Source organism: Blastococcus sp. KM273128, assembly GCF_021698975.1.
Lineage (GTDB): Bacteria > Actinomycetota > Actinomycetes > Mycobacteriales > Geodermatophilaceae > Blastococcus.
This window is the reverse complement of the sequence record NZ_SSXA01000012.1, coordinates 1-56816: the sequence shown is the minus strand read 5'-3', so window position 1 is coordinate 56816 and position 56816 is coordinate 1. Positions and strand designations below refer to the sequence as shown.

The following is a 56816-nucleotide window of genomic DNA, read 5'->3' as shown; positions in this document are numbered from 1 at the left end:
CGAGATGACGAACGCCGCCACGATCACCGGCAGGCCGATGTCGCCCAGGACGTCGGCGAGCGCCGCGCCGATGCCGCTGGCGCGCAGCACCCCGCCGAACATGCCGCCGGCGCCGGTGATGAGGATGATCGCGCAGACCGGGCCGAGGGCGCTGTTGACGATCGACTCGACCTCCGCGCCGCTGTCCCCGCGGCGCCGGCCCAGCACCCACATCGCGACCAGCACGGTGATGAGCAGGGCGATCGGCGTCGCGCCGAGGAGCTGCCCCCACTCGACGACCAGCGACTCCTCGTCGAGCACCCCCTCGGTGGCCAGGGTGGAGAGCCCGGTGTTGAGGAAGATCAGCACCAGCGGGAGCAGCAGGATGCCGATCACCGTGCCGAACCGGGGCGGCGCCGGCCGGGTCGCGGTGCCCGCCCGGGCGCCGGCGGCGGTGGCGACCCCCGGCGAGGTGCCCTCGACCGAGGGGTCCGGGGCGTCGTCGGCGGTCCGCTCCCCGGACAGGATGTCCGGCACCGCGATGTCGAACCGGCGGCCGGCCCACAGGCCGAACAGGTAGCTCCCGAGGAACCAGGTCGGGATGCCGATGACCAGGCCGAACACCAGGGTCAGCCCGATGTCGGCGCCGACCAGCTCGGCGGCGGCGACCGGCCCGGGGTGCGGCGGCACGAACGCGTGCATGACGGCGAACGCGCCCGCCACCGGCAGGCCGTAGGTCAGCAGCGACCCGCCCAGCCGGCGGGCGACGGTGAACACGATCGGCAGGAAGACGACCAGGCCGGCGTCGAAGAAGATCGGGAACCCGAACAGCAGCGCGGCGACACCGAGCGCCAGCGGCGCACGCTGCTCGCCGAACCGCCCGATCAGGCTGTCGGCCAGCACCTGCGCCCCGCCGCTGTGCTCGAACAGCCGCCCGAGCATGGCGCCCAGGCCGACCAGCAGCGCGACGGCGGCGAGCGTGGACCCGAAGCCGGAGGTCATGGTGTCCACGACGTCGCCGATCGGCACCTGCGCGGCCAGCGCCACCAGCAGGCTGACCAGGATCAGCGCCACGAAGGCGTGCAGCTTGAGCTTCATGATGAGGAAGAGCAGGACCCCCACCGCGACCGCGGCGATCAGCAGCAGCGGGCCGGCGCTCAGCGCCGGTTCGACCTCGGGCATGTCCCCTCCACGGGCTCAGGTGGATCGGATCGGTGCGTCGTCCAGGGCGTCGAGCGTGGTCAGGACGTCGACCAGGGCCGTGGTGGACCGGTCGACGAGCGGGCGCAGCTGCCGGTACACCTCGACCGCGCCCGGGTCGGGCAGCACCGGCTCGTGGACGTCGACCAGCGAGGTGGCGGCGGTGAGGTCGGGGAGCGCGCCGAAGGCGTGCCAGCCCAGCAGGCAGGCACCCAGGCCGGTGCCCTCCAGCGAGTCGGCGACCCGCACCGGCAGGTCCAGGGCCGCGGCCAGCGTCTCGATCCACAGCGGGGAGGCGACCGCACCGCCGGTGGCCCGCACCTCGCGCACCGGCACGTCGGTGGCGGCGAAGGCGTCGCGCACCAGCGCCAGCTGCTGGCAGACGCCCTCGACGGCGGCGCGCACCAGGTGCGGGCGGCGGTGCTCGCGGCGCAGCCCGAGGTAGGCCCCGCGCATGCCCGAGCGCCACCACGGTGCCCGCTCGCCGAGCAGGTAGGGCAGGCACAGCAGGCCGGAGCTGCCGGCCGGCACCGCCGCCGCCTCCTCCAGCAGCCGCGCGTCGAGGTCGTCCGCCTCCTCCCCCACCGGCCCCTCGGCGCCGTCGGGCCCGGCGGCGAACGCCTCCGCGGCCCAGCGCACCACCGAGCCGCCGTTGTTAATGGCGCCGCCCACCACCCAGGCGTCGTCGGTGAGCGCGTAGCAGAACAGGCGCCGCCCCGGGTCCACGGTCGGCCGGGGGACGACGACGCGCATCGCCCCGCTGGTGCCCAGGGACACGGCGGCCACGTCGGAGCGCACCGCGCCGACCCCGAGGTTGGCCAGCACCCCGTCGGAGGCGCCGACGACCACGGGCGTCCCGGCCGGCAGGCCGGTGGCGGCGGCCACCTCGGGGCGCAGCCCGGGCAGCACCGCCGTCGTCGGCAGCACCTCGCCCAGCTGGCGGGGGCGCACGCCGGCGATGCTCATCGCCTCCTCGTCCCAGCGCCCGCCGCGGATGTCGTACAGGCCCGTGGCCGACGCGCAGGACCGGTCGAGCACGTGCCGGCCGCCGCAGAGGGCGGCCACCACCAGCTCCTTGACGCCGCCCCAGCGGGGCACGCCGGCCACCCGCGCGGCGTCCTCCGCCCGCTCCCAGGAGAGCTTCACCAGCGGCGACATCGCGTGCACCGGGGTGCCGGTGCGGGCGTGCAGGTCGGCGGCGCGGCCGTCGGCCACCAGCGCCTGGGCCCACTGCGCGGCGCGGTCGTCCGCCCAGGTCACCACCGGGCCCAGCGGGGCACCCTCGTCGTCCATGGGCACCAGGCCGTGCATCGCCGCGCTCAGCGAGACGGCGACGACGGTGTCCCCGCGCTCGCGGGCCAGGGCGGCCACCTCGCCCAGCGCCTCGACGGCGGCCGCGGCCAGCCGCCCGGCGTCGAGCTCGGCGCGGCCGGGGGCGGGCACCAGCAGCGGGTAGGCGACACTGGCGAGGTCGCGGACCCGGCCGTCGGTGCCCGCGGTGACCGCCTTCGTCGCCGTGGTGCCCGAGTCCAGCCCGACCACGACGTCCACGGGCACCCCCCTGACCGGCTCCTCCGCTGGTCAGCATCGTGCCCGCACCCCCAGGGGGTGGCAACCGCGCGGCGCCCGCGCGGTCTCAGCCGGCGGCGGGCCGGCGGATCACGTAGCGCCGCGCCCGCCAGTGGGTGGCCGGCTCGTCGACGGCGGCGGCGTCCAGCACCTCCGCGCCGTGCGCCGCGACGACCTCGGCGACCCGCCGCTCCGGCACCCCGGTCATCCGCATCGGCGCCGGGTACCCGAGCAGCCGGCGCTGGGCCCAGCGGACGAGCGGCGCCGGCGCCACGCGCCACACGACCCCGCGCGGGGTCCACATCGGCCGGGTGGTGCAGTGCACCACCGCCACGCCCCCGGGGCGCAGCACGCGGGCGAACTCCGCCAGGTAGGTCTCGAGGACCGGGCACGGGAGGTGCTGGAGGACCCGCTCGGTGTACACGAGGTCGAAGGAGGCGTCCGGGAAGGCCCGCAGGTCGGGGTCCTCACCCAGCACGAACCGGACCCGGCCACCGCTGCGGTCCAGGGCGCGGGCGGTCTCCAGCATCGGGGCGGAGACGTCGAGACCGACCACCTCGCGGGCGTGCTCGGCGAGCGCCTGGCTCAGCCGGCCGGCCCCGCACCCGAAGTCCAGGACGCGGTCCCACGTCGTCGGCAGACCCAGCGACGCGAGCTGCTCCCGCGCGACGGCGACGTCTCGGCGGCCGAGCTCGAGGAAGGCGTCGGCGTCCCAGCGCCCGCCGCGCTTGTCCGCGGCGACGTGGACGGCCCAGAGCGGGTCCTCCGCCCCCAGGGTGGTCCAGTCCCTGCGCACCTGGTCGAAGCCCACCGCACCCACCGTCCTCGAGAACCGCCCGGACGGCGGAGGCTACCGGCCGCCCGGGCCCCGGCTGCCGCCCCGGCCGGGCCGCACCCGCTCGGCGGAGCGCCCGGCCGCCCGCAGCCGGCCGCGGACGGCGGCGTGCAGCGGCACCAGGACGACCCCGTCGCGGGCCAGCCGCGAGCGCAGCTCCCGGCGGTGCCGGACCACCCCGGCCAGGCCGATCGCCCAGAACACGTACTGGACGGCGAACGCCGCGCGGAAGGCGTCCAGGTCGTAGTCGGTGGACGCGCCGGGGGTCAGCAGGTCCAGCACCGCCCCGACGGCCAGGATGGTCAGGAGGGAGGCGACGAACCCGCCCACGTTCACCACGCCGCTCGCGCTGCCCTGCCGCTCGACGGGGTTCTCCGTGCGGGCGTAGTCGAAGCCGATCATCGAGCCGGGGCCGTTGGTGCCGAGCACCGCGGCGAGGACGACCAGCAGCCACAGCGGCGCGCGCCCGGGCCACAGCAGGACGACGGTCCAGACGGTGGCGGTCGCGGTGAGGATGCCGAAGACGAGCACCGACCGGCGCAGCGGCCAGCGGGCGCACAGCTTGCCCAGCACCGGCCCGACCCCCATGCCGACCAGCACCAGCAGGGTGAGCAGGCCGGCTGCCGTCCCGGGCGCCAGCCCCTGGCCGACCACGAGGAACGGGTAGCCCCACAGCAGCGCGAAGACCGTGCCGGAGAACTGGGTGACCAGGTGCGTGTAGAGGCCGATCCGGGTGCCGGGCTCGCGCCAGGTCGCCACCAGGCCCCGGCGCAGCTCCGCCACCGGTGGCGCGGCGGGCGGCGGGGTGCCGGGCGGGGCGTCCCGGAGCGCGGCCACCACGAGCACCGCGACGAGCACGCCGGTCGCCGCGGCGCCGAGGAACGTCGCCGTCCACGAGGTGGCGTGCAGCAGGGCGACCAGCGGGTAGGCGGCGACGATCGAGCCGACCTGGCCGAGGATGCCGGTGAGCTGGGTGACCAGCGGCGCCGCGGTGCCGGGGAACCAGAGGGCGACGATGCGCAGCACGCTGATGAAGGTCATGGCGTCGCCGGCCCCGACCAGCACCCGCGCGGCGACGGCGGTGGGCACGTCGGCGGCGAGCGCGAGCAGGAGCTGCCCGGCGGCCATCGTCACCGCGCCGGCCAGGATCATCCGGCGCGACCCGAACCGGTCCAGCGCCACGCCCACCGGGACCTGCAGCGCCGCGTAGACGGCGAGCTGCAGCACGAGGAACAGCGACACCGCCGACGCCCCGGCCGAGAAGCGCTCCTGCGCCTCGACGGCGGCCACCCCGAGCGAGGAGCGGTGGAAGACCGCGACCGCGTACGCGAGCAGCCCGACGAGCCACATCGCGTAGGCGCGGGCCGACGGGCGGGCGGCCGGGGCGGAGGTCACCTGGGCACGACACCGCAGCGCGGCCCGGCATTCCACGCCGGGCCGGTGAAATGCCTCACCGCGCCCTCCCGGGCCACTAACCTCCGGGGGCGATGGACCCCCTGGTCGACCCCACCGACGATCCCTCCGTGGACGACGGGCACCGCCGCGGACGGATCCTCTGGGCGCTGGCCACCTGCATGGCCGAGAAGGGCTACCAGGCCACCACGATCTCCGACATCGCCCGCGCCGGCCGGGTGTCCAAGACGATCGTCTACGCCCACTTCCGCGACAAGGAGGAGTGCCTCCTCGAGCTGTACACCCGGGCCAACGACAAGGTGCTCGGCACCGTGCGGCGGGCGCAGGAGCAGGCGCACGCCTCCAGGCTGCCCTGGCGGGCGCGGCTGCGCGCGGGCATCGGCGCCTACCTGGAGACGCTCGCCGCGGGGCCGGCGGTCGCCTGGGCGGCGCTGGTCGAGGTCCAGGCGGCGGGGCCGCGGGCCCGGGCGCTGCGCCGGCAGGTGATCGACCGGTACGTCGACCTCATCTGCGAGGTGGCGGGCGGGCTCGCGCAGGAGCTCCCGGACGAGGTGCGGCCGGTCGAGCGGGAACTGGTGCTCGCCGCGGTGGGCGGCATCAACGAGCTGATGCTGGCGCGGGTGGAGCGGGGCGAGGCCGCGCTGCTGCCCGAGGACGTCGACGCCGCGACGGCCACCGTCGTCGGCCTGCTCGAACGCCGTCCCTAATGGGCCGGCGGGTGGTACCAACGGGTACTACCGCTCGGTAGCCCCGCTGTCTACGCTGCCCCGGAAGCCGGGTCGGAGTGGACGGAGCCCCATGAGCGCACCCCCGCGCGTCGACGTCGACGCGCCCGCGGAGGCTCCCCCGCGCCCGGGGACCACCGTGGTGCAGCTGCGCATCGACCGCGCGGTCGTCGTCCCGGCGGTGGCGGCCGTGCTCATCGCGGGCCACCTGCTCCTCCGGGGCTGGGCCGCGGCGAGCGGCTGGCTCACCGGGCCGGACTTCCTCGCGGCCGCGGTGGCCGCGGGCCTGCCGGTCGAGATCCCCGGCCCGCCCGGCGCGGTGGGCCTGGCGCGGGGCGTCGCGGCGATCGCGCCGCTGTCGTGGCCGGCCCTCGTGGGGCTGGAGCTGCTCGGGCAGCTGCTCGTCGACCTCCTCCTGTATCGGCTGCTGGTCGAGCTCTTCGGCCGCCGGCCGGCCGTGCTGCTGCCGCTGACGCTCTACCTGGCCAGCTCCCTCACCCTCCCCGGCGGGCTGTGGTGGAGCGCGGCCCTGGTGCAGCTGCCGCTGCAGCTCGCGCTGCTGGTCGCCGTCCGCGGGCACGTGCAGGCGCTGCGGACGGGTGCGCGCGCACCCCTCGTGACCAGCGCGCTGGCCATCGCCGCCGGTGTGCTCTTCGCCGTCGAGGCGGCGCTGGTGCCGCTGCTGCTCCTGGCCGGCACGGCGCTGTGGGCGACCGGGGGCCCGCCGGCGGCCCGGCTGCGCGCGCTGGCCCGGCTGCGCCTGGTCTGGGCGGCGCACCTGGTCGCCGTCGCCGTGGGCCTCGGCGTGCGCCTGCTCGCCTCCGGGGCGCCGCTCGTCGACGGCGCCGCCCTCGCCGGGGGGCTGCGCGCGCTGCCCGACGTCCTCACCCGCACCGTGCTCCCCGGCCTGGTCGGAGGCCCCTGGCGCTGGGAGGCCGCGCTGGCCCCGCTCGCGACGCCCGACCCACCGATCGGCCTGGTGCGCGGCGCGCCCGTGGCGCTGGCCCTCGTCGTCCTCGCCTCCGTGCTGGTCCACCGGGGCGCGCTGCGCGCCTGGCTGCTCGCCGCGGTGGTCGTCGTCACCGCCGTGCTCGGTGCCTCCGCCGCCGGCGCGACGGCCGGCGCGGTGCCGGCGGGCCTCGTCCCGCCCGCCACGGTCGCGCTCGTGGTGGCGCTGGCGGCCGGGCTCGCGTTCCTCCCCGTCCGGGAGGCGCCACGGGTCCTGGCCCGGCGCGGGTGGACCACCCGCGGGGCGGCGGTGCGGGCGACCGACCGCGTCGCGCGCACCGGGGTCGGGCTCGCGGTGGCCGCCGCCCTCGTCGCCGGCGCCGTCCTCTCGACCGCCGGCTTCACCCGCCACTGGTCGGCCAACGCCGGCAGCGACTTCGTCGACAACGCGAAGGCCGACCTCACCGGCCGGGCCGAGCTGGTCCTCGCCGACGGCCCGGTGCCGTCGCACGTCGTGCCCGAGGAGCTGGCGCCGGCCAACCGCGCGTCGGTCGTCCTGGCCGGGTTGCCGCGGCTGCCGGCCTTCCTGGCCGAGGGCCAGGTCGTCGACGAGATCGTGACCCTGGACGACCAGGGCCACGGGCAGCTGGCCGTCGTCGACCCGGTGTCCACCTCGGGTCCCGGCCTGGCACCGGACTGCGGCTGGCCTGCCGGCGACGACCCGGCCGAGGTGGAGCTGCCGCGGGCGACGCCGGACGGCCGCTGGCTGGTGCAGATCTCCTACTTCGCGGGGATGGGCAACCTGGTGACCGTGCGGGCCGGGGACACCGCCGGCGCGGGGGTCGCGGAGGCCGGGGTGCACAACCTGTTCGTGCAGGTGACCGGGTCGGTCGACCGCGTCGTCCTCGAGGTGGCCGACCGCGAGGCCCCGCTGTGCGTGACCTCCGTGGCCGTCGGGCAGCCCCTCGCCCTCGTCCCCGGCGCCGGCTGACCGCCGTGCGCTACCCGGGCCTCAACGGTCTGCGGGCCCTCGCGGCGACCGCCGTCGTCACCACCCACGCGGCCTTCTGGACCGGCGCGTACACCGCCGACACGGTGGGCTACGCGCTGGCCCGGCTGGACGTCGGCGTCGCCGTCTTCTTCGCGCTCTCGGGCTTCCTGCTCTCCCAGCCGCTCCTGCGCGCCGCGGCCGAGGGGCGCCCGGCCCCGCGCACCGCTGCCTTCCTCTGGCGCCGCGCGCTGCGCATCCTGCCGGCGTACTGGGTGTGCGTGGTGGTCGCCGGGCTGTTCCTGCCCGGCAACCGGGAGATGGACGGCGGCGACTGGCTGCGCTTCCTCACCCTCACCCAGATCTACTCCCGCGACTGGCACGCCGACGGCCTGGACCACGCCTGGAGCCTGTGCACCGAGGTCTCCTTCTACGTCCTGCTCCCCGCGATCGTCGCCGGCCTGCTCCGGCTGTGCGGGGGGCGGTGGCGTCCCGGGCTCCTGCTCGTCGCGCTGGGAGCGGCCTCCCTCCTGGGCTTCGCCTGGTTCGCGTGGGCGGCCTCGGACCCCTACCTGCTCGGCTCGCTGACGCTGTGGCTGCCGGCCTACGCGTCGTGGTTCGGGGCCGGCATGGCGATCGCCGTGCTCTCCGTCGCCTCCCCCGACTGGGCGCCGGTGCGCCGGGCGCACGAGCTGGGTGGCAGCCCGTGGACGTGCTGGGGCGCGGCCGCGGCGCTGTTCTGGGTCGCCGCGGGGCCCTTCACCGGCCCCGTCGACCTCTCCTCGGCCCTGACCGCCGGGCAGGGGATCACCAAGCACGTGCTCTACACGGGGGTGGCCGCGCTGGCCCTCTGGCCCCTGGTGTTCGGCGACCAGGCGGCGGGCCGGGGGCGCCGCCTCCTCGCCAGCCGGCCGATGGACTGGCTCGGGGAGCGCTCCTACGGGCTGTTCCTCTTCCACATGCCGCTGCTGTTCGTGCTGTGGGACGTCTTCAGCCACCCCCTGGCGCTGGTGCTGCCCGTGACGTGGCTGGTCGCCGTCGCCGTCGCCGCGCTGGTCTACCGGGTGATCGAGCGACCGCTCGTGCAGCGCTTCCGGGACCTGGTGCCCGACCGCCCCGGCTCCCGGGACGGCAGCGCCGGCACCGGCGCGGGCGGCCACGCGGCCGGCGTCCCCGCGGGACCGGCCGCGCGCGGCTGACCCCGGCTCACGCCCTCCGGCGGCCCGCGAGCCGGGCCGGGAGCTCCCGCGGCGGACCGGGCAGCACCCCGGCGACGACGGCGGCGAGGGCGACCAGCGCGCACACCTGGCGCGCCGTCGAGGTGCCGTCCGGGGCCAGCAGCAGGAGCGCGCCCGAGGCACCCAGGGCACCGGCGGCCGCCGCGCCGAGGACCAGGTGGCGACGCCGGCCGGCCCACCGGCCGGCGAGGTAGGCGGCCGCGAGCACCCCGAGCCCGACCAGGCCGCCGGCCAGCGCGGTCCCCGCGACCGCCGCGAGCACCACCGCGGCCCCCGCCGCCCGGCTCCGCCCGGTCCCGGGTCGCGGCGTGCCAGCGCGCGTCGGCACGGCGGCGAGCGCGACGAGCAGCAGCGCCGCGCCCGCCCCGGCCGCGAGCGCCGTCCGGTAGGCGGTGCCCGGGCCGAAGTCGAGGGCGACCGTGCCGCCCGGACCTGCGGGCAGCACGTAGCCCTGCTGCCACCCGTCGACCGCGACCGCCTCCAGGGGCCGGCCGTCGAGCGTCGCGGTCCAGCCCGCGTTGGTGTTCTCGGGGACCACGAACAGCGTGCTCTCCGCGCGGGCGCCGACCTCGACCCGGCGGTGCTCGGCGTCCCAGCGCACCACGTCCGCGGCCCGGCGGTCGACCCCCTCGCCGCCCGCGCCGGGCCTGGTCAGCGTGGCCGCGTCCACGCTGAGGACGTCGGTGCTCGGTGCGACCAGCCGGTGCTCGCCCGCAGCGAGGTCGACGGGGCCCGCCTCGCCGCAGACGGCGAGCTGCAGCGGTTGCAACGAGGTGAGCGCACCGACCGTGGTGCGGGCGGTCGTCCGGAACGACGTCCCGCCCACGGTGACCTCGGGGCCCTCCCCGCACGGGATCTCGAGCGGCGTCCCGGCGTCGGGCGCGGGGTTCGGCGCCCCCACCTGCAGCTCGCTGACCCCCACGCCGAGCGGGTCGGTCGTGCGGCTGTAGGGATCGAACGACTCGAGCCCCAGCGGCTGCCGGAGGCCCACCCGCAGCCGGTCGGTGGTGACCGGGGCGAACCGGGCGGTGCCGTCGTCGTCGAGGGCGAGGAGCGCGGGCAGGCCGGCACCGGCCTCGACCGTCACCGCCGTCGGCACCGCGGCCGCCAGGCCCTCCCGGGTGACCACCCGCAGCGAGTCGACGGTGCGGGGCTCGCTCCACCGCAGCTCGAGCCAGGGCGCCCCGTCGGCCGGATCGGCGAGCCAGGCGGTGCGCGGGTCGCCGTCCAGGGCGGCCGCCGCGCTGCCGCGGGGGTCCTCGACGGCGCTGCTGCTCGCCGTCACCGCGACCCCGCCGCCCCGGGCCCCGGCGAGGAGCGCGTCGAGCGCCGGCCCGGGCCGCGGCACCGCCGTCACGGACAGCTCGTAGCGACCCGGCCGGGGCACGGTGAAGGCCCGGTCGAGCCCCTGCGGCTCCTCCGCCCCCGTGGGCAGCGCGGCACCGCAGCGGGGGCCGTCCGCGGCCTCCAGGCAGCCGGCGCGCCCGGGCCCGGAGGTGTCGAACGCGAAGGCGTCGACCGGCCCGTCCGCCTCCGGCGTGACGACGGTGCGGGTCACCGCGACGCCGGGCAGCTCCACCTCGGCCAGCGCCACGGCCCCGTCCGTGCCCGTGGACGGCGCGATGATGAGGGTGGAGGTGCGGCCCGGCGGCAGCGGTAGCTGCTGCGGCTGGTCGGTGCCGCGCACCGCCACGTCGAAGGCGCCGGCGTCGGTGGTGAGGCGGACCCGGGCCGGGAGCTCCGCCGCCGACGGGTCCAGGGTCACCGTGACCGTGCCGGCGAGGAACGGCTCGTCGGTCTCCAGCCGCCACCACAGCGACGCCGGCGCCGCCGCGTGCTCTGCGGGGCGCCACGCCGTCCGCGGGTCGCCGTCCACCGCCGCCCACGGCGAGGCGTCGGTTCGGGCGCCGCCGGCGGCACCCGGGTCGGAGGCGGAGCTCCCCGCGCTGGGCGTGCCACCGCCGTACCGGACGGTGCTGCGGGCCGGCCCCGCCACCGGGTAGTCGACTGCCGCACCGGCCAGCCGGAGCGGGTCCTCCGGCGCGAGCCCCGCGGACTCCGCGCCGGTCAGCCGGCCGAAGGTGCGCTCCCGCCGGACCAGGGCGTCGCTGACCAGGGTCGCGCCGGTCTCCCCCGCCGCCGGGCCGGCGCCCGCGAGCAGCGCCGGCCGGCCGTCGAGCAGCCCCTGCTCCTCCAGCGCCACCACCGCGTCCGGGCCGCCGTGCACCGTGACGGCGTCGGACAGCGGCGCGGTCCAGGCCGGCGGCGCCGGATCGGTCACGGTGAAGACCTGCACCGCCGGGGCGGGCTCCTGGAGCCCGGCGTCGAAACGCATGCCGGCGGACGGCGTCTCGGCGGGGTGGTCGGGGCCGAAGCCGGCCTCCAGCTCGATGCCCGGTGAGCCGAGCAGCGCCTGGCGCAGCAGCGCCGGGCGGGTCGCCCCGGCGGGCCCGGCGTCGAGGTCGTTGCGCAGCACCACGTGCGAGATCCCGGCCCGGGCGAGGGCCCGGGCCAGCCCGGCCGATCCGGCGCCGCGGGCCAGCCGCTCCTCCACCGCGTCGAGGAGCCGGATGTGCCCGGGTGGGGTCAGCGGGATCGCGCTGCGCACCTCCCACGGGGACCGCGCCAGCGCCTGCAGGGGCTCGTCGCCGGTGGACCCCCACGCGTACGTGGCGAACGACGACCCCGGGACCAGCAGCGCCCGTCCGCTCGGTTGGGCGGCGGCGAGGTGGTCCGCCGTCTCCTGCCAGTACGAGGGGATCGCCGCGAACGTGCCCTGCGGCGCCATGCGGCCGGCCAGCGCCGGCGACGTCGTCGCCAGCAGCGCCAGGGCGAGCAGCGCGAGGACGGCGCGCGCCCCCTCCCGGCCGGGCCGTCCGGGCCACAACGGGTGCCCGGGAGCGGTGGCCGGGTGCTCGCGCGCCCGGCGGAGCAGCACGGCGAGGAGGTGGGCCAGCCCGAGGGCCAGCGGCAACCGGAGGACCGGCTCGAACTTGTGCACGTTCCGGAGCGGGGCGAGCACGCCGTCCAGGGCCTCGTGCAGCCGGCCGGCGAGCAGCCCGTCGACGGCGGCGACGTGGCCGAGGGAGACGAGCACGACGCCGGCGAGCAGCCCGAGCACCAGCCAGGTGCGCTCCGGCAGCCCCCGGCGGGTGAGCGCGACCAGCCCTGCGGCGGCGAGGACGACCGTGGCGGCGACGGGGAGCGCGTCCCGCGCCAGCGCCCACCCCGCCGGCCAGTAGGGGCCGGTGGGCGTCGCCAGGTAGGGGACCCAGTGGGTGGCCCCGCGCAGGACCGTCGTCAGGTCGGTCGGTGCCGTGGTCGTGGCGGCGGTCTCGATGAAGTCGAGGAACGGCGGGCTGTACCGCCCCAGGATCAGCAGGGGCACGGCCCACCAGCTGGTCGCCAGCGCGACCGCGCCCAGCCACCAGGCCACCAGCCGCCGGCGGAAGGGCCCCGGCGGCCGGGTGAGGAGGTACAGCACCGGCAGCGGCAGGACGGCGGCGGTGGCGACCGCGTTCACCCCGCCGACGCACAGCACGGCGAGGCCGGAGAAGGCCGCCGCGCGGCGCGCCGAGCCGTGCCGCCCGGCCCCGACGAGAGGGAGCAGCACCCACGGCGCGAGCGCCATCGGGAGCACCTCGATGCTGACCGCGCCCAGCAGCGAGACCATCCGGGGCGCGAGGGCGTAGGCCAGGCCGGCCAGCAGCGCGGTGCCGGGCGTGCCGATGCCCAGCCGCCGGGCCAGGAGGACCACACCCAGGAACGCGGTGCACAGCAGCAGCGCCCACCAGAGCCGCTGCACCAGCCACGGCGGGATGCCCGCGCCCTGGCCGAGGGCGAAGAACGGCCCCATGGGGAACAGGTAGCCGTAGGCCTGGTTCTGCACCTGGCCCGCGAACCCCTCGGGCTCCCACAGCTGCAGCGCCCGGGACAGGAAGCCGACCGGGTCCGTGTAGAGGTCGAGCTTGGTGTCGGCCACCAGTCGGCCGGGCGACTGGGCGAGCGCGAGCGCGGTCAGCGCCGCGCACACCGCGGCCAGGCGGACCCGCCAGACAAGCCGGCTGCCGCCGCCGCGTGCGGCACCCGGCGCAGGTGCCGGGTCCGGGGAGCGCGCGGAGCCCGCCGGGGAGGACCCGGCGGGCTCGCGCGCGAGGGTGGTGGCCATGGGTGCACCGGCGGGGAGGGCCGCCCCTCCCCGGCCGGTCAGCGGCCGGTGGCCGCCCGGGAGCCGCCGGCGTGCGCGGCCCGGTCCCCGCGCCGGTCGCGGGCCACCAGCACGACGCCGCCCACGACCAGCAGCAGCCCGATCCCGCCGACGGCCAGGGGCACGGTCTGCTGGATGAGGGTGATCCGGTCGCGGTTCTCCTCGGCGCGCTGCACGCCCGCGGCGACGGTCTCCTCGGTGCCGCTGAAGGTGCCGGCCAGCATCGTGACGCCGGTCGTGCCGTCGGGCCCGCGGAGCACGGTGTTCGGCGACTCCGACGCGGTGACGACGACGCCGCTGGTCGGCTCCACCCACACGGTGCGCTCGTTGCTGTAGACCACCTCGGCCGGGACGGTGCCGGCCTCGGGGTCGCCCACCAGCGCGCCGGGGACGTCGGTCTCGCGGATGACCGTCTCGGGGACGGTCGTGACGAACTTGTAGACCTCGAGCCCCTCCATCTCCTCGACGCCCTGGAAGCGGGCGGGGAACGACATGCCCGTGGTCGGGTTGAACAGCTCGTAGTCGCGCTGCTCGGTGCCGAAGGGGAAGGTGAGGGTGAGCCCCTCGACGTCCTTGCTGCGGTCGTCGTCGACGTGGTCGGAGCCGCACTCGACGGCGACGGCCTCGGTGCGGTCCAGGCACACCCGGTAGGTGGAGGCGTTCAGCAGCGTCCCGTCGGCGTCGTTCACCGTCGAGCCGAAGCTCCAGACGGCGACGTCGTCGCCGGCGTCCTCGGACCCCGGGTCGCCCTGCACGCGCTGCTGCACCTCGGCCTCCAGGCCGCGCAGCTGGCGCATCTCCCCGAGGTCGAAGAAGCTCACGCCGGTGCCCGAGGCGGTGGGCGCCGCCGTCTGGTCCAGCGGCAGCTTGACCATCGTGGGCGCCAGGATCAGCCGGACGGAGAGCGCCGCGGCGATGAGGAACGCCCCCGCACCCAGCAACACCAGCCCGAGAACGCGTCCTCGCATGCGGTTGGCTCCTCTGCATCGGCGCGACGGCTCCACCGGCGTCGCGGCGCGGCAACACTACTGACCAGTAGCCGAAAGGTGAACACCGGCTGGTACGAAGGGGTACCACTCCTCCGCGATGCGGGATACCGGGCGGTACCGGCGCGCTCCCCCGCTCACCCGTCCGGGCGACGCCGCGGCCCGGTAACCAGCCGTACCAGGAGCGGCGGGCCGCCCGGCCAGGCCGCCGGTAACCGCCGTTACCGGCGACTGGTGGACCGCGCCGGGGCGCGACCCGGAGCTAGCGGCGGCGCATCACGACGACCAGGTTCCAGCAGACGACCTCCCGCAGCAGCGGCACGGCCACGACCCAGCGCGCCCACCACGGGTGGTAGCGCGGGTAGGCCGCGACGACGTCGACGTCCGGGCAGCGCCGGGCCCACCGCAGCGCGGCCCCGACGGACACCGGGAAGAGCGACTCGCCGAAGCGGTTCTTGGGCTCCCGGCCCTCGCGGCGCCGGTACCGGCGCCGCGCCCGGTGCCCGCCGAGGTAGTGCCAGGGGCCGGTCTCGTGCCCGCCGTGCGGGGACCACCACGGGGTGAAGGACAGGTAGACGGTCCCTCCCGGCCTGGTCACGCGCACCATCTCGGCCGCCATCGCCCACGGGTGCGCGACGTGCTCGAGCACGTTCGACGAGTAGCAGACGTCGACGCTCGCGCTGCGGACCGGCAGCGCCTCCCCGCTCCCCCGGACCGTCCCGGGCTCGGGCTCCCCCCGGGCGACGAGCTCACCGGCGTCGGGCTCCAGCCCCACGTAGCGGGCCCCGGCCGCGCGGAACGCCGCGGCGAAGTAGCCCGGCCCGCCGCCGACGTCGAGCAGCAGCGCACCGTCCAGCGGGACGTGCTCGGCGAGCTGGCGCGCCGAGTCGGCCGCGAGCACGCCGTAGAACAGATCCGGCTCGCTCTGCTCCCGGAGAAAGGCGCGGAACAGCGAGATCGACCGCGACATCGTCGCCGAACGTGCCATTGTCGGAAAACCGTCCTAAGCGGTGAACGGGCTGGTGGAGTTCTTGTTACCCGGCGGTAGTGTCGCCTGATGCTCTCGCGTCCGGCGCAGATCGACGTCTTGTTCGTCAACTGGAGGGACGCCAGCCACCCCGAGGGCGGGGGGTCCGAACGCTACGTGCACCGGATCGCCGAACGGCTGGCGGCCGCCGGCCTGCGGGTGCGGCTCTTCTGCGCCGCGCACGACCTCGCGCCGGCCGCCGAGACGGTGCGCGGGGTGGAGGTCGTCCGCCGCGGCGGGCGCTTCACGGTCTACCCGCAGGCGCTGCGGCACGTCCGGCGCACCCGGCCGGCCCTCGTCGTGGACGTCCAGAACGGGCTGCCGTTCGCCAGCCCGCTCGTCCGGCGCGGTCCGGTCGTCAACCTGGTCCACCACGTGCACCGGGAGCAGTGGCCGATCGTCTTCGGCCGCATCGGCGGCGCCGTCGGGTGGTGGCTGGAGTCCGTGGTCGCGCCGCGGCTGTACCGGCGCAGCCGCTACGTGACGGTGTCGGGCGCGACGGCCGCGGAGCTGGCGACCCTCGGGGTGGCGGCCGAGCGGGTGACCGTGGTGCCCAACGGCGTCGACCCCGTGCCGACGGTCCGCGCCGCGCCCGACCCGCAGCCGCACCTGGTGGTGCTGGGCCGGCTGGTCCCGCACAAGCGCGTGGAGCACGCCATCGAGGTCCTCGCCCGGCTCCGGCCCCGCTGGCCGGGGCTCCGGCTGTCGGTCGTCGGTGACGGCTGGTGGCGGGAAGAGCTGGTCGCCGCGGCCGAGCGGCTCGGCGTCCGGGAGCACGTGGAGTTCCACGGCTTCGTCGACGAGCAGGCCAAGCACGAGTCGCTGGCCCGGGCCTGGGTGCACCTGTGCCCGTCGGTCAAGGAGGGCTGGGGCCTGGTGGTGACCGAGGCCGGCGGGCACCGGGTGCCGACGGTCGGCTACCGGTCGGCCGGCGGCCTGCGCGAGTCCGTCGTCGACGGGCGGACGGGGGTGCTCGTCGACGACCTCGAGGGGATGGTGGCGGCCGTGGAGCGGCTGCTCGCCGACGGGGAGACCCGCCGCCGGATGGGCGAGGCCGCCGCCGGCCACGCGGAGCGGTTCAGCTGGGACGCGAGCGTCCGGGGCTTCGCCGGGGTGCTGTCGGCGGCCCTGCGGGGGTCAGCGGGTGCCGTAGTCGAGGACGTCGACCTGCTGGCCGGCCTGCTCGAGGGAGTTGTCGGGGTCGACGGCGGCGGAGACCCCGGCGACCGCGGCGACGGCGAGACCGGCGCCGCCACCCATGGCGATCAGAACGGCGATCAGGGTCTTCATCGGGAGGCTCGCTTCCGCAGGAGTCGACGACGGCCCGTCACGGTAGATGCCGCGGCGAAGATCCACAACACCGCTCCCACGCAGACGCCGAGCGCCACCCCGTGAGCCGCCACCACGGCGGTCACCCGGACGGGCGACGGCCCGGGCGCCGGCCGGGCGCCGGGCACCCGGTGCAGCCGCAGGTCCGCCCCGTCCACGACCACGGGCAGGCTCCCGACCGCCGCCGGCACGGCGCGGCCGGGCGTCCCGCGCTCCACCAGCACCCAGCCGACGCCGAGGGCGGCGAGCGCCCGCGGGTCGCCGGCGGCCGCGGCCACCGCGCGCGCCCGCCGGTCCTCCCCCGCCACCGCCCGGCCGCCGACCACCAGCGCGTCGTCGGTGACCGCGGGCAGCGGCAGCCAGCGCGGCGCGGGGTCCAGCTGCGGGCGGCCGTCGTTCCAGCCGAACGCGCGGTAGGCGCCGAACGGCAGCACCAGGACGTCGCCGGTCCCCTCGGCGCCGTCGAGCGCGTCCCGCACGCGCTGCCAGTCGGCCGGGTAGGCGACCGGCTGCAGCCGCCCGCCCACGCCCCAGGCCAGGTCGGGCAGGGCGACCAGCGGCAGCACGACCAGCACCCCGGCCGTGGCGGCGGCCGCCGCCGCCCCGCCGCGCGAGCGCACGGCGCCCACCAGGCGCCGGGTGCCCAGCCCGGCGCCGACGGCCAGCACCAGCGCCCACCAGGCCGTCCACTTGTGCCCGTCGCGCAGCAGCCCCGCCCCGGGCAGTTGCGCGACGGCCTGCGCGAGGAGGCTGTCCAGCACCGGCAGGGTGCCGGCGGCCGCGAGCAGCAGCCCGCCCGCCGCCAGCCCGAGCAGCCCGCGAGCCGGGTGGGTCAGCACCTCCCGCCGCGCCCAGCCGGCGACGGCGACCGCCACGAGCAGCGCGGTGAGCAGCGGTGCGAGCACCGAGGTCCGGCTGCCGGGGACGGCCCCGGCGTTCCAGATCCCGCCGGTCCCGAGCAGGGCCGGCAGGGTCCCGCCCCAGTTCTCCGCGCGCGCCGCGAACGCCGCCACGCCGGCGGGGTCCGAGGCCCCGCCCGCGGGGTGCAGCACCCCGGCGACGAGCCACGGCAGCGAGAGCAGCAGCAGCCCGCCGCCGGCGGGGAGCAGCCGCTCCCGGCCGACCAGCACGAGCACCACGCCCGCGGCGAGCAGGGCGCCCGTCGGGGAGAGGGCCGCGGGCACGCAGACCAGCAGCAGCCGGGGCAGCGCACCCGGCGCACCGCCGCGCACCCGCAGCGACTCCCGGGCGATCCAGGGCAGCGCGGCGTAGGCGAGCAGCAGCGTCCAGTGCCCCATGAGCAGCCGCTCGGCGAGGTAGGGGCTCCACCCGTAGACCAGCCCCGCGACGGCGCCCGCCGCCCCGCGCCGGCCGTCGTCGCCGGGGGGCACCAGCCGCGCCGCGCCGAGGACCGCGGCGAACACCGTGCCCAGCAGCACCGCCTTCTGCACGAGGTCGCCGGGGACCACGGCGGTCAGCACGCCCATGACGGCGTCCACCGGCACGGCGCGCGGCAGCGTCCCGCCGAGCCCCAGCGCGTCCGCGTCGAGGTCCTGCCGCGGGACGAACACCATGTCGCGGAGGAGCACGAAGCCGGGGGCCAGCGCCGGGCCGGTGACCAGCAGCGCCGCCGCCAGCGCGAGCAGCCGGGCCGGCCACGGCGCCGCGTCCGGCCGGGTCCACCGCTGGTCCACGTGGCCTCGTCCCCCTGTCCTGGCATCCCCGCGCCGGGTGCCGGGCGGACGAGCGCAGGGTAAGGGGGTGCACGCGGTGGAACCGGGCAACCGCCCGCCGGAGGACGCGGCGGCGTCGCAGCCGCGCGCCCTCGGGTCCGCGGCGCTGGTGTCCGTGGCGTTCCTGGGCGCCAACGCGCTCGCGTACGTGTTCACCGTGCTCGCCGCCCGGCTGCTCGCCCCGGCCGCCTACGGCGAGCTCGCCGCGCTGCTCGGCGTGGTGCTCGTCGGCTCGGTGCCCGGCACCGGCGTCCAGACGACGGCGGCGCTGCTGCTGGGCGGGCGGGACGGCGACCGGCGGACGACCGGCCGGCTGCACGCCACCGCGCTGGCCGTGGGGCTGGGCGTGAGCGCCGTGGCGCTGGCCCTGGTCCCCGTGCTCGTCGCGCTCCTGCACCTCCCCACCGCGGGCGCGGCGGTATGGCTGGCCCTGCTGCTGCTCCCGCAGACCGTGGCCGTCGGGTACCAGGGGCTGCTGCAGGGCGCCGGGCGCTTCCGCCGGCTCGCCGTCCTGACCGTGGCCTTCGGCGCCGGCAAGCTGACCGGCGGGCTCGCCGGGCTGCTCGTCGCCGGCAGCCCGGCGGGCGCCCTCGCCGGCATGACCGCCGGGGCCGCGCTCACCGCCGCCGGTGGGTGGGTGGCCGCGGGCCGGCCGGGGCTGGTGCGCGGCCTGCGCCGGCCGCTCGCGGCGTCGCTGCGCGCGGCCGGGGCGCTGCTGGGCCTGGTCGTGCTGCTCAACCTTGACCTGCTGCTGGCCCGCCACCACCTCCCCGGCGCGGCCAGCGGCGAGTACGCCGTCGCCTCGATCGTCGCCAAGGTCGCGTTCTGGCTGCCGCAGGGCATCGGGGTGGTGCTGCTCCCCCGGCTGGCCGACGCCGCCGGACGGCACCGGGTGCTGCCCTCGGCCCTCGGCGCCGTGGCCGCCGTCGGCGCGCTGCTGACCGCGGGCACCGCGGCGCTGGGCGGGGCCGCCCTCCCGCTCGTCGGTGGGGCGGCCTACGGCGCCGCGCTGGGCTCGGCCGCCTGGCTGTTCGCCGCGCTGGGCACGCTGCTGGCTTTGGCCCAGCTGCTGCTGTTCTCGGGGATCGCCGCCGCCGACCGGCTCGCCGGCGCGGCGGTGTGGGCGGCCGCCGCCCTGGAGGTGGCCGTGGCGACCGGCCTCGCCGCGACCGGGCGACTCACCCTGCTCTCCCTGGTCGCCACCGCGCTGATCACCGCCCTGCTGCTGGTCGGGGTCGGCCTGCTGCGGCTGCGCCGGGCCCGCGCCGTGCCCGCGGTGACCGCCGGCGGGGTGGTGCCGGCCCCCAGGGCGTGATCGACACCGCTGGCCCGGGGACGACTACTCCCGGCCCGGACCGGGCAGGAGCAGGCCCGTCACCGGCCGGCGCCCCGCGCCCGGCCGGCCGCAGCCGCCCGTCCCCGAGACGAGAGGAGCGCCGTCCATGGCGTCCGTCATCCACTACACGATCGCGACCGAGGCCGAGAAGAGCCCCGACTTCCGCCGGGTCCTCTGGACCGGGAAGAACACCCAGCTGGTCATCATGACCATCCCGCCGGGCGGGGAGATCGGCGAGGAGACGCACGAGGACATCGACCAGATCCTCACCTTCGTCAGCGGCATCGGGAAGGCCGTCATCTCGGGCAGCGAGAAGAACGTGGCCCAGGGCGACCTGGTGGTCGTGCCCGCCGGCACGAAGCACAACTTCCTCAACACCGGCGAGAACCCGCTGGTCCTGTACACCGTCTACGGCCCGCCGGAGCACGCCGACGGCGCGGTGCACAAGACCAAGGAAGAGGCCGACGAGGCCGAGGAGTCGGGCCAGGACGAGCCGCCGGCGTCCTGACCGGCGCACCCCCTCCGGCCGTGGCCGGGCACCCGATGGTGCCCGGCCACGGCCGTCCCGGGGGCCGGGCGCGCCGGGCCGGGAGGGGGGAGCCAGACTCGGCACCATGAGCGCACCGGCCGCGGACACGACGACGCGCACCGACGACGGGCGGGCGGTGGTGGCCGAGCTCCGCCGCGCCGGCATCGCCGACGTCGACGACTCGGGGCTGGCCCGCGCCCTGTACTCCTCCGACGCGTCGCTGTACCGCGTCCTCCCCCGGGCCGTGGTCCGGCCACGCCACCCCGACGAGATCGTGGCGGCGCTGGACGTGTGCCGCTCGCTCGGGGTGCCGCTGACCGCCCGCGGCGCGGGGACCTCGATCGCGGGCAACGCCGTGGGCACCGGCGTGGTGCTGGACACCAGCCGCCACCTCAACCGGGTGCACGGCATCGACGCCGAGGCCCGGACGGCGACGGTCGACCCCGGCGTGGTCCAGGCGGCGCTGCAGACCGCCGCCCGGCCGCACGGGCTGCGCTTCGGCCCCGACCCGAGCACGCACAACCGCTGCACGATCGGCGGGATGATCGGCAACAACGCCTGCGGCTCCCGGGCGCTGGGCTACGGCCGGACGTCGGACAACGTCGTGGGGCTGGACGTCGTCACCGGCAGCGGGGCCCGCCTGCGGCTGGGCCCGGGCACCGAGCCCGTGCCCGGGGTCCTCGAGGACCTGCACCGGCTGGTCGCCGGGCACCTCGCCACCGTCCGCACGGAGCTCGGCACCTTCGGCCGGCAGGTGTCGGGCTACTCGCTGGAGCACCTGCTGCCCGAGCGCGGGTTCGACGTGGCCCGGGCGCTGGTGGGCAGCGAGGGCACCCTCGCCGTCGTCCTCGGGGCCACCGTGCGCCTGGTCGCCGACGCCCCGGTCCGCGGCCTGGTCGTGCTGGGCTACCCGAGCATGGCCGATGCCGCGGACGCCACCCCCGGTCTGCTGCCCCACGAGCCGACCGCGGTGGAGGGGCTGGACCAGCGGATCGTGCAGCGGCTGCGCGACGTGCCCGCCGCCGTCGTCCCCGAGCTGCCGCGGGGCGACGGGTGGCTGATCGTGGAGCTGACCGGCGAGACCGTCGGCGAGGTGCAGGCCAAGGCGCAGGGGGTGCTGGCCGACGCCGGCGCGCTGGACTCCCTCGTCGTCACCGACCCGGCGCACGCCGCGGCCATCTGGCGGATCCGGGAGGACGGCGCGGGGCTGGCGAACCGGACCTCCGACGGCCGCCCGGCGCACGCCGGCTGGGAGGACGCCGCGGTCCCGGTCGAGAAGCTCGGCGAGTACCTGCGCGGCTTCGAGGCGCTGCTCGACGGCCACGGCCTGCAGGGCGTGCCCTACGGGCACTTCGGCGACGGCTGCGTGCACGTGCGGATCGACTTCCCGTTCGATGCCGGCGCCGACCGCGGCCGCGCGGCCTACCGGTCCTTCGTCGAGGACGCCGCCCGGCTGGTGGCCGGCTACGGCGGGTCGCTCTCCGGCGAGCACGGCGACGGGCGGGCGCGCAGCGAGCTGCTGCCGCACATGTACTCCCCCGCCGCGCTGGACCTCTTCGCCCGGGTCAAGGCGGTGTTCGACCCCGCCGACGTGCTCAACCCCGGCGTGCTGGTCCGCCCCGCGCCCCTGGACGAGGACGTCCGCATCGCCGCCGCGCCGCGGCTGACGGAGGGCCTGGCGCTGGCCTACCGGCACGACGGCGGCGACTTCTCGGCCGCCGTGCACCGCTGCACCGGCGTCGGCAAGTGCCGGGCCGACCTGCAGTCCACCGGCGCGGTCATGTGCCCCTCGTGGCCGGCCACGAGGGAGGAGAAGGACACCACCCGCGGCCGCGCCCGGGTGCTGCAGGAGATGCTCGCCCCGGGCGGCCCGGTGCGCGACTGGCGCGCGCCGGAGGTGCACGAGGCGCTGGACCTGTGCCTCTCCTGCAAGGGCTGCTCCTCGGACTGCCCGACCGGCGTGGACATGGCCTCCTACAAGGCCGAGGTGCTGCACCAGTCCTACCGGCGGCGGCTGCGGCCCCGCTCGCACTACACGCTGGGCCGGCTGCCGTTCTGGTCCGACCTGGTGGCCCGGGCCCCGCGCCTGGTCAACGCGATGCTCGGCTCCGCGCTGGTGGGGTCGGTGGCCAAGTGGGGCGCGGGGATCGACCAGCGGCGCCCGGTGCCGGCGTTCGCCCCGCGTACCTTCCGGCAGCAGTGGGCCCAGCGCCCCGCGGCCGGCGGCGGGCAGCGGGTCGCGCTCTGGGTGGACTCGTTCACCGACCACTTCGCCCCCGAGGTCGCGCACGCCGCCGCGCGGGTGCTGGAGGACGCCGGCTACCGCGTGGAGGTGCCCGGCGCCGACACCTGCTGCGGGCTCACCTGGATCACCACCGGCCAGCTCGACGCCGCCCGCCGCATCCTCGGCGGCACGGTGCGCGCCCTCGCCCCGCTCGCGGCCGCCGGCGTCCCCGTCGTCGGCGTGGAGCCCTCCTGCACCGCGGTGCTGCGCGCGGAGGCGCTCGAGCTCGTCGGCGGGCCGGAGGCCGAGCAGGTGGCGGCCGCCACCCGCACCCTCGCCGAGCTGCTCCGCGACACCCGCGGCTGGACGCCGCCGTCGCTGGAGGGCGTGGAGATCGTCGCCCAGCCGCACTGCCACCACGCATCGGTGCTGGGCTGGTCGGCCGACGCCCGGCTGCTCCAGCGGGCCGGCGCGCGGGTCACCCGGCTCGGCGGCTGCTGCGGGCTGGCCGGCAACTGGGGCGTCGAGCGGGGCCACCACGACGTGTCGGTCGCCGTCGCCGAGCAGCAGCTGCTGCCCGCCGTCCGCGACCTCCCCGACGACGCCGTCGTCCTGGCCGACGGCTTCTCCTGCCGCACCCAGCTCGACCAGCTCGCCGGCCGGCGCGGGCGGCACCTCGCCGAGCTGCTGGCCGAGCGGCTGGGCTGAGCCCGGGCCGCTCAGGCGGCGGCGTCGTCCCGCCGGGCGCGGGCGGCGGCGAGCACGAAGGGGGCGAGCACCTCGGCGATGCGCGCGTAGCCGGCCGAGGAGGGGTGGAAGCGGTCGGCGGAGAACAGCGCCGGGTCGGCCGAGAAGGCGCGCGCCACCTCCGCCGCGACCGGCGCCACCGTGGCGCCGCCGGTGAGGGCGACGTGCGCCTGCCGCTGCTGGAGCACCGCGCAGGCGCCCCGCACCAGCGCGCGCAGGGCCGGCGGGACGAAGGGCACCATCGACATGTCCGGCGCCGGCACGACGACGACGTCGGTGCCGGCGGCCCGCAGCGCGGTCACCGCGGCCGCGAGCGCGGCCGCGGCCTGCTCGGCCGGCTCGAAGCGGGCCAGGTCGTTGGCGCCGACGACGACGACGGCGAGGTCGGCCCCCAGCGGCAGCGCACGGCGGACCTGGTCGGCCAGCCCGGCGGAGACGGCACCCGGGACGGCGAGGACGTGCAGGTCGACGTCGAACCCGTCCCCGCCCAGCGCCCGGGCCAGCCGGGGTCCCAGGGCGTCGGCCGGGCGGGCGGCACCGGTGCCGAAGCCGAGGGAGTCACCGAGCACGAGCAGCCGGAGGGCGGAGCGGTCCACGTCTGGTCAACGACGCGGACCGCCCCGCTATGCCGGTCCCGCGCTCGGTGCACCGGCGCCCGGAGCTGCTCCTCGGCCAGCCGCTGGCTGTCAGCGGCCGCGCCACACCGGTGGGCGGCGCTCGGCGAAGGCGGTGGAGCCCTCGCGGGCGTCCTCGGAGCCGAACACCGGCCGGACGACCTGCTCCTGCATATCCCACGCCTCCCCGGCCGGCCACGCCGGTGACTCGAGGACGACCTGCTTGGTGGCGGCGACCGCGAGCGGGCCGTTGGCGGCGATGACCTCCGCGAGCGCCACCGCGGCGTCCAGCGCACCGCCGTCGTCGACCACGCGGTTGACCAGCCCGACGGCGGCGGCGCGCCCGGCGTCGATGGGCTCGCCGGTGAGCAGCAGCTCCAGCGCGACCGCGCGCGGCACCCGCTGCGGCAGCAGCAGGGCGGCGCCGCCGGCGGCGACCAGGGAGCGCTTCACCTCGGGCACGCCGAACCGGGCGCCCCGGCCGGCCACCACGAGGTCGCAGGCCAGCACCAGCTCGAAGCCGCCGGCCAGGGCCCAGCCCTCGACCGCCGCGACGAGGGGCTTGCGCGGCGGCGTGCGGGTGATGCCGCACAGCCCGCGGCCCTCGATGGACGGGCTCTCGCCGCGCAGGAAGGCCTTGAGGTCCATCCCGGAGGAGAAGGTGCCGCCTGCCCCGCTGAGCACCCCGGCCCGCAGGTCGCCGTCGGCGTCGAGCTCGTCGACCGCGGCGGCGACGGCCCGGGCGACGGCGCCGTCGAGGGCGTTGCGCGCCTCCGGCCGGTTGATCGTGATGACCTGCACCGCACCGCGGCGCTCGACGAGGACGGACTGCTCGGGCACGGATCTCCTCCTGGAACGGTGCGGGTGCGGCGCGGGCCGGGCCGCCGCTCAGGCAGCCCGGCCCGCGGTGACGTGCTGGAACGGCCCCGCTGCAGGGCCCCGCGGCGCGCGGAGCGTGCCGTGGGGGGCAGCGGGGTCCTTCTAGGCCTTCGGGCCGCCGGCGGCGTAGACGACCTGGCCGGAGACGAAGCCGGCGCCCTCGCTCACGAAGAACGACACCAGGTGGGCGATGTCCTCGGGCTTGCCGGTGCGGGCCACCGGGATCTGCGAGGCGGCGCCCTTGATGAAGTCGTCGAACGGGATGCCCATGCGGTCGGCCGTCGCCTTGGTCATCTCGGTCTCGATGAAGCCCGGGGCGATCGCGTTGGCGGTGACGCCGAACTTGCCCAGCTCGATGGCGAGGGTCTTGGTGAAGCCCTGCAGGCCCGCCTTCGCCGTCGAGTAGTTGGCCTGGCCGCGGTTGCCCAGCGCCGAGGTGCTGGACAGGTTGACGATCCGGCCCCACTTGGCGTCGATCATGTGCTTCTGGGCGGCGCGGGTCATCAGGAAGGCGCCCTTGAGGTGCACGTTCATGACGATGTCCCAGTCGGAGTCGGACATCTTGAACAGCATGTTGTCGCGGAGCACGCCCGCGTTGTTGACCAGCACGGTGGGCGGGCCGAGCTCGGTCACGATCCGCTCGATCGCGGCCTCGACCTGGGCGGTGTCGCTCACGTCGGCGCCGACGGCCAGGGCGCGGCCACCGGCGGCCTCGATCGCCTCGACGGTGCCCTTGGCCGAGCCCTCGTCCAGGTCCAGGACGGCGACGGCGAACCCGTCGGCGGCCAGCCGCTGGGCGGTGGCGGCGCCGATGCCGCGGGCCGCGCCGGTCACGATGGCCACGCGGGGAGCCGTGGTGCCTGCCTCGGTCATGTCGTTCCCTTCGTCTCGGATGCCTGCGGTCGCCGGGGCGGTCGGCCCCGGCGCGCGGCGAGCTGCGCCCGACACGTTACGGCTGCCGGTTGCGGCCGCCGTCACACGGTCCGCCGCACCCGGGAGCGCCGCCGATGGCGCAGGGGCGGGGCGGACGACGTCCACGCGGTCGAAGCCCTCGCCGGCCGACGGCGGCACGAACCGCGCCCGGGTGGCATGGATCCCGACCAGGGGGATCCGGGCGCGGCCGGTGCGGGCGTCGTTGCGGGCGAGGCACACCCCCGGCGGGGTGTCCAGCCACACCGCGCGCACCGGCACGCCGGCCGCGTGGCCCAGGGCGACCAGCGCCGCCCGGTCCTCCGGCGCGGGGTGGGTGTTGTCGACGACGACGCTCCGCCCGGCGCCCAGCAGCTCGGCGACCAGGCGCTGCTGACGGGCCTCGCGGCGCCGGGCGTTGGGCCAGTGGTCCTTGCTCACCACCGCGTGGGTGCCGGCCAGGTGCGCCGCCACCCAGGTGCTCTTGCCCGAGCCCTGGAGGCCGACGAGGACGACGAGTTCCTGCGCGGTCAGGTCCGCCCCGCCGGGGCCGGCTCCTCCTCCGCGTCGGCGGCCGCCGACCGGCGGGAGGGGTGGTGGTGCAGCCTCCGCATCGACGCCAGAGCGGCGTGCCGGTCGGCCATCCGCCGCCGCGCCCGGACGGTGCGCGGGGCCCGCGGCTCCTCGCGGAGCAACGCGTCCAGCCAGTGGCCGCGCGGGTCGACGTCGACCATGAGCGCCTTGACCAGCAGCGTGAGCGGGATGGCCAGCAGCGCACCCAGCGCTCCGAGGACCCAGCCCCAGAAGAGCAGCGCCACGAAGGTCACCGTCATCGACAGGCCGACGGAGTCCCCGACGAAGCGCGGCTGGATGAGCGTCTGCACGACGAAGTTCAGCAGCGAGTAGACGACCAGGATCGCGACGAAGTCGCCCCAGCCGCCGGCGAGCAGCCCCAGCACGGCCGGCGGCGCCACGCCCAGCAGGAACCCGATGTTGGGCACGTAGTTGGTGATGAAGGCGAGCAGGCCCCACAGCGGGGCCGCGGGCACGTCGAGCAGCGCGAGCGCGATCGTGTCGCCCACCGCCACGATCGCCCCGAACACCGTGCTCACCAGCAGGTAGCTGCGGGTGCCGCGGGTGAACAGGCCCAGGGCCACCGGCAGGTGCGGGCGCTCGGCGCCGATGAGCGCCAGCCGCCGGCCGAACCCGCTGCTCTCGATGGCCATGAAGACCAGCGCCGAGAGCAGGAGCACCAGCGTGGTCGCCGCGTCGGTGAGCCGGCTCAGCAGGTCGGTGGCCAGCCCGACCAGCGAGCCGTAGTCGATCTGCTGGACGAGGTCGGACAGCTGACCGGAGACTATGCCCCGGCTGTTCAGGTCCGTCACGACGTCGTTGATCAGCACCTGGGCCTGGTCGGCGTAGTCCGGCAGGAGGGCGGCGAACTGGGCGACCGAGGCCACCAGCAGGGCGACGAAGGCGAGCAGCACCGCCCACACGAGCAGCAGCAGCACCGTGGTGGCCAGCCAGCGCGGGGCGCCCAGGCGGCGCAGCCAGCGCTGCACCGGGGTGAGCGCGATGACGACGACGAGGGCGAGGAACACCGGCGCCACGAGCCACGCGACCGCCTGCAGGCCGGCGATGGCGACGGTGGCCGCGGCCGCGCCGCCCACCAGCAGCAGCCAGCGCGGCACCCCCGGCTCGGGCGCGGGCAGGGGAACGGCGGCCTCGGCCCCGGCGGGCTGGGACCCGCCGTCCGGACCCGCCTCCTGCTCCTGCGGCCCGGCCGGCGGCGGACCGGTCTCGGGCAGGTCACGACGTACTGGCACGCCCGTCTCCCCCTCCGTCACCCGTGGCCGCACCGGTTGCGCCGGGGCCGTCAGGCCCGGCTGCCCAGGAGCTCGGTCATGGCGGGCAGGTCGAAGAACGCCGCGGTCTCGCGGGCGCTGGGCCCGCCGGCGTCGGGGTCGGCGCCCGCGGCGAGCAGCAGGCGGACGGTCTCGGCGGACTGCTTGAACACCGCGGCGGCCAGCGCCGTCTGCCCGCGGTCGTTGGCCCGGCCGTGGTCGGCGCCGCGGTCGAGCAGGGCCGCCACCGTGCCGCTGTGCCCGTGGTACGCCGCCAGGACCAGCAGGGTGTCGCCCTTGTCGTTGGTGAGGTTCACCGGCACGCCGGCGTCGAGGTAGGCGGCGAGCTCCTCGGTGTGCCCGCCGCGGGCGAGGTCGAAGACCCGCCCGGCGAGCTCGATGACTCCGGGATCGATCGGCTGGCCGCTCACCCGCCCCAGGGTAGGAGACCACCGGCGCGCGGGGCCGGACGCCGCCCGATCCGCGTCGCACCGGGCTCCACCGGCACCGGCCTGCCCCGGAACTCGCAGCGGCGGCTCGGTCACCGCCCGCCGGCGGGGGCGCTCACGGCCGGGCCACGCGTTCGACCAGAGCCAGCACCCGTTCCCACGCATCGCGGCAGGCCTCGGCCCACTCGCCGTGGGCGCGGTCGAAGAAGGAGTGCGGCGCCCCGCCGTAGACGGTGACGTCGACCTCGGCCCCCGCCGCGCGCAACCGGTCGGCCAGGGCGAGCTGCTCGGCCACCGGGGTGACGGTGTCGGCGCCGGCGACCAGCAGCACCGTGGGCAGGTGCGCCCGGTCGGCGGCGTCGCCCACCAGCGCCGGGCGGCCGTAGAAGCCGACGCACCCCGCCAGGTCCAGGTCGCCGCCGGCCAGCCGCCACGCGTGGCTGCCGCCGAAGCAGAAGCCGACCACCACCACCGGCAGCTTCGCGCCGGCCCGCTCGCGCAGGTGGGCGACGGCGGCGGTGACGTCGGCGTCGATGCCCTCGTGGGTCGTGCGCGGTACGTGGGCCTGCCAGTCGAAGCCCTCCGGCCGGACCCCGCCCTCGCACACCCCCGCGGTCCGGCCGAACCAGTCGATCGCCACGGCGGCCAGGCCCGCCTCGGCGAACCGCTCGGCCAGGGCGACGTAGTAGGGGTGCAGCCCCCGGATGTCCGGCAGGACCACCACCCCTGCCCGCGGGGACCCGCCGGGGAGCGCGGTCGCAGCCGAGACCGCGGTCCCGTCGGCCGACGTCAGCGTGCCGGTGGTGCGTTCACCCACCGGGCCGGTGCGCGGCGGCGCCGGCGGCCGGCTGCCCTGGTCGTGGCACACGGGCTCCCCCTCGATCGGTTCACGACGACGCCGGACGCCATCCTCGCCGTCCCGCTCTCCTCCCGCTCGTCGCGTCAGCCGCGGAGCAGCACCGCGACGCCCACGCAGGCGGCTGCCCACAGCCCGCTGGCCAGGGTGCCGACGATGAACCGCTCGGCCGCCGCTGGAGCGCGGAGCTCGGAGAACCGGCCCAGCCCCTTGACGGCGAGGACGACGGCGAGCCCCTCCGGCCAGCCGACCAGGAGCGTGGCGGCGATCGCGCCCCGCTCGAGCACGCCGATCCACGCGCCACCCCGGAGGATGTCGGGGTCCTGCGGCCCTCCGGAGACCCCGGTGGCGGCGGGATCGGCGGCGTGCAGCACCGCCGTCGCCACCGGCCCGCCACCGGTGACGGCGGCCAGCGCGGCGAGCGCCGCACCGGCCTGCGCCATCCCGGCTGTGCCCTCGGCCGGCCAGGCGACGGCGGCGGCGACCGCGAGCGACCCGACGAGCGCCACGGCGCCGGCGGCACCGGTCCCCCGCTCCCCGCGGAGGGCGAGGACCAGCCCGGCGAGACCGACCAGGCCGAGCAGGAGCAGGACGGCGGCGCTCATCCCGCCGCCCGCTGCAGGAGCCGGGCGGCGGTCGGCCGCAGCTCGCGCTCGAGCTCCCAGGAGGCGGCCCCCAGGCGCTGGCCCACCGCCTGCCGCGAGATGCCCAGGGCGGCGGCCGCCTCGGCCTGCGTGCGCCCGTCCTCGACCAGTTCGATCGCCTCCCACGCCTGCTCGCTGCGGCGGCCGACCAGCACCGCCAGCGCGCCGAGCACGGCCTGCGCGTCGGCGGCGTCGGCCGCCACCGCCCCCCGGACGGCCAGGTGCACGGAGCGCTGCTTGGCCGCGTCGACGGCGCGCCGGGCGCAGAGGAAGGCCGGCCCGGCCGCGGCCCGCGTGCTCTGCGGCAGCGGCTGCTGGGCCGCGCCGGCGCCGATCCCGATGCTCCACCCGCCCAGCCGCACCAGGCGCAGCGCGACGTCGACGGCCGCCTCGGGCTCGCCGAGCACCCCCTGGAACTCGTCGCCCGCCGTCCGTTCGAAGGCCAGCACCGTCCCGACGTCGGCGTTGAGCTGCGCCAGGACGTCGGCGACCCGGTCCGGCTCGCGCCGGCTCCCCCGCTGGTCGACCGTCAGCACGTACACCATCGGGAAAGCCTGACACCTTTCATCGCGTAGAGCAAGGCTCAGAGCTTGTCGGCCATCCCGGCGGGGAAGCCACCGGTCGCGATCGGGCCCCAGGAGTCCACGGTGACCCGCAGCAGCGCCTTGCCCTGGCGCTCCATGGCGGTGCGGTACTCGGCCCAGTCGGGGTGCTCACCGCTGATCGACCGGTAGTACTCGACCAGCGGCTCCAGCGCCTCGGGCAGGTCGAGCACCTCCGCCCGGCCGTCGAGCTGCACCCAGGGACCGTCCCACTCGTCGGAGAGCACGCACAGCGAGACGGCGGGGTCGCGCCGCGCGTTGACCACCTTGGCCCGCTGCGGGTAGGTGGAGACGACGACCCGCCCCTCGCCGTCCACCCCGCAGGTCACCGGCGAGAGCTGGGGGCCGCCCTCCCGCCGGCGGGTGAGCAGCACCGCGCGGTGGCGGGGGCGGAGGAACTCCAGGAGGGCTTCCCGGTCGACCCGGTCAGCGGTCGCGATCTTCGGCATGCGGGCACGCTACGACGCGGGTGTGATGATCGTTTCCTACCCGGTCGGCCGCGTGCATCTGTGTTGAGATCGCTGCATGAGGATCCGCTTGCCCGGTCGCACGGACCCGCCGCCGGACGAGACGCCCGACGACGTCGAGCCCGACCAGCCCACGCCGGACGCCGGCGTCCAGCCGGCCACGCACGCCCCCGCGCCCACCGACGAGCGCGGCGAGCGCATGCGGCGGGCGAGCCGGGCGGTGGCCGTCGCCTCGGCCGAGCTGCTGCTGGTCGCCGGCGGCGTCATCGTCCTCGGCTACGTGCTGGGCAAGCTGTGGGTCGTGCTGCTGCCGGTGGTGCTGGGGCTGCTCTTCACCACGGTGCTGTGGCCGCCGACCCGGTTCCTGCGCAACCACGGCTGGCCCTCGGCCCTCGCCGCGCTCACCGTCCTGCTCACCTTCTTCGCCGCCTTCGCCGGGATCATCGCGCTGATCGCGCCGCCCGTCGTCCAGCAGGTCGAGGAGCTCGCCGACGGGGTGAGCGTCGGGCTGGAGCAGCTGCAGGACTGGCTGACCGGGCCCCCGTTCAACCTGGGCGAGGAGCAGATCGGCAACGCGGTCGACCAGGCCATCAACACCATCCAGGGCAACGCGCAGAACATCGCGCAGTACGCCGTCACCGGCGCCACGGCGATCGGCGGCGCGTTGATCAACCTGGTGCTGGCGCTGGTGCTCACCTTCTTCTTCCTGAAGGACGGGCCCCGCTGGGTGCCGTGGCTCGCCGCGCAGACCGGCCCGCCCGCCGCGCCGCACGTGGCCGCGCTCTCCTACAAGACCTGGTCGACGCTGTCGGAGTTCATCCGCCAGCAGGCGCTCGTGGGCTTCTTCGATGCCTTCTTCATCGCCCTGGGGCTGTGGATCCTCGGCGTGCCCCTGGTGCTGCCGCTGGCCGTGCTGACCTTCTTCGGCGCGTTCATCCCGATCATCGGTGCGTTCGTCGCCGGCGGTTTCGCGGTGCTGATCGCGCTGGTCGACAGCGGCTTCACCACCGCCCTGATCGTGCTCGGGATCGTGATCCTGGTGCAGCAGATCGAGGGCAACATCCTGCAGCCGATCCTTCAGGGCCGGGGGCTGAACCTGCACGCCGCCGTGGTCATCCTCGCCGTGACCGCGGGTGCCAGCCTGGCCGGCATCATCGGCGCCTTCCTCGCCGTCCCGGTGACCGCGCTCATCGCCGTCGCCTACCGCTACGGGCGCGACCAGCTGGACGGGAAGTCCCCGGAGGTGCTGCCAGACGGCACCCGGGCGCAGATCGTCCCCGACGAGACCGGCGCCCACCTGACCCACGAGCCGGTCGCCCCGGCGCAGGAGGGGGACGCCGAGCCGCAGCCCGGCGAGGGCGACCGGGAGGAGCGCGCCACCCGCTGAGCCACCCGACCGGGCGGCCCGCGAGCGGGCGGGAATGCCGCGGGCCGCCCGGAGGCTCTACCGGGAGGCGTGACGCGCCGTCACACCGGACCACCCGACACAGGAGGTGCCCCGTGGCCCAGCGACCGGAGGACCTGGTCGAGCTGCTCCCCGCGGCCGAGCCGTTCCTCACCCGCGAGGCCGCCGTCGGCGACCCGGCCGGGCGCCGGGGGCTCGTGCTCGTGCACGACCTCGCCGGTGACTTCGACGCCGCCTCCGCCGGCACGCTGGCCGGCGCGCACCTGCTGGCCTCGCTGCCGCACGAGGTGATCGCCCGCTTGGACGCCGACAGCCTCGTCGACTACCGGGCCCGCCGCCCGCGGATGACGTTCAACGCCGACCGCTACGAGTCGTTCACCTCGCCGGAGATCCAGCTCTACGCCGTGGAGGACGACGCGGGCGAGGAGTTCCTCCTGCTGCACGGCGCCGAGCCCGACTACGCGTGGGAGCGGTTCGCCGCGGCCGTCGGCGGCCTGGTGGAGCGGCTGGGGGTCACCTCGGTCGCGGCGTTGCAGGCGATCCCGATGCCGGTGCCCCACACCCGGCCGGTCACCGTCACCGCGCACGCGACACGGCGGCAGCTGATCGAGTCCTATCCGGTGTACTGGGGCGAGATGCGCATCCCGGGGAGCGTCTCGGCGCTGCTGGAGCTGCGCATGGGCGAAGCCGGGGTGGACGCCTTCGGCGTGGCTGCGCACGTGCCGCACTACCTGGCGCAGGCCACCTACCCCGCCGCGTCGCTCACGCTGCTCGAGCACCTGGAGCGGCTGACCGGGCTCCGCCTGCCCACCGAGTCGCTCCGCGAGGCCGCTGAGCTGCACCGCACCGAGGTCGACGCCCAGATCGCGCGGTCGGCGGACAACGTCGCCGTCGTCGCCGCCCTGGAGGAGCAGTACGACTCCTTCACCGCCGCCCGCGAGGGCACCGACCTGCTCGGCGGCGCCGGCGAGGTGCCCAGCGCGGAGGAGATCGGCGCCGAGTTCGAGCGCTTCCTCGCCGACCAGGACCGCCGCGGCCCCCGCGACTGACCCCCTCCCCCGCTGGGATCAGGTCCCCTGATCATCGCGCGTCCTCCCTCGCGGTGGGCGGTGCGGGAGGACGCGCTGCGGTGAGGGAAGACGCCGCCCCGGGCCCGTCCCGACCCGGCGGTTTGCGGCCGGCACCGCGCCCGCCGGGTACCGGGGGACGACGCACAGCGGGCCGCGACCGGATGATCCGGTCGCGGCCCGCTGGCGTCCCCGGCGCCTGGCCCCGCCGCGAGTGGGAGCGGCGGGGGGCACCGGGTCCTCGTCAGGCGACGACGACGCGCTCGTTCGGCACGCAGTGCGTCATGACCAGGCCGGTCACGTCACGCGGACCGTTCTTGCCGAGGTTGGCGGCGCGCTGCTGCTCCTCCTCGGTGAGGGTCTGCGTCTGCAGCGGCGGCAGGCCGCGGACGTCGTCCGCGGTGATGCCGAGCGCGTCACCGACGCGCTGGCCCCACTCGTCCTCGCACATGAAGAAGTGCCAGACCATCCGCTCCTGGATCTCGCGGCGGCACTGCTGCAGGGCGCCGACCAGGTTGGTGACCAGGTCGTCCTTCTCCCACTGCTCGCTCAGCAGGTAGCGCTCGCCGGCCTGCTTGTAGTCGTTGGTCCGCGGGATCCGCTTGCGCGTGAGCCGACCGTTGATGACCGGGCCCTGCTCGTCGTGCGCGGGGTAGGTGCCCTCGCGCAGGCCGCCGGTGATCGACGGCTCGTAGTTGACGTGCGGGTTGTCCCCCACGACGTCGCGGCCGTAGGACATCGGGCCGCCCTGCTGGTTGGTCCGCACCTCCACCTTGGGCCGGTTCACCGGCAGCTGCAGGTAGTTCGGCCCCACCCGGTAGCGCTGGGTGTCGGAGTAGGAGAACGTCCGGCCGACCAGCATCTTGTCGTCGGAGAAGTCCAGCCCGTCGACCAGCACACCGGTGCCGAAGGCGATCTGCTCGTTCTCCGAGAAGAAGTCCTCGGGCATCCGGTCCAGGGTCATGGTGCCGACCTTGCGGAGCGGGAAGACCTCCTCCGGCCACACCTTGGTGTCGTCCAGCGGGTCGAAGTCCAGCTCGGGGTGCTCGTCGTCGCTCATGAGCTGCACGTGCAGCTCCCACGACGGGAAGTCGCCCGCGGCGATCGAGTCGTAGAGGTCCTTGGTGTGCGCCCCGAGGGTCTGCGCCTGAACCTTCGCGCCGTCCTCGGCGGTGTAGGACTTCACGCCCTGCTTCGGCAGCCAGTGGTACTTGACCAGGACGGTCTCACCCTGAGCGTTGACCCACTTGTAGGTGTTCACGCCGAAGCCCTGCATGGTCCGGTAGGACGCCGGCAGGCCGCGCGGGCTGAAGACGAGGGAGACCATGTGCATGGCCTCGGGGGTCTGGCTGAAGAAGTCGAACGCGCGCTCGGCGACGTTGGCCTCGAAGGTGACCGGGTCCGGCTTCTGCGAGTGGATGAAGTCGGGGAACTTGATGGCGTCCCGGATGAAGAAGACGCCCAGGTTGTTGCCGACGAGGTCCCAGTTGCCGTCCTCGGTGTAGAACTTCACGGCGAAGCCGCGCGGGTCGCGGGCCATCTCCGAGGAGTCCCGGCCGCCGGCCACGGTCGAGAAGCGCAGCGCGACGTCGGTGCGCTTGCCCTTCTCCTGGAACAGCTTGGCGCGGGTGTACGTCGCGATCGGCTCGTCCCCGACGGTGCCGTCGGCCTCGAAGTAGCCGTAGGCGGTCACGCCGCGGGCGTGCACCACGCGCTCCGGGATGCGCTCCCGGTCGAAGTGGCTGATCTTCTCGAGGAACTGGTAGTTCTCCAGCGTGGCGGGGCCACGGGCACCCACCGTCCGCTGGTTCTGGTTGTCGTAGACAGGGTGGCCCTGGCGGTTGGTCAGGACGGGCTTGCCGGCCTGGCTGGGCGCCGTGCCCTGCGATGCGACGTCGGTCATGCTCCTGCTCCTCCTCGGGTCCCGTGCTCCTCGAGCTGCACGGGGTCGGCGGCGGCCGCGACCTGGCGGTCGCGGTTCTGACATGCCTGGCACGACCCCCAGAACACGACCTCGGCCTCGTCGATGACGAAGCCGGCCGGATCGGAGGGGGCCAGGCAGGGGGCCGCGCCCAGGACGCAGTCGACATCCGCGACCGCGCCGCACGAGCGGCAGACCAGGTGGTGGTGGTTGTCGCCCACCCGCAGCTCGAACAACGCGGGCGCACCCGCGGGCTCGATCCGGCGGGCGATCCCCGCGGCGACGAACGCCTCGAGCACGCCGTAGACGGCCTGCGGCGACAGCGACGGGTGCAGCTCGCGGGCGACGGTCACGATCGTGCCGGCGTCAGCGTGCGGCCGGTCGGCCAGGACGCCCAGCACCGACAGCCGGGGACGCGTCACGCGCAGCCCCGCCTCCCGCAGCCGGTGCGCCCAGGTCGTCTCCACGGCGACCATCCAACGCCCTTTTCTTGAGTCAGTCAAGAAAAGGGCACCCGTCGGCGGGGTGAACGGTGGTCGACCTCGCCGCGCATCCGCCGACCGCGTGGTGTGCGGCGCGGTCGGGCGCCCCACCCCGCGGAGGACGCCGGCCGACCCCGCCGCAAGGGACGCACCGCTTCCGGGAGCCCGTCCCGCACCGGGGGGATCCCGCGCCCGCCGGATGATCAGCCGACCTGGTCGTGGCGCGTCCTCCCTCAGCGCCCACCGCGAGGGTGGACGCCCGATGATCAGGTGAGCTGATCGTGGCGCGGCGGGCCGGGGTGGTCAGGTGAGCTGATCGTGGCGCGGCGGGCCGGGGTGGTCAGGCGAAGACGATGGTCCGGTCGCCCTCGACGATGACCCGGTCCTCGACGTGCCAGGTGACCGCCTGGGCCAGCACCTGGCGCTCGACGTAGCGCCCGACCCGCCGCATGTCCTCGACCGTCGCGCGGTGGTCCACCCGGGCGACCTCCTGCTCGATGATCGGCCCGGCGTCCAGCTCGGCCGTGACGTAGTGGGCGGTCGCCCCGATCAGCTTCACCCCGCGGTCGTGCGCGGCCTGGTACGGGTTCGCCCCCACGAAGGCCGGCAGGAAGCTGTGGTGGATGTTGATCAGCCGCTCGGGGAACCGGGCGCAGAACTCCGGCGAGACGATCTGCATGTAGCGCGCCAGCACCACCAGGTCGACGTCGCCGACGATCTCCAGCGCCCGCGCCTCGGCCTCGGCCTTGGTGGCCGGCGTGACCGGCACGTGGTGGAACGGGATGCCGGCCGCGGCCGCGACCGGCTCCAGGTCGGGGTGGTTGCTGACGACCGCGGTGATGTCGGCCCGCAGGTCGCCGGCGCGCACCCGGTAGACGAGCTCCTGCAGCACGTGGTCGGTGCGGCTGACGAAGACCGCGAGCGTGGGGCGGTGCGCGGCCTCGGTCAGCCGCCAGGTGAGCCCCCACTCGCGGGTCAGCTGGTCCAGCCGCCCCTCCAGCTCCGCGCGCCGGCCGGCGAGGTCGGCGAGCACGAACTCCAGCCGCAGGGTGAAGACGCCCCCGCTGGGGTCCGACGAGTGCTGCTGGGACTCGGTGATGTTCGCGCCGACGTCGGCCATCAGCCCGCTGAGGGCCGCGACGATCCCGGGACGGTCGGGGCAGCGGACGACCAGCCGCCCGAGGTCGGCGGTGCGCGGGTCGTGCTGGTCGGCGGCTGACATGGCGCAGAGTTTCCCAGAGCACGATCGCGGCCCCGTCCAGAGGCTCACCCCGAGCGTGCGAGGGGGCCGGTCGTCAGGCCGCGGGCAGCGGTGCGCGGCGGGCGCCCGCGACGTCGAAGAGGTCGCCGTACTCCTCGACGCGGGCCAGCACCTGGTCGGTCGTGAAGCGCAGCGCGCCCGGGTCGAGCGAGCCGTCGCGCACGGCGTCCAGCTCGTCCCAGCCGATCGGCGTGGAGACCGTCGCGCCCGCCCGGGCGCGCAGCGAGTAGGGCGCCACCGTCGTCTTGGCCGGGTTGTTCTGGCTCCAGTCGATGAGCACCTTGCCCGGGCGCAGCGCCTTCTCCATCCGCCAGACGACGTGCTCGGGCGTCTCGGCGGAGAGCTCCTGCGCCAGCGCCTTCGCGTACCGGCTGGGGTGCTCGCGGTCGGCCGGCGGCTCGATCGGCGCGTACACCTGCATCCCCTTGGAGCCCGACGTCTTCACCACCGGGTCCAGCCCGTCGGCCTCGAGCCGCACGCCGAGCCGCTCGGCCACCTCGCAGCACTCGGCGATGCCGGTCTCCGGGCCCGGGTCGAGGTCGAGCACCAGCAGGTCGGGCAGCTGGGGCTCACCGGCGTCGTCAACCCGCCACTGCGGGACGTGCACCTCCAGGGCCGCGAGGTTCGCCGCCCACGCCAGGTCCGGGACGTCGGCGAGCAGCACCATGTCCAGCGTCTCGCGGCCCCGCGAGCTGCCCGGGCTCGGCAGCCGCACCCGGCGCACCCACTCCGGGGCGTGCCGGGCGCTGTTCTTCTCGAAGAAGGCCTGCCCCTCCACCCCGTCGGGCCACCGGGTGAAGGTGACCGGCCGGCCGGCCAGGTGCGGCAGCAGCACCGGCGCGATGCGCACGTAGTAGTCGATGACCTGCGCCTTGGTGAAGCCCACCTCGGGGAAGAGCACCTTCTCCAGGTTCGACACCGACAGCCGCCGGCCGCCGATCTCCACGAGCTGCTTGGCGGGGCTCACGTCTCGCGCACCACGTCGTCGGGCTCGAGGTCGTCGCGCACCCCGCGCCAGACCGGGTGCCGCAGCCGCCCCTCCGCCGTCCAGACCGCGTAGGCCACCTCCCCGACGAGGTCGGGCTCGACCCACTGCGCGTCCCGGGTGATGTCCCGCGGCAGCGTCCCGTCGAACGGCGACGACGGCCGCCGGGTGAGCAGCCGCTGGAGGTCGCGCAGGTCCTGGTCGGCGAAGCCGGTGCCCACGTGCCCGACGTAGACCAGCCGGCCGTCGTCGTCCGGCACACCGACCAGCAGCGAGCCGATCGTGCCCGCGCGCCGGCCCTGGCCGGGCCGCCACCCGCCGACGACGACGGACTGGGTGAAGAAGTTCTTGACCTTGCGCCACTCGGGGCTGCGGACGCCGTCGCGGTACGGGGAGGCCAGCCGCTTGGCGACGACGCCCTCGAGGCCGTTCTCCTCGCTCGCCGCCTGCACCTGCGCGCCGGAGCCGGGGAACCACGGCGTGAGCACCCACCGGGCGCCGGCCGGGGCGAGGTCGTCCAGCAGCGCCCGGCGCTCGCCGTAGGGTCGGCCGCGCAGGTCGGCGCCGTCGAGGGCGAGCAGGTCGAAGACCAGGTAGGTCACCGGGGCGGCCGCCGCCAGGCGCGGCACCTCGGGCCCGGTGCGGTGCATCCGGTTCTGCAGCGCCCCGAAGTCCGGCCGCCCCCGGGCGTCCATGAGCACGATCTCGCCGTCGACGACGACGTCGCGCCCGGCGAGCGCACCCGGCAGCCGCGCCACCTCCGGGTAGCGGACGGTGATGTCACCGCCCTTGCGCGAGGCGAGCACCAGCCGCCCGTCGCGCACGCCGGCGACCGCGCGCACGCCGTCCCACTTGAACTCGTAGCCCCAGCCGTCGTCGTCGGCGGGCAGCTCCCCGGGGACGGCGAGCATCGGCAGCGGCAGGCCGGCCGGTTCGGGCGCCGCCACCTCAGGCGCTGCGGCGGGCCCGCTTGGCGGGGGGCTTGTCGCCGCCGGTGGCCCGCGAGGTCGACTTCCCCGCGGCCGCCTTCTTCGGGGCCGCCTTCCTGGCGGCGGCCTTCTTGGCCGGCGGCTTCTCCTCGGCCTCGGCGGCGGTCGCGCGCGGGGCCGCCTTCCGGGTGGACGCCGCCTTCTTCGCCGGCGGCTTCTCCGGCGCTTCGTCCGCGGCACCGCCGCGGGCCCGCTCGACGCTGCGGCGCAGGGCGCTCATCAGGTCGACGACGGCGGCCCCCTCGTCGGGCACCTCCGCCGGCTGGGCGACCTCTCCCCCGCTCTGCTTGGCCTCCAGCAGGGCGGTCATCGCCTCGCGGTAGTCGTCGGTGAACTGCTCGGGGTCGAACTCGGTGGTCATCGAGCCGATGAGGGCCTCGGCCATCTTCAGCTCCTGCGGCCGCACCGAGATGTCCTCGTCGAGGAAGCCGAAGTCGGGGCGTCGGATCTCGTCGGGCCACCGCATCGTGTGCAGCACCAGGACGCCGTCGCGCACCCGCAGCGCCGCCAGGGACTCGCGCTGCCGCAGCGCGATCTTGGTGATCGCCACCTGGCCGGCGTTCTCGAGCGCGTCGCGCAGCAGGACGTAGGGGCGGGCGGCGGGGCCGTCGGGCTCCAGGTAGTAGGTCTTCTCGAACATGATCGGGTCGATCTCGCCCTGGTCGACGAACTCCAGCACCTCGATCTCGCGGCGGGTGCTCAGCGGCAGCTCGTCGAAGTCCTCGTCGGTGAGGATCACGACCTCGCCGCTGGGCAGCTCGTAGCCCTTGGCGATGTCGGCGTACTCGAGCTCCTCGCCGTCGATCGAGCAGACCCGCCGGTACTTCACCCGCCCGCCGTCGGCCGCGTGCACCTGGTGGAAGCGGATGTCCTTGTCCTCGGTCGCCGAGTACAGCTTCACCCCGATGCTGACCAGGCCGAACGAGACGGCGCCGCGCCAGATCGATCGCATGCCGAGCCTCCCTCGCACCCGTCGCGCCGGGTGGTCCCCGGCCCCGCAGCCGGGTCAAGATCGCAGGATAGGTCCGGTGCGCCCCCTGCGGCAGCGCGAACGCCGCGCCGGGTACCCCCGACGGGCGACGGCCGCTGCGTCAGACCGGCTCGCCCGGCGCGTCCGCCGTCCGGGTGAGCGCCCCGTTCTGGATGGAGTCGTACACGAACTGCAGGACGTCGGAGCCGGCCACGGTGGTCATGGTCAGCGCGGCCAGCCGGGTGGCCCGCGGTGCGGTCACGTACCCGAAGACGAAGGCCGTGCCCACCCACTGGGCCAGGCAGAACGGGCAGGTGAGCAGCTCCCCGACGGCGTGCTTCACCCCGCCGTGCTCGCGCACCTCCTCGGCGACCTCCGCGTGCCCCGAGGCGCCCTCGAACCGGACGAACGGCGCCCGCAGCGGGCTGGTCACCGGGTCCTTGGCGATGCGGCGGGCCAGCCGGAAGGTGGCGATGGTCAGCAGCGCGACGTCGCCCGGTGGGATCCGCTCCGGCAGCTGCCGGCCCGCCGCCCGCACCGCCGCGGCACCGGCGGCCACGAGACCCGCGTAGACGCCCATGGCCCCCAGGTCGCCGGCCAGGGGCCGCGGTTCGCCCTGGGTGTACTCGCGCTTCTGGGTGCGCGCCCAGCGGCGGAGCGGCGCCCCGACCCGCTGGACCTCGTCTGCGATCGCCATGGGCCCCCCGCTACCCGCCGGGCGCGCGACCATGCCCTCCCTCCCGCCACAGTGCCGCGGGGCACACCGGCGCATGGCGACCGGGCACCCGGGTAGGGCGGTGGTCCGACGCCGGTCCCCCGGCCGGCGCGGCGTCCCCCGTGCGACGCCGACCAGGACCACGAGCGCACCCGCGCAGAGACGGAGGCACCGCATGACGCAGCCCGAGGGCCAGACCGCGCGCGACGTCTTCCCCGAGGACGACGGCATCCCCGAGGTCGCGCAGGACGACTCCCCCACCATGGACCGGGCGGAGGACCCGCAGTTCGAGCCGCTGCCCGGCGAGCAGCCGACGGCCACCACCGACTTCGGCACCACCGCCTTCGAGCAGTCCGAGGGCGAGCCGCTGACCCAGCGCCTGGAGCGCGAGCTGCCCGACGACGCGCTCGACGTCCGGCCCGCCGAGGACCCGTCGCGCGCGGACGCCCAGCTGGAGCAGGACACCTCCACCACCCCCGAGAGCGACTCGGGCACCAACCGCACCGCCGACGACGTCGAGGCGACCGCGGACCTCCCCGTGGGCGGCGAGGGCCCCGAGGAGTCCGCCGTCCACGTCACCGACGGCTGACCGCTCCCCGCACGCGTCACCGACCCACCCCCGCCACCCCACCGGGTGGTCCCGGGGGGTGGGTTGGCGCGCGCCCGGCAGGTTGTCTACGTTGGGTCCGCGGTTCAGCAGGCAGCCGCGGTGTGCCGGGCCCCGGGGTCCGGCGCGCGACACGTCCGACCACCGCGAGCCGTGGGCCCGGATCCCCGGTACCGCGGAGCGGTAGATTGTCCGGGCGGCCCGTCGTCCGGGTCCGCCGAGAGGAGCCACTGTCCGTGACCACTTCCGACCTGCCCGCCGAGGGGCAGCCCGACGTGTCGACCGAGGGCACCGAGGCACCCTTCGACGACGTGATCACGCTGTCGACCTCCACCGACGAGGACGGCGCTGTCACGGTCACGGTCGTCGGCGAGGTGGACACCTTCACCGCTCCCGTGCTCCGTTCGACCCTGGACAGCCAGCTCGAGCAGCAGCCGCGCGAGCTGGTGATCGACTTGTCCGGCGTCCAGTTCCTGGGCTCGGCCGGTCTCGCCGTCCTCGTCGAGACGCAGAAGTCCGCCCGCAGCCGTGAGGTCGCCCTGCGGCTGATCGCCACCACGCGCGCCGTCACGCGGCCGCTCGAGGTGACCGGCCTGATCGACCTGTTCACGATCGCCGACGCCCGGTAAAGGACCCCGTCCTCCCCACCCTTCGCACGCTCAGGGCGGGCCCCGGGACGGGGCCGACCGAAGGCCCCTGCCGCACCAGCGGCGGGGGCCTTCGTCGTCCTCAGGCCGAGAGGAGCCGGCAGACGGCCTGCTCGAGCACCTTCTGGGTGTCCCGGTCGGCGTCCGCCTCGTCGGCCTCCTGCAGCGCGTCCGCGACGGTCTCGCCGTGCTCGAACCGGTCGACGACGCGGGGGTCGACGTAGCTGGCCTTGCAGACCGCGGGCGTGTTGCCCAGCTGCTCGCTGACCCGCTTGTAGGCGGCGGTGACGATCTTCTTCCGGGCGGTCTTCGACGCCGGCGGGGGCGCCTCGGCCAGGGCGGCCGCCATCATCACCGTGGCGTTCCAGGTGCGGAAGTCCTTGGCCGTGATGTCGGCGCCGCTCACCTCCTTGAGGAAGGCGTTGATCTCGTCGCTGGTGACGTCCTTCCAGCCCTCGTCGGTCACGTAGGCGAGCAGGTCGTCGCCGGTGTCGTCCGGCCGCTCCAGCAGCTGGCGGACGACGGTCGCGGTGGGCCGGTCGACGATCTCCACCTCGCGTTCGATGCCGCCCTTGGCGGTGTACCGGAAGAACGTCTTCTCCCCCCGCACGGTCACGTGCTCACGGCGCAGGGTGGCCAGCCCGTAGGTGCCGTTCTCCTCCGCGTACTCCTCGCTGCCGATGCGGAAGGTGCCCAGGTCCAGCAGCCGCAGCGCGCAGGCCAGCACCCGCTCCCGGTTCGGCCCGCGGGTGCGCAGGGCGGCGGTCACCGCATCACGGACGTCGGGCAGCTGGCGGGCGATCTCCAGCACCCGTTCGTGCTTCTCCGCGTCGCGACGGGCGCGCCACGCGTCGTGGTAGCGGTACTGGCGGCGCCCCGCGGCGTCCACGCCGGTCGCCTGGATGTGCCCGTTGGGCCACGGGCAGATCCAGACGTCCTTCCACGCCGGCGGGATGGCCAGGCCGCGGATCCGGTCCAGCCGGTCGTCCTTGATCAGGCTGCCGTCGGTGTCGTAGTAGGCGAAGCCCCGCCCGGCCTTGCGGCGCCGGTAGCCGGGGCCGTGCACGTCGCTCCGCCGCAGTCTCACGGGCGGTGGATGGGCACCGCGGGCGGTCCGCAAACGCCGCGGCACGGACCGTCACACCTCAGCGCAGGTCGACCAGCCCGTCGAGGCCGCTGATCTCGAGCACGTGCCGGGTCACGCCGCCCTCGGGGGCGAGCACCGCCAGCCGCCACGACTCGTCCCGCGCGATGCGCGCCATGGCCAGCACCACGCGGACCGCGGCGCTGCTGAACAGGCCGACCTCGCACAGGTCCAGCTCCATCGGCGTGGCGCCGCCGTGGCTGGCCTCGAGCATCCGGATGCGCAGCTGCTCGGCGGCGGCGGCGTCGATCGCCCCCGCGGCCCGCACGACCGGGCGCGGCCCCTCGCGGTCGACCACCACGTCGGCGCCCTCGACGGCGCGGTGCGGGTCGACCTCCTCGTCCGGGTTCCGCCGCAGCCGGAAGCTCAGCCGCACCGTCGTCCCGTGGTCCTCGACGAGGGTCACGCCGTCGACCAGCTGCCGCATGATGAGCAGGCCGCGCCCCCGGTCGCCGGGATCGCGGTCCGGCGGGCGCCAGGTGCCCTCGTCGTGCACCGTCACGGTGAGGACGCCGTCGACGTCGACCTGGGCGGTCACCGACATCGGCCCGGGCTCGACGCCGCGGTAGGCGTGCTCGGCGGCGTTGGCGCACGCCTCACCCACCGCCACCATGACGCCCACCCGGTCCTGCTCGCCCATGCCGAGCTCGGTCAGCCAGGCGTTGAGCCGCCGGCGCACGCCGGGCAGCGCCGACGGCACCGCGGGCAGGTCCAGCCGGAGCGCCTCGTGGGTGGACGCCCGCCGGTGGGCGACCAGGACGGCGACGTCGTCCAGCCAGCCGTGCGGCCGGCGCGCCCCCTCGGCGATCGCGCCGGCCAGCCCGGCAGCCGCCTCGACGTCGAGGGCACCGGGGTCGTCCAGCACCGCGCGCGCGGCCTCCCCGAGCCGCCCCAGCGCCTCGGCCGGCGGCTCGTCGAGGCCGGTGACCGCCCCGTTGGAGAACAGCACGAGCGTGTCGCCCTGGGCCAGGTGAGTCCCGTGCACCGGCGCCGGGGCCCCGGGGAGGCTGCCGAGGGGCGGTCGCGGCGTCACCTCGAGGAAGGCGCTGCTCCCGTCCGCGTGCACCACGAGCGGCGCCGGGTGCCCGGCGGCGCTGTAGACCAGGCGCCCGGTGGCGGCGTCGAGCAGGCCGTAGAACAGCGACGTGCCCTCGACGTCCTCCATCTGGGCCGCGAAGGCGTCCAGCGCGCCGAGCACCGCCGCCGGCTCCGGGTCGCCGAGCAGGGTCGAGCGGAGCGCGCCGCGCAGCCGGCTCATCGCGCCGGCCGCGGCCACCCCGTGCCCGACGGCGTCACCCACGACGAGGGCGACGTGCCCCTTGCCCAGCGGCACGGCGTCGTACCAGTCTCCCCCGGCCGCGGACGGCTCGGCGGCGCGGTGGTAGCTCCCCGACAGCACGACGTCGGGCAGCATCGGCAGCGCGGGCGGCAGCAGCGCCTGCTGCGCGCGGTGCACGTCGTCGGCGGCGAGCGCCTCGATCACCAGGAAGGCACCCGGCCGGCCGTCGACCGCCACCGGTCGCGCCGTGGCCGTCGCCGGGGGGCCTCCGGGCCCGAGGGCGCCGCTGAGCGTCTCGACCTGCCCGGAGCGCGCCGCGGCGTCCACCAGGTCGGTCAGCGGACGGCCGGAGAGCTCGGGCAGGCCACCGCGGCCGGTCTCCAGCCCGCGGGCGCGGGCGTTGGCCCACACCGGGCCCGGGGCGTCGGCCACGAGGCAGAACAGGGCGTCGGGCGCGGACTCCAGGGCGGCGAGCAGCACGGCGGAGCCCTCGTCCAGGGCGCTGTCGACGAGAGGTGGCAGACTGCCGGAACCGGTGCTCATCTCGGGCCAGCAAACCGCAGGGTCCCGGCGGCGGCAACCGCGTGCCCGAGGCGTGGAACCCGTGGTCGGGGCCACGTTTCGCGGTCGGCGGCGCCCGGGTAAGCAACCGCCTTGTGCACCGACCGGGCGGCCGGTCCGGGCCCCCGCCGGGGGCCGGGCGGCGCGACACGGAGCACCGCCGCGGCTCGAGGGTCGAGCGCGCCGGGAACGAAGGAGCGGACGACGGATGGTCGACTCGAGGGGCCCCCTCGCGCAGGACGGACGGCGCGCGGAGCGACTGGAGCTGCGGGTGCCCACCACACCGACCCAGCTGCCCGCGGTGCGGGCCATGGCCGGTGACCTGGCGATGCGGATGGACTACGACCTCGACGCGGTGGAGGACCTCCGCCTGGCCGTCGACGAGGCCTGCGCCACGCTGTCGACGATCGTCTCGGGCGACGCGCCGCTGACCGTCGTCTTCGAGACCACCCGGGCCGGCCTGCACATCAGCGCCTGGGTGCCGACCGCGGACGGCACCGAGGTCCCGACCGACGGCTTCGGCTGGGCGGTGCTCGCCGCGCTGGTCGACTCCGTCGAGGGCCGCCGCGCCACCGAGCGCGAGATGCCGGGCGGCTCCGGCGGGGACGTGCCGGTCGCCGTCATCTCCCTCGCCAAGTACCTGCCGGGCCAGCACCCGGCCGGCGTCGGCAGCGACAACCTCTCGGTGGCCCGATGAGCAGGTCGGCCGCCGCCGACTCCGTCGAGGAGGAACCACTGGACGCCACCGACGGCAAGCCGGTCGACCGCCCGGCGGACGAGCCGGCCGACGCCCCCGGGCAGCCTGCGCCCGGTGGGCCGGCCGCCGATGCCGGTGAGCCGGACTCCCCCCCGATGTCGGAGAACCGGCGCCGCGCCGAGCGCACCGCCCCGCTCTTCGCCGAGCTCGCCACGCTCGAGAAGGACGACCCTCGCCGGGAGCGGCTGCGGGAGATCCTCGTCGAGGAGCACCTGCCGCTGGTCCGGCACTTCGCGCGGCGGTTCAGCAACCGCGGGGAACCCTTCGACGACCTCCTGCAGGTGGGCACCCTCGGCCTGATCGCCGCCATCGACCGGTTCGACCCCACCCGCGGCGTGGAGTTCCTGTCCTTCGCCGTCCCCACGATCACCGGCGAGATCAAGCGGCACTTCCGCGACCAGGGCTGGTCGGTCCGCGTGCCGCGACGGCTCCAGGAGCTGCACCTGTCGCTGAACGCGGCCGTCGGCGAGCTGGCGCAGAAGAACGGCCGCGCGCCGACACCGTCGGAGCTGGCCGAGCACCTGGGCATCCCCCGGGCCGAGGTGCTGGAGGGGCTGGCCGTGGCCAACGCCTACCGCAGCAGCTCGCTGGACGAGCGGCTCTCCGGTGAGGACGACTCCCCCACCCTGGCGGCGACGCTGGGCGAGGAGGACGCCGCGCTCGAGGGCGTGGAGTACCGCGAGTCGCTGCAGCCGCTGCTGGCCACCATCCCGGCCCGCGAGCGGCGCATCCTCATCCTGCGCTTCTTCGGCAACATGACCCAGTCGCAGATCGCGGCGGACATCGGCATCTCGCAGATGCACGTCTCCCGCCTGCTCAGCCAGACGCTGGCCAAGCTCCGCGAGGGCCTGCTCAAGGATTGACAGCACCCCGTTGAACGCCGATGGCCCAGAACTCGTGGAGTTCTGGGCCATCGGCGTTCAGCGGTTCAGGACCGCGGGGGCAGCTGCGGTGGGCCGTCCGGGGCGTCCGGGTCGTCGCTGCCGACCCGGTTGCGCGGGTCGGCGGCCGGCCCGCTGTCCTGCACGTCCTGGGTGACCTGGGCCAGGGGCGGCGGGGTCGGCACCGCGGGGGCGGTGTCGCTGATGCTGGACAGCTCGATCTTCGCCTCCGGCTGGTCCGCGGCCCGGGGCAGCTGCGACTCGAACCAGGAGCTGGTGTCCAGCCCGCCGTCCCGGGCGCCAGCACCGTCACCGGAGGGCTCGACGTCCATCCAGGACTTGCCCTCCTGGGCCCCGCCCATGTTGGCCAGCCCCTCGAGCGCCTTGCTGAACTCGCTGGGCACGATCCACATCTTGTTGGCGTCGCCCTGCGCGATCTGCGGCAGCGTCTGCAGGTACTGGTAGGCCAGCAGGCCCTGGTCGGGCTTGCCGTCGTGGATGGCCTGGAAGACGGTCTCGATGGACTTCGCCTGCCCCTGCGCCTGCAGGTACAGCGCGGCGCGCTCACCCTCCGCGCGCAGGATGCGGCTCTGCCTCTCGGCCTCCGCCTCGAGGATCGCCGACTGCTTCTTGCCCTCCGCGGAGAGGATGGCGGCGGCCTTCTCACCCTCGGCGGTGGTGATCGCCGACTGCCGGGCACCCTCGGCCTGCAGGATGATGGCCCGCTTGTCGCGGTCGGCCCGCATCTGCTTCTCCATCGAGTCCTGGATCGACGGCGGCGGGTCGATGGCCTTGATCTCCACGCGCGCCACGCGCAGACCCCACGGCCCGGTGGTGCCGTCGAGGACCGACCGCAGCTGGCTGTTGATGCCGTCGCGCCCGGTGAGCGCGCCCTCGAGGTTCAGCCCGCCGACCACGTTGCGCAGCGTGGTCGTGGTCAGCTGCTCCATGCCGGTGATGTAGTTCGCGATGCCGTAGACGGCCAGCCGCGGGTCGGTGACCTGGAAGTACACGACGGTGTCGATGCCGACCTGCAGGTTGTCCGCGGTGATCACCGGCTGCGGCGGGAAGGAGACGACCTGCTCGCGCAGGTCGATCGTCGCGCGGACGCGGTCGACGAACGGGACGAGGACCGAGAGGCCGGGCGAGAGCGTGCGGCTGTACCGGCCGAGCCGCTCCACGACCTTGGCCTGGGCCTGGGGGACGATCGTCACGCTCTTCGCGATCACGATGATCACGAGCACGGCGACGACGATCAGTGCGATGAGCGCCGCATCCACGGCTGGCTCCCTTCGTCGGGGGTCACCGTCGATCCTGCCCTGCCGGGTCCACCCGGGTCAGCACCCGGGGGACGACGTTCACTCCAGCGCGTCCCCCACGACCGCCGTCGCGCCGTCGACCTCCAGGATGCGCACGGTCTCGCCGACGGCGAAGGACTCCGCGCTGTGCTGGCTGCGCGCGCTCCACTCGTCGGCGCCCAGCCGGATCCGCCCGCCGCTGCGGTCCACCTGGGCGGTGACCTGGGCCGTCCGGCCGATGAGCGTGTCGACGCCGTCGAGCTGCAGCGGCGTGCGGTCGGTCAGCTGCTTCTTCGCGATCGGGCGCACCGCGACCAGCAGCACCCCCGAGACGATGATGAAGGTGGCCAGCTGCAGCCACAGCGCACCGCCGAGCAGCGCGACCGTCATCCCGCCGACGGCCCCGCCGGCCAGCATGAGCAGCACCAGGTCGAGGGTCAGCATCTCCCCGACCGCCAGCGCCCCGGCCCCGATCAACCACAGCAACCACGCCATGTCCCGAGTCTGGCAGAGCCGCGGCCCCGGGACGCCCGCCGAGGAAGCCACCGCGCCGACGTAGCCTCGACCGGTGCAGGACTTCCCCGCCGGCCGGCTCGCGCTCTGGGCCACCGCCTGGCTCGGCGGGCGCGCCTCCTACGACGAGACCCTCGACGCGATCACCGGGGACGCCGCCCACCGCGTGACCGGCCTGCCCGGGACGGCGGCCGCCGTCCCGCTGCACGAGGCGCTCAGCGCGCTGCGCGGCCTGGGCGAACGGCGGCTGCGGCTCGTCCTCCCCGCGCCCGGCGACGTCCGGGGCCTGCCGGCCGTGCCCGGGCTCGCGCCGCTCGCGCTGGAGACCGGTCAGGTCGCCGTCGGCGAGCGGGTGGCGCTGGTGCCCGAGCCGATCGGCTCGGAGGTGCTGCAGTGGACGGCGTTCCCGCTGGACGACGCCCCTGCCACGCCACCACCCGTGGAGGGGACCCTGCGCGCCGCGTCCGGGGCGCTGGACCTGGCGATGGTCGACGCCGCCCGCACCCTGGCCGAGCTCGACCTCGCCCGGTGGCACCCCGAGGTGCCGGCGCTGCTGGCCGACCTGGGCCGGCCGGTCCGCGGGGTCACCCTGCCCGACGGCACCGATGCGCTGGCGCTGTCGCTGCTGGCCCGGGGCATGCGGTTGGCCGCGGTGCTCGACCTGGCGCTCGCCGACGCCCCGGGCGGGGCGGTGACCCACCGCCAGGCCGCGGCCCGGGACGAGGCGCTGCGACCGCTCTCGGCCGCCGTGCGCGAGGCGCTCGTGGCCGCGTACAACGACATCCCGAGGTGACGCAGGACCAAGCGCACCCTTTCGGGGTCGAGCTCGTGCTCCCCAGGGGCTGCAGCACCTGGGGAGCACGAGAAACGCCCTGGGAGCGGGCCGGTCAGCTCGCCGGTCGCGCGGGACGCGGCGGGGTGTAGCAGCAGAACGCGGGGCAGTTGGTGCCCAGCCGCGGTTCGCCGCCGGCCCGCCGCTCCTGGAGCAGGTCGCGCAGCGCCGTCACGAAGGCCGGGTGGGTGCCGGCGGTGGCGGCCCGGGCGAAGGCCAGGCCCAGCCGCTCGGCGGTCTCCTTGGCCTCGTTGTCGAGGTCCCAGATCACCTCGAGGTGGTCGCTGACGAACCCGACCGGGAAGAGCACGACCGCCTTCTCCCCCGCCGCGGCCAGCGCCTCCAGGTGGTCGTTGACGTCGGGCTCCAGCCACGGCACCGACGGCGGGCCGGACCGGCTCTGCCAGACCAGGTCGAAGGGCCGGCCGGGGGCGGCGAGGTCGACGACCTGCTGCGCGGCGGCCTGCAGCTCCGCCTCGTAGGCATGCCCCTCGGGCCCGGCGACGGCGGCCATCATGTCCGGGATGCTGTGCGCGGTCGCGACCAGGCGGGCACTGCCCCGCAGGTCCTCCGGCAGCTCGGCGAGCGCGGCGGCGAGGGCGTCGGCGTTGGCCCGCACGAACCCCTCGGCGTCGAAGTAGTGCGGCAGCTTCTCGGCCGTCGGCCCGCCCGGGGCGGCGGCGTCGCCGGTCAGCGCGGCGCGGGCGCGGGCGATGTCCTCGTGGTACTGCCGGCAGCCGGAGAACGAGGCGTACGCCGAGGTGGCGAGCACGTAGGCGTGCTGGATGCCGTCGTCGGCCATCTGCTGCCAGACGTCCTCGACGTAGGGCGCCCAGTTCCGGTTGCCCCAGTAGACCGGCAGGTCGATCCCGGCCGCGCGCAGCTCCGCCTCGAGCGCCGCGAGCAGCGCCTTGTTCTGGTCGTTGATCGGGCTGACGCCGCCGAAGTGGTGGTAGTGCTCGGCGACCTCCTCCAGCCGCTCCCGCGGGATGCCGCGGCCGCGGGTGACGTTCTCGAGGAACGGCATCACGTCGTCGTGGCCCTCCGGGCCGCCGAAGGAGAGCAGCAGCAGCGCCTCCCGCCGTCCGGGCGGCGCGGGCTCGGTCGACGGCGCGACGCCGCCGTTGTTGCGGACGGCGAGCGACGGGTCTTCGTCTGGACGCTGGCCGGCAGGGGTGATGTCGACGATGGAGCGGGGCACGTGGGTTCTTTCCTGTCGCGGGGCGGTTCTGGATGCGGTCACACGCCGACGGCGTGGAACCCCCCGTCGACGTGGACGATCTCGCCGGTCGTGGCGGGGAACCAGTCGGAGAGCAGGGCGACGACGGCCTTGCCGGCGGGCTCGGTGTCGGTGACCGACCAGCCCAGCGGGGCGCGCCCCTCCCACGCCTCCTCGAACTGCTTGCTGCCGGGGATGGACTTCATCGCCATGCTGCGCAGCGGCCCGGCGGCGACGATGTTGGACCGCACGCCGTCGGGGCCGAGCTCGCGGGCGACGTAGCGGCTCACCGACTCCAGCGCCGCCTTGGCCGCGCCCATCCAGCCGTAGACCGGCCAGGCGACGGAGGCGTCGAAGGTGAGGCCGACGACCGACGAGGGGTTGGCCAGCAGCGGCCGGCAGGCCTGGGTGAGCGAGGCGTAGGACCAGGACGAGACCTGGAACGCCGTGGCCGCGTGCTCCCACGCCACCTCGGGGAAGCCCTCGCCCATGGCCTCCCGCGGCGCGAAGCCGATCGAGTGGACGACGCCGTCGAGGGAGTCGAACCCCTGCTCGCGCAGCCGGTCGGCGAGCGTGGCCAGGTGCTCGGTGTCCGTGACGTCGAGCTCGACGACGGCGGCCTCCTGCGGCAGCCGCTTGGCGATCCGCTGGCACAGCGACAGCGCCCGCCCGAAGTTGGACAGGACGACGGTGGCGCCCTGCTCCTGCGCGAGCCGGGCGGTGGCGAACGCGATCGACGCCTCGGTGAGGACCCCGGTGATCAGGACCTTCTTGCCCTCGAGGATGCCGCTCATCAGTGCCCCATTCCCAGTCCGCCGTCGACCGGGACGACCGCCCCGGTGATGTAGCCCGCCGCGTCCGACGCCAGGAAGCGCACCACGCCGGCGATCTCGTCGGCGTCGGCGTACCGGCCCAGCGGCACCTGCCCGAGGATCTCCTTCTGCCGGGCCTCGGGCAGCTCCGCGGTCATGTCGGTGGTGACGAACCCGGGCGCGACGACGTTGGCCGTGATGCCGCGGCTGCCCAGCTCGCGGGCGATCGAGCGCGCCAGCCCCACGAGCCCCGCCTTCGACGCGGCGTAGTTCGTCTGGCCGGCGGAGCCGAGCAGGCCGACGACGGAGGAGACGAAGACCATCCGGCCCGAGCGGGCGCGCACCATCCTGGCGGCCGCGCGCTTGGACACCCGGTACGCGGCGGTGAGGTTGGCGTCGAGGACGTCGGTGAAGTCCTCCTCCTTCATCCGCATGAGCAGCCCGTCGCGGGTGATCCCGGCGTTGCTCACCAGCACCTCGACCGGGCCCTGGTGCCCCTCGATCTCGGTGAAGGCGCGGTCGACGTCCTCGGCGCTGGTGACGTCGCACCGCACGCCGAAGAGGCCGTCGGGGGCGCCGCTGCCGCGGTGGGTGACGGCGACGGAGTCACCCTGCTCGGCGAACGAGCGGGCGATGGCGAGCCCGATGCCGCGGTTGCCGCCTGTCACCAGCACCGATCTGCCCACGTGCCACTCCCCTGCGCCGACGACCCGGTCCTCCCCGAACCTAGTGCCTGTGCGCCGGTCCCACCGGCTACCGGCGGGTACGTGATCACTGCCTCACGCGATGGGGCGGGCAGCCCCGAGGTCCCGGGCCAGCGCGCCCGCCGCCTCGGTCAGCTGCGCCACCCAGGACGGCAGCTCGTCCGCCGAGTACCGGGCCGAGGGCGCGGCGATCGACAGCGCGACACCCTCGAACCCCCCGGCGGGTGGCACGGCGACGCCGACCGCGGTCAGGCCCGGCTCGGTCGCCTCGTCGTTGAGCGCGAAGCCGCGCCGCCGGACGGTGCGCAGCTCCCGCTCCAGCCGGGCGGCCGTCGCCTCGCCCAGGGCACCGAGGACGGCGGCGCGGCGCTCGTCGTCCAGCAGGGCCAGCACCGCCTTGCCACCGGAGGCCAGGTGCGCCGGCAGCGCCCGCCCGGTGCGGTCGCCGACCCGGAGCACCTGCGCGCTCTCCACCGTCGCCACGAACCGGACGTCGGAGCCGTCGAACACCACCACGTTGGCCGCCTCGCCGACCGCCTCGACCACCCGGCGCAGGTGCGGCAGCGCCGCCTCGCGCAGCGCGGCCACCGGTTCCTGCGGCACGTCCCCGCGGCGCAGCACCGGGCCGGGTGCGTACCGCCGATCGGGCAGCTGCTCGGCGAAGTCCCGGTAGACGAGCATCCCGAGCAGCCGGTGCGCGGTCGAGACCGACACCCCCAGTCGCGCGGCGACGTCGGTGACCCGCATCGCCCCCTCCTGCTGGAGCAGGCTGGCCAGCAGCAGCGCGGCGTCCACCGAGGCGATCGCGTAGGCGGGCCTGTTCTTCACAGCAGAAAACGCTATCCCCTCCTGCGGGATCGGGAGACCGTCGGAGCGCCCGCCGCACGATCGGACGCAAGGGGAGCAAGCGTGCAGTTCTACCTCGACGGCTACCGGCCCGGCGATCCGCTGCTGGCCGAGCCGCACCCGTCGGTCGCCACCCGGCCCGAGGGCCTGCCCGACGAGGTCGACGTCCTGATCGTCGGCTGCGGGCCGGCCGGCATGGTCCTGGCCGCGCAGCTGGCCCAGTTCCCCGGGATCCGCACCGCCGTCGTCGACCGGCGGGACGGGCCGCTCCAGGTCGGCCAGGCCGACGGCGTCGCCTGCCGCACGGTGGAGATGTTCGAGGCCTTCGGCCTGGCCGACCAGCTGGTCGCCGAGGCCTACTGGGTCAACGAGGTGGGCTTCTGGCGCCCGGACGCCGAGGACCCGTCGCGGATCGTGCGCACCGGCCGCATCCAGGACGTCGAGGACGGGTTGTCGGAGTTCCCGCACGTCATCGTCAACCAGGCGCGGATGCTCGCCTACCTGCGCGAGCACATGGCCCGCTCGTCGTCCCGGCTCGAGCCCTGCTACGGCCTGCACGCCACCGACGTGCAGCTCCCGGACGACGACGGCCCGGCGACGGTGACCCTGCAGCACCTGCGCGACCTCCAGCCGACCGGCGGGACCTCGACGGTCCGTGCGCGGTACGTCGTCGGCTGCGACGGCTCGCGCAGCGCCATCCGGTCGGCGATCGGCCAGGAGCTGGTCGGTGACGCGATGAACCAGTCGTGGGGGGTGATGGACGTCCTCGCCGTCACCGACTTCCCCGACATCCGGCTCAAGGCGGTCGTCCACTCGGCCGACCAGGGAAATCTGCTGGTCATCCCGCGCGAGGGCGGCTACCTGGTCCGGCTCTACATCGAGCTCGACCAGGTGCGGGACCGGGAGATGCTGGAGGGGCGCAGCGTCACCCCGGAGAAGCTGGCCGAGGTGGCCAACCGGATCCTGCACCCCTACTCGATCGACGTGCGCAGCGTCGGCTGGTGGTCGGTCTACGAGATCGGCCAACGGCTGTGCGGGAAGTTCGACGACGTGCCGGTCGAGGAGGTGCCGCACCGGCTGCCACGGGTGTTCATCGCCGGGGACGCCTGCCACACGCACAGCGCCAAGGCCGGGCAGGGCATGAACGTGTCGATGGCCGACGCCTGGAACCTGGGCTGGAAGCTCGCCGCGGTGCTGCGGGGCACCGCCCGGCCCGAGCTGTTGCACACCTACTCCGCCGAGCGGCAGCAGGTGGCCCAGGAGCTGATCGACTTCGACCGCGAGTTCGCCCGCATGATGAGCGCCAAGCCCAAGGCCTCGCCCGACGACGCCGACGGCGTCGACCCGGCTGCGTTCCAGGCGCACTTCGCCGCCCAGGGCCGGTTCACCGCGGGCGTCGCGACGCACTACGGGCCGTCGATGGTCACCGGCACCGACGAGCACCAGCAGCTGGCGACCGGGTTCCCGGTCGGCATGCGGTTCCACTCGGCACCGGTCGTCCGGGTCGGCGACGCCAAGCCGGTGCACCTGGGGCACGCCGCGCGCGCGGACGGCGCCTGGCGGCTCTACGTCTTCGCCGACGCCGCCGATCCCCGCGAGCCGAGGTCGCGCGCCCGGGTGCTGCTCGACGGGCTCGCGTCGGAGAAGTCACCGCTGGCCCGCTTCACGCCAGAGGACGCCGACCCCGACGCCGTCATCGACGTGCGCGCGGTCTTCCAGCAGGGCCACCGCGAGCTGGCGGTCGACCAGCTGCCGGCGGTGCTGCTGCCCCGCAAGGGGTCGCTCGGGCTGGTGGACTACGAGAAGGCCTTCGCCCCCGATCCGAAGGCCGAGGACGTCTTCGACCTGCGCGGGATCGACCGGAGCCAGGGGTGCATGGTGCTCGTCCGGCCCGACCAGTACGTGGCGCAGGTGCTGCCGCTGGACGCGCCCGAGGAGCTCACCGACTTCCTGGCCCGGGTGCTGCTCGACGCCCGTTGAGCAGCTCCTCGCCGCCCGGGCGACGGGGTCACCCCCGGCGGCGCCGCAGCCAGCCACCGCCGTAGAGCGCCCAGAGCACCAGCAGCGGCTGGAAGAACAGCCGGACGAGCCGCTTGCGGTCGCTGTCCAGGCCGAATGCGTCGGTGCCCTCGACGTACTGCGCGACGTTGCCCGGGAAGATGACCACGAAGAAGGCGGCCAGCAGCGCGCCGACGAGCCGGCGCTTCCGCGGGAGGGCGACGAACGACGCGCCGAGGGCGATCTCGACGACGCCCGAGCCCAGCACCGTCAGGTCCTCGTCGACGGGGAACCAGGCCGGCACCTGGGCGCGGAACTCCTCCCGCTGCGTCGTCAGGTGCAGCACGCCGGCCACCACCATGACCGAGCCCAGCAGCAGGCGGGCAGCGGTGCGCGCGGCGGAGCTCATGGTCGGACGGTAGCCGCGGCGACCGCACGGCGCGTTGACAGGCGGGGCGGGCCGCCCGTAGACAGCGATCATGGCTGACGACGTCTCGCGCCGGGTGGCGCTCACCGTGACCGACGGCGTGGCGACGGTCCGGCTGGACCGGCCCGAGAAGATGAACGCGCTGGACCCGGCGATGTTCGCGGCGGTCCTGGCCACCGGCAAGGAGCTGATGACCCGGGAGGACGTCGGCGCGGTGGTCCTCACCGGCGCCGGCCGGGCGTTCTGCGCCGGCCTGGACTTCGGCTCCTTCGCGGACATGGCCGACCGCGGGCAGGAGCGCACCCGCGAGCGCGAGGCGACCGCCCCGGAGCCGCTGGGCGCGGCCCGCGCGCTGGCCCAGCAGGTCGTGCACGTGTGGTCGCTCGTGCCGGCGCCGGTGATCGCGGCGGTGCACGGCGTCGCGTTCGGCGGTGGCCTGCAGATCGCCCTGGGGGCCGACATCCGGCTGGTCGCCCCCGACGCGCAGCTGTCGCTGATGGAGATCCTCTGGGGCATCGTGCCCGACATGTGCGGCACCCAGCTGCTGCCCGAGCTGGTCGGCCGCGACGTCGCCAAGGAGCTGGCGCTCACCGGGCGGAAGGTGTCGGGCACCGAGGCGGTGCGCCTGGGGCTGGCGACCCGCGAGGCCGCCGACCCGCTCTCCGCAGCGCAGGAGCTCGCCACCGAGATCGCAGGGCACAGCCGCAGCGCCACCCGCGCGGTCAAGCGGCTGGTCGACCTCGCCGGGCGGGTGCCGCTCGCCGAGGGGCTGGCCGCCGAGCAGGCGGAGATCGGCGCGCTCATCGGCTCTCCGGAACAGACCGCCGTCGTCCGGCGCCGGCTGGAGAGCCGCGGCTGAGCTACCGGGCGGCTACCGCGGCACCAGCACCGACCAGGCGTGGTGGGCGAGCCGCCAGCCGCCGGCCCCCGGCACCTCGCCGAGCTCGCCGTCGGCGTCCACGGGCACCGGGCCACCCGAGATCCGCACCTCCCGGCCGCGCAGCAGCAGCACGTCGGGCCGCTCGAGGTGCCGGCCCGCGGTGAGCGCCGCCGCATAGGCCGCGCGGGCGACCGGGCCGGTCGCCGCGCAGACGACCACGTCGGCCAGGCCGTCGTCGGGCCGCGCGTCCGGGGCGAGCGCGGTGCCGCCGCCGATCGTCGCGCCGTTGCACACCCCGACCATGAGCACCGGCTGCTCGCCGTCGGCGGCCCAGCCCTCCTTCTCGTGGACGGCGACCCGCCCGTCGACCTCCACCCGTAGCGGCCAGCCGGTGTCCCCCAGCCCGGCGATCGCCGCGCCGACCGGGTAGGCGACCGCGCCGAGCCGCTGCTTGAGCCGGTGCGCCTCGGCCGCGGCCTCCGCCCCCACCCCGGCGTGCACGGCGTTGACCACCACGGCGCCGGCGTCGTCGCGGAGCAGGTCCAGCCGGCGCGGCACCCCGGCCAGCACGGCGGCGGCGCCGTCGGCCGGGTCCAGCGGCAGGCCGAGGGTGCGGGCCAGGTCGTTGCCCGTGCCGCACGCGATGATGCCGACCGGGTCGTCGGCCGAGAGCCGCCCCGCCCGGTCGAGGGCGGCGACCACCGCGTGCACCGAGCCGTCGCCGCCGAGCACCACGACGCGGTGGCGGGGATGGGCGGCGAGCGCCTCGTCCAGGTCGTCCGCGTCGGCGGTCGCGGCGACGGCGACGTCGCCGCCCTCGCGCAGCCCGGCGACCGCCGCCTCCACCCGGTCGTCCTGGGCGGTCCCCGCCGCCCGGTTCACCACGAGCAGCATCTCCGGGTTCCCGGACATCGGGCCTCCTGCCTGGTCGGACGGACGGCCGACCGTACTGGCCGCGCTGCCCGCTCCCACCGGCGCCCCGGGCGGGAACCGCTGCGTCCGTCGCCGGCCCCGACCCGCCGGCCGCTGGGATCTCGCTCGTCGGTCCTGCCGGCGTCGTGGCGGTGGGCCACCCCGAGGGTCTGCCGTCGAGCCGCCAGCAGCAGGCCGCTCCCGGACCGGTCGACGAGTCGGGCGTGGGCGCAGAACTGTCGCACCTCGTACGTATGTTCGACCCGTGCCCACCGCCGAGCTGAGTCGCAGCCCCTTCGAGGGCGCGCTCGTGGGGTGGCTGCTCCAGCTGCGGCCGACGGTCGCGCGGTTGCCGGTGGCGGTGCTGTCGGACGCGGAGAAGGCCGCCGAGCTGCGGCGGCTGCAGGCGCGGCGGGCCATGGACGCC

50 protein-coding genes (1 of these 50 running past the window's edge) are annotated in these 56816 nt (G+C 76.1%); 16 read left to right on the top strand and 34 right to left on the bottom strand.

The features are described from left to right. The 4 genes from E9529_RS05850 to E9529_RS05835 all read right to left on the bottom strand — a co-directional run. On the bottom strand, nt 1-1161 hold the 5' portion of the coding sequence (locus E9529_RS05850; protein ID WP_236830184.1) for a GntP family permease. Its footprint begins 297 nt before the window's first position; only the first 1161 of its 1458 coding nucleotides appear in the window; the start codon lies at nt 1159-1161; its stop codon lies beyond the left edge, outside the window. Nucleotides 1162-1176: 15 nt separating this feature from the next. Beyond that, a complete protein-coding gene (locus tag E9529_RS05845) occupies nt 1177-2736 on the bottom strand; it encodes a gluconokinase (protein WP_236830183.1) in 1560 nt (519 codons plus the stop codon). Nucleotides 2737-2815: 79 nt separating this feature from the next. Continuing rightward, nucleotides 2816-3559, bottom strand: coding sequence for a class I SAM-dependent methyltransferase (locus tag E9529_RS05840; RefSeq protein ID WP_236830182.1), 744 nt, complete (start codon nt 3557-3559; stop codon nt 2816-2818). 39 nt (nt 3560-3598) lie between these two features. After that, the gene (locus E9529_RS05835; RefSeq protein WP_236830181.1) at nt 3599-4978 is read right to left on the bottom strand and encodes a nitrate/nitrite transporter; all 1380 of its coding nucleotides are present in this window, start codon (nt 4976-4978) and stop codon (nt 3599-3601) included. Between the two features lie 92 nt (nt 4979-5070). On the opposite strand from E9529_RS05835, the gene E9529_RS05830 reads away from it, so the two are divergent. From E9529_RS05830 to E9529_RS05820, 3 genes are all read left to right on the top strand, one after another. Next, entirely contained in the window at nt 5071-5703 is a 633-nt protein-coding gene (locus E9529_RS05830) for a TetR/AcrR family transcriptional regulator (protein ID WP_236830180.1), read from the top strand. A 91-nt stretch (nt 5704-5794) separates the two neighbouring features. Next, on the top strand, nt 5795-7660 hold the full coding sequence (locus tag E9529_RS05825; protein WP_236830179.1) for a hypothetical protein: 1866 nt from the start codon (nt 5795-5797) through the stop codon (nt 7658-7660). Nucleotides 7661-7665: 5 nt separating this feature from the next. Then, entirely contained in the window at nt 7666-8856 is a 1191-nt protein-coding gene (locus E9529_RS05820) for an acyltransferase (RefSeq protein WP_236830178.1), read from the top strand. Between the two features lie 7 nt (nt 8857-8863). On the opposite strand, the gene E9529_RS05815 is transcribed toward E9529_RS05820, so the two are convergent. The 3 genes from E9529_RS05815 to E9529_RS05805 form a co-directional block, all read right to left on the bottom strand. Continuing rightward, nucleotides 8864-13063, bottom strand: a complete 4200-nt coding sequence (locus E9529_RS05815) for an alpha-(1->3)-arabinofuranosyltransferase family protein (RefSeq protein WP_236830177.1) — start codon at nt 13061-13063, stop codon at nt 8864-8866. 38 nt (nt 13064-13101) lie between these two features. Beyond that, nucleotides 13102-14070, bottom strand: coding sequence for a DUF3068 domain-containing protein (locus tag E9529_RS05810; protein WP_236830176.1), 969 nt, complete (start codon nt 14068-14070; stop codon nt 13102-13104). Between the two features lie 280 nt (nt 14071-14350). Beyond that, nucleotides 14351-15076, bottom strand: coding sequence for a class I SAM-dependent methyltransferase (locus E9529_RS05805; protein ID WP_236830175.1), 726 nt, complete (start codon nt 15074-15076; stop codon nt 14351-14353). 69 nt (nt 15077-15145) lie between these two features. On the opposite strand from E9529_RS05805, the gene E9529_RS05800 reads away from it, so the two are divergent. After that, nucleotides 15146-16510 carry a glycosyltransferase family 4 protein gene (locus E9529_RS05800; protein ID WP_236830174.1) on the top strand — a complete coding sequence of 455 codons (1365 nt, stop codon included), beginning with the start codon at nt 15146-15148 and terminating at the stop codon, nt 16508-16510. Here E9529_RS05800 and E9529_RS05795 read toward each other — a convergent pair. Further along, nucleotides 16402-18138 (bottom strand): hypothetical protein, encoded by a 1737-nt coding sequence (locus tag E9529_RS05795; RefSeq protein WP_236830173.1) that lies wholly within the window; start codon nt 18136-18138, stop codon nt 16402-16404. The genes E9529_RS05800 and E9529_RS05795 overlap by 109 nt on opposite strands. A gap of 67 nt (nt 18139-18205) precedes the next feature. On the opposite strand from E9529_RS05795, the gene E9529_RS05790 reads away from it, so the two are divergent. The 3 genes from E9529_RS05790 to E9529_RS05780 all read left to right on the top strand — a co-directional run bounded on the left by E9529_RS05790 (nt 18206) and on the right by E9529_RS05780 (nt 22974). Next, nucleotides 18206-19492, top strand: a complete 1287-nt coding sequence (locus E9529_RS05790; RefSeq protein ID WP_236830172.1) for a hypothetical protein — start codon at nt 18206-18208, stop codon at nt 19490-19492. Nucleotides 19493-19619: 127 nt separating this feature from the next. Further along, entirely contained in the window at nt 19620-20021 is a 402-nt protein-coding gene (locus E9529_RS05785; protein WP_236830171.1) for a cupin domain-containing protein, read from the top strand. Between the two features lie 106 nt (nt 20022-20127). Continuing rightward, nucleotides 20128-22974, top strand: coding sequence for an FAD-binding and (Fe-S)-binding domain-containing protein (locus E9529_RS05780; RefSeq protein ID WP_236830170.1), 2847 nt, complete (start codon nt 20128-20130; stop codon nt 22972-22974). 11 nt (nt 22975-22985) lie between these two features. On the opposite strand, the gene E9529_RS05775 is transcribed toward E9529_RS05780, so the two are convergent. The 9 genes from E9529_RS05775 to E9529_RS05735 all read right to left on the bottom strand — a co-directional run bounded on the left by E9529_RS05775 (nt 22986) and on the right by E9529_RS05735 (nt 30259). Then, nucleotides 22986-23609 carry a GDSL-type esterase/lipase family protein gene (locus E9529_RS05775; protein WP_236830169.1) on the bottom strand — a complete coding sequence of 208 codons (624 nt, stop codon included), beginning with the start codon at nt 23607-23609 and terminating at the stop codon, nt 22986-22988. A gap of 90 nt (nt 23610-23699) precedes the next feature. Continuing rightward, the gene (locus tag E9529_RS05770) at nt 23700-24467 is read right to left on the bottom strand and encodes a crotonase/enoyl-CoA hydratase family protein (protein WP_236830168.1); all 768 of its coding nucleotides are present in this window, start codon (nt 24465-24467) and stop codon (nt 23700-23702) included. 141 nt (nt 24468-24608) lie between these two features. Continuing rightward, nucleotides 24609-25949, bottom strand: coding sequence for a 3-oxoacyl-ACP reductase FabG (gene fabG / locus E9529_RS05765; RefSeq protein WP_255708371.1), 1341 nt, complete (start codon nt 25947-25949; stop codon nt 24609-24611). After that, nucleotides 25946-27241, bottom strand: coding sequence for an AI-2E family transporter (locus E9529_RS05760; protein ID WP_236830166.1), 1296 nt, complete (start codon nt 27239-27241; stop codon nt 25946-25948). The genes fabG (E9529_RS05765) and E9529_RS05760 overlap by 4 nt, the downstream gene beginning before the upstream one ends. A gap of 50 nt (nt 27242-27291) precedes the next feature. Further along, complete coding sequence (locus E9529_RS05755; RefSeq protein ID WP_236830165.1) at nt 27292-27690, bottom strand: ankyrin repeat domain-containing protein; 399 nt, start codon at nt 27688-27690, stop codon at nt 27292-27294. Between the two features lie 133 nt (nt 27691-27823). Beyond that, on the bottom strand, nt 27824-28525 hold the full coding sequence (locus E9529_RS05750) for a dienelactone hydrolase family protein (protein ID WP_236830164.1): 702 nt from the start codon (nt 28523-28525) through the stop codon (nt 27824-27826). A 125-nt stretch (nt 28526-28650) separates the two neighbouring features. Then, entirely contained in the window at nt 28651-29169 is a 519-nt protein-coding gene (locus E9529_RS05745) for a hypothetical protein (RefSeq protein ID WP_236830163.1), read from the bottom strand. Continuing rightward, a complete protein-coding gene (locus E9529_RS05740) occupies nt 29166-29753 on the bottom strand; it encodes a SatD family protein (RefSeq protein ID WP_236830162.1) in 588 nt (195 codons plus the stop codon). The genes E9529_RS05745 and E9529_RS05740 overlap by 4 nt, the downstream gene beginning before the upstream one ends. 38 nt (nt 29754-29791) lie before the next feature. Continuing rightward, nucleotides 29792-30259 (bottom strand): PPOX class F420-dependent oxidoreductase, encoded by a 468-nt coding sequence (locus tag E9529_RS05735; protein WP_236830161.1) that lies wholly within the window; start codon nt 30257-30259, stop codon nt 29792-29794. Nucleotides 30260-30347: 88 nt separating this feature from the next. Between E9529_RS05735 and E9529_RS05730 the strand changes: the two genes are divergently transcribed. Then, nucleotides 30348-31664 (top strand): AI-2E family transporter, encoded by a 1317-nt coding sequence (locus tag E9529_RS05730; RefSeq protein ID WP_236830160.1) that lies wholly within the window; start codon nt 30348-30350, stop codon nt 31662-31664. Nucleotides 31665-31777: 113 nt separating this feature from the next. Continuing rightward, nucleotides 31778-32731 (top strand): proteasome assembly chaperone family protein, encoded by a 954-nt coding sequence (locus E9529_RS05725; RefSeq protein WP_236830159.1) that lies wholly within the window; start codon nt 31778-31780, stop codon nt 32729-32731. Between the two features lie 262 nt (nt 32732-32993). Here the strand turns inward: E9529_RS05725 and E9529_RS05720 are convergent, their stop codons facing one another. The 7 genes from E9529_RS05720 to E9529_RS05690 all read right to left on the bottom strand — a co-directional run bounded on the left by E9529_RS05720 (nt 32994) and on the right by E9529_RS05690 (nt 40054). Then, on the bottom strand, nt 32994-34652 hold the full coding sequence (locus E9529_RS05720) for a catalase (protein WP_236830158.1): 1659 nt from the start codon (nt 34650-34652) through the stop codon (nt 32994-32996). Continuing rightward, the gene (locus E9529_RS05715) at nt 34649-35146 is read right to left on the bottom strand and encodes a Fur family transcriptional regulator (RefSeq protein ID WP_236830157.1); all 498 of its coding nucleotides are present in this window, start codon (nt 35144-35146) and stop codon (nt 34649-34651) included. The genes E9529_RS05720 and E9529_RS05715 overlap by 4 nt, the downstream gene beginning before the upstream one ends. Before the next feature lie 346 nt (nt 35147-35492). Then, a complete protein-coding gene (gene purU, locus E9529_RS05710) occupies nt 35493-36374 on the bottom strand; it encodes a formyltetrahydrofolate deformylase (protein ID WP_236830156.1) in 882 nt (293 codons plus the stop codon). Nucleotides 36375-36447: 73 nt separating this feature from the next. Next, nucleotides 36448-37380, bottom strand: coding sequence for a non-homologous end-joining DNA ligase (gene ligD / locus E9529_RS05705; protein ID WP_236830155.1), 933 nt, complete (start codon nt 37378-37380; stop codon nt 36448-36450). Continuing rightward, a complete protein-coding gene (gene ligD / locus E9529_RS05700; RefSeq protein WP_236830154.1) occupies nt 37377-38345 on the bottom strand; it encodes a non-homologous end-joining DNA ligase in 969 nt (322 codons plus the stop codon). The genes ligD (E9529_RS05705) and ligD (E9529_RS05700) overlap by 4 nt, the downstream gene beginning before the upstream one ends. Before the next feature lies 1 nt (nt 38346). Further along, nucleotides 38347-39339 (bottom strand): Ku protein, encoded by a 993-nt coding sequence (locus E9529_RS05695; RefSeq protein WP_236830153.1) that lies wholly within the window; start codon nt 39337-39339, stop codon nt 38347-38349. Nucleotides 39340-39478: 139 nt separating this feature from the next. Then, complete coding sequence (locus tag E9529_RS05690; protein WP_236830152.1) at nt 39479-40054, bottom strand: DUF1360 domain-containing protein; 576 nt, start codon at nt 40052-40054, stop codon at nt 39479-39481. 193 nt (nt 40055-40247) lie between these two features. On the opposite strand from E9529_RS05690, the gene E9529_RS05685 reads away from it, so the two are divergent. Both E9529_RS05685 and E9529_RS05680 read left to right on the top strand, forming a co-directional pair. Beyond that, entirely contained in the window at nt 40248-40661 is a 414-nt protein-coding gene (locus tag E9529_RS05685; RefSeq protein WP_236830151.1) for a hypothetical protein, read from the top strand. 254 nt (nt 40662-40915) lie between these two features. Continuing rightward, nucleotides 40916-41308, top strand: coding sequence for an STAS domain-containing protein (locus E9529_RS05680; RefSeq protein WP_091933845.1), 393 nt, complete (start codon nt 40916-40918; stop codon nt 41306-41308). A 100-nt stretch (nt 41309-41408) separates the two neighbouring features. Here E9529_RS05680 and E9529_RS05675 read toward each other — a convergent pair whose 3' ends face one another. Beyond that, nucleotides 41409-42413: a DNA topoisomerase IB gene (locus E9529_RS05675; RefSeq protein WP_236830150.1), complete on the bottom strand. Its 1005-nt coding sequence runs from the start codon at nt 42411-42413 to the stop codon at nt 41409-41411. A gap of 58 nt (nt 42414-42471) precedes the next feature. Beyond that, nucleotides 42472-44292: a SpoIIE family protein phosphatase gene (locus tag E9529_RS05670; protein ID WP_236830149.1), complete on the bottom strand. Its 1821-nt coding sequence runs from the start codon at nt 44290-44292 to the stop codon at nt 42472-42474. Between the two features lie 226 nt (nt 44293-44518). On the opposite strand from E9529_RS05670, the gene E9529_RS05665 reads away from it, so the two are divergent. Next, nucleotides 44519-45007: an ATP-binding protein gene (locus tag E9529_RS05665; RefSeq protein ID WP_236830148.1), complete on the top strand. Its 489-nt coding sequence runs from the start codon at nt 44519-44521 to the stop codon at nt 45005-45007. Next, nucleotides 45004-45930, top strand: coding sequence for an RNA polymerase sigma factor SigF (locus tag E9529_RS05660; protein WP_236830147.1), 927 nt, complete (start codon nt 45004-45006; stop codon nt 45928-45930). The genes E9529_RS05665 and E9529_RS05660 overlap by 4 nt, the downstream gene beginning before the upstream one ends. A gap of 65 nt (nt 45931-45995) precedes the next feature. Here E9529_RS05660 and E9529_RS05655 read toward each other — a convergent pair whose 3' ends face one another. Then, a complete protein-coding gene (locus E9529_RS05655) occupies nt 45996-47228 on the bottom strand; it encodes an SPFH domain-containing protein (RefSeq protein WP_236830146.1) in 1233 nt (410 codons plus the stop codon). A gap of 78 nt (nt 47229-47306) precedes the next feature. Beyond that, nucleotides 47307-47741, bottom strand: coding sequence for an NfeD family protein (locus E9529_RS05650; RefSeq protein WP_236830145.1), 435 nt, complete (start codon nt 47739-47741; stop codon nt 47307-47309). Nucleotides 47742-47814: 73 nt separating this feature from the next. On the opposite strand from E9529_RS05650, the gene E9529_RS05645 reads away from it, so the two are divergent. Beyond that, nucleotides 47815-48552: a hypothetical protein gene (locus E9529_RS05645; protein ID WP_236830144.1), complete on the top strand. Its 738-nt coding sequence runs from the start codon at nt 47815-47817 to the stop codon at nt 48550-48552. Between the two features lie 94 nt (nt 48553-48646). Here E9529_RS05645 and E9529_RS05640 read toward each other — a convergent pair whose 3' ends face one another. From E9529_RS05640 to E9529_RS05625, 4 genes are all read right to left on the bottom strand, one after another. Continuing rightward, nucleotides 48647-49792 carry a ferrochelatase gene (locus E9529_RS05640; RefSeq protein WP_236830143.1) on the bottom strand — a complete coding sequence of 382 codons (1146 nt, stop codon included), beginning with the start codon at nt 49790-49792 and terminating at the stop codon, nt 48647-48649. Between the two features lie 38 nt (nt 49793-49830). Beyond that, nucleotides 49831-50604, bottom strand: a complete 774-nt coding sequence (fabI, locus tag E9529_RS05635) for an enoyl-ACP reductase FabI (RefSeq protein WP_236830142.1) — start codon at nt 50602-50604, stop codon at nt 49831-49833. After that, nucleotides 50604-51308 (bottom strand): 3-oxoacyl-ACP reductase FabG, encoded by a 705-nt coding sequence (gene fabG, locus E9529_RS05630; RefSeq protein ID WP_236830141.1) that lies wholly within the window; start codon nt 51306-51308, stop codon nt 50604-50606. Before fabG (E9529_RS05630) ends, fabI begins: the two co-directional genes overlap by 1 nt. A gap of 93 nt (nt 51309-51401) precedes the next feature. Continuing rightward, complete coding sequence (locus E9529_RS05625) at nt 51402-52154, bottom strand: IclR family transcriptional regulator (protein WP_236830140.1); 753 nt, start codon at nt 52152-52154, stop codon at nt 51402-51404. An 81-nt stretch (nt 52155-52235) separates the two neighbouring features. On the opposite strand from E9529_RS05625, the gene E9529_RS05620 reads away from it, so the two are divergent. Further along, entirely contained in the window at nt 52236-54152 is a 1917-nt protein-coding gene (locus tag E9529_RS05620; RefSeq protein WP_236830139.1) for an FAD-dependent monooxygenase, read from the top strand. A gap of 28 nt (nt 54153-54180) precedes the next feature. Here the strand turns inward: E9529_RS05620 and E9529_RS05615 are convergent, their stop codons facing one another. Further along, nucleotides 54181-54579, bottom strand: a complete 399-nt coding sequence (locus E9529_RS05615; RefSeq protein WP_236830138.1) for a hypothetical protein — start codon at nt 54577-54579, stop codon at nt 54181-54183. Nucleotides 54580-54649: 70 nt separating this feature from the next. On the opposite strand from E9529_RS05615, the gene E9529_RS05610 reads away from it, so the two are divergent. Further along, nucleotides 54650-55456: a crotonase/enoyl-CoA hydratase family protein gene (locus E9529_RS05610; protein WP_236830137.1), complete on the top strand. Its 807-nt coding sequence runs from the start codon at nt 54650-54652 to the stop codon at nt 55454-55456. A gap of 12 nt (nt 55457-55468) precedes the next feature. On the opposite strand, the gene E9529_RS05605 is transcribed toward E9529_RS05610, so the two are convergent. After that, a complete protein-coding gene (locus E9529_RS05605; RefSeq protein ID WP_236830136.1) occupies nt 55469-56389 on the bottom strand; it encodes a diacylglycerol kinase family protein in 921 nt (306 codons plus the stop codon). Between the last annotated feature and the right edge of the window lie 427 nt (nt 56390-56816).

Bases quoted from the DNA above. Each gene is read 5' to 3' on its own strand.
- E9529_RS05800 (WP_236830174.1), top strand. From the start codon at position 15,146: ATGCTCTCGCGTCCGGCGCAGATCGACGTCTTGTTCGTCAACTGGAGG.
- E9529_RS05650 (WP_236830145.1), bottom strand. From the start codon at position 47,741: ATGGCGTGGTTGCTGTGGTTGATCGGGGCCGGGGCGCTGGCGGTCGGG.
- E9529_RS05605 (WP_236830136.1), bottom strand. From the start codon at position 56,389: ATGTCCGGGAACCCGGAGATGCTGCTCGTGGTGAACCGGGCGGCGGGG.
- E9529_RS05670 (WP_236830149.1), bottom strand. From the start codon at position 44,292: ATGAGCACCGGTTCCGGCAGTCTGCCACCTCTCGTCGACAGCGCCCTG.
- E9529_RS05815 (WP_236830177.1), bottom strand. From the start codon at position 13,063: ATGGCCACCACCCTCGCGCGCGAGCCCGCCGGGTCCTCCCCGGCGGGC.
- E9529_RS05610 (WP_236830137.1), top strand. From the start codon at position 54,650: ATGGCTGACGACGTCTCGCGCCGGGTGGCGCTCACCGTGACCGACGGC.
- E9529_RS05715 (WP_236830157.1), bottom strand. From the start codon at position 35,146: ATGGTCGCCGTGGAGACGACCTGGGCGCACCGGCTGCGGGAGGCGGGG.
- E9529_RS05720 (WP_236830158.1), bottom strand. From the start codon at position 34,652: ATGACCGACGTCGCATCGCAGGGCACGGCGCCCAGCCAGGCCGGCAAG.
- E9529_RS05690 (WP_236830152.1), bottom strand. From the start codon at position 40,054: ATGGCGATCGCAGACGAGGTCCAGCGGGTCGGGGCGCCGCTCCGCCGC.
- E9529_RS05825 (WP_236830179.1), top strand. From the start codon at position 5,795: ATGAGCGCACCCCCGCGCGTCGACGTCGACGCGCCCGCGGAGGCTCCC.
- E9529_RS05805 (WP_236830175.1), bottom strand. From the start codon at position 15,076: ATGGCACGTTCGGCGACGATGTCGCGGTCGATCTCGCTGTTCCGCGCC.
- E9529_RS05830 (WP_236830180.1), top strand. From the start codon at position 5,071: ATGGACCCCCTGGTCGACCCCACCGACGATCCCTCCGTGGACGACGGG.
- E9529_RS05810 (WP_236830176.1), bottom strand. From the start codon at position 14,070: ATGCGAGGACGCGTTCTCGGGCTGGTGTTGCTGGGTGCGGGGGCGTTC.
- E9529_RS05695 (WP_236830153.1), bottom strand. From the start codon at position 39,339: ATGCGATCGATCTGGCGCGGCGCCGTCTCGTTCGGCCTGGTCAGCATC.
- E9529_RS05740 (WP_236830162.1), bottom strand. From the start codon at position 29,753: ATGGTGTACGTGCTGACGGTCGACCAGCGGGGGAGCCGGCGCGAGCCG.
- E9529_RS05785 (WP_236830171.1), top strand. From the start codon at position 19,620: ATGGCGTCCGTCATCCACTACACGATCGCGACCGAGGCCGAGAAGAGC.
- E9529_RS05735 (WP_236830161.1), bottom strand. From the start codon at position 30,259: ATGCCGAAGATCGCGACCGCTGACCGGGTCGACCGGGAAGCCCTCCTG.
- E9529_RS05660 (WP_236830147.1), top strand. From the start codon at position 45,004: ATGAGCAGGTCGGCCGCCGCCGACTCCGTCGAGGAGGAACCACTGGAC.
- purU (WP_236830156.1), bottom strand. From the start codon at position 36,374: ATGTCAGCCGCCGACCAGCACGACCCGCGCACCGCCGACCTCGGGCGG.
- E9529_RS05745 (WP_236830163.1), bottom strand. From the start codon at position 29,169: ATGAGCGCCGCCGTCCTGCTCCTGCTCGGCCTGGTCGGTCTCGCCGGG.
- E9529_RS05685 (WP_236830151.1), top strand. From the start codon at position 40,248: ATGACGCAGCCCGAGGGCCAGACCGCGCGCGACGTCTTCCCCGAGGAC.
- E9529_RS05780 (WP_236830170.1), top strand. From the start codon at position 20,128: ATGAGCGCACCGGCCGCGGACACGACGACGCGCACCGACGACGGGCGG.
- E9529_RS05665 (WP_236830148.1), top strand. From the start codon at position 44,519: ATGGTCGACTCGAGGGGCCCCCTCGCGCAGGACGGACGGCGCGCGGAG.
- E9529_RS05615 (WP_236830138.1), bottom strand. From the start codon at position 54,579: ATGAGCTCCGCCGCGCGCACCGCTGCCCGCCTGCTGCTGGGCTCGGTC.
- fabI (WP_236830142.1), bottom strand. From the start codon at position 50,604: ATGAGCGGCATCCTCGAGGGCAAGAAGGTCCTGATCACCGGGGTCCTC.